Source organism: Serratia rhizosphaerae (genome assembly GCF_009817885.1).
Lineage (GTDB): Bacteria > Pseudomonadota > Gammaproteobacteria > Enterobacterales > Enterobacteriaceae > Serratia_B > Serratia_B rhizosphaerae.
Genome location: NZ_CP041764.1, coordinates 1,661,266 through 1,717,923 on the forward strand (window position 1 = coordinate 1,661,266; position 56,658 = coordinate 1,717,923).

The 56,658-nt window shown below is 57.1% G+C and carries 54 protein-coding genes and 2 tRNA genes (2 of these 56 cut by a window edge); 18 read left to right on the forward strand and 38 right to left on the reverse strand.

Annotation, left to right across the window (positions count from 1 at the left end; genetic code table 11):
- Positions 1-491, reverse strand: partial view of an HlyD family secretion protein gene (locus FO014_RS07815; RefSeq protein ID WP_160028796.1) — the 5' portion only. It extends 481 nt beyond the left edge of the window; the window shows 491 of its 972 coding nt (coding positions 1-491); it begins with the start codon at positions 489-491; its stop codon lies beyond the left edge, outside the window.
- 210 nt (positions 492-701) lie between these two features.
- On the opposite strand from FO014_RS07815, the gene FO014_RS07820 reads away from it, so the two are divergent.
- Positions 702-1,715, forward strand: coding sequence for a luciferase-like monooxygenase (locus FO014_RS07820; RefSeq protein WP_160028797.1), 1,014 nt, complete (start codon positions 702-704; stop codon positions 1,713-1,715).
- A 42-nt stretch (positions 1,716-1,757) separates the two neighbouring features.
- Here the strand turns inward: FO014_RS07820 and FO014_RS07825 are convergent, their stop codons facing one another.
- Positions 1,758-3,197, reverse strand: a complete 1,440-nt coding sequence (locus FO014_RS07825; protein ID WP_160028799.1) for an MFS transporter — start codon at positions 3,195-3,197, stop codon at positions 1,758-1,760.
- A 121-nt stretch (positions 3,198-3,318) separates the two neighbouring features.
- Here FO014_RS07825 and FO014_RS07830 point away from each other — a divergent pair, with 121 nt between their 5' ends.
- Positions 3,319-4,185 carry a helix-turn-helix transcriptional regulator gene (locus FO014_RS07830; protein ID WP_105229537.1) on the forward strand — a complete coding sequence of 289 codons (867 nt, stop codon included), beginning with the start codon at positions 3,319-3,321 and terminating at the stop codon, positions 4,183-4,185.
- 22 nt (positions 4,186-4,207) lie between these two features.
- Here the strand turns inward: FO014_RS07830 and yedF are convergent, their stop codons facing one another.
- From yedF to rlmE, 19 genes are all read right to left on the reverse strand, one after another.
- Positions 4,208-4,447, reverse strand: a complete 240-nt coding sequence (gene yedF / locus FO014_RS07835; protein ID WP_105229536.1) for a sulfurtransferase-like selenium metabolism protein YedF — start codon at positions 4,445-4,447, stop codon at positions 4,208-4,210.
- Positions 4,447-5,658, reverse strand: coding sequence for a selenium metabolism membrane protein YedE/FdhT (gene yedE / locus FO014_RS07840; RefSeq protein ID WP_160028801.1), 1,212 nt, complete (start codon positions 5,656-5,658; stop codon positions 4,447-4,449). Before yedE ends, yedF begins: the two co-directional genes overlap by 1 nt.
- Positions 5,659-5,788: 130 nt before the next feature.
- On the reverse strand, positions 5,789-7,645 hold the full coding sequence (locus tag FO014_RS07845) for a DEAD/DEAH family ATP-dependent RNA helicase (protein WP_160028803.1): 1,857 nt from the start codon (positions 7,643-7,645) through the stop codon (positions 5,789-5,791).
- Positions 7,635-7,715, reverse strand: a complete 81-nt coding sequence (yrbN, locus tag FO014_RS24265; RefSeq protein WP_105229533.1) for a protein YrbN — start codon at positions 7,713-7,715, stop codon at positions 7,635-7,637. The genes FO014_RS07845 and yrbN overlap by 11 nt, the downstream gene beginning before the upstream one ends.
- A gap of 119 nt (positions 7,716-7,834) precedes the next feature.
- Complete coding sequence (nlpI, locus tag FO014_RS07855; protein ID WP_105229532.1) at positions 7,835-8,719, reverse strand: lipoprotein NlpI; 885 nt, start codon at positions 8,717-8,719, stop codon at positions 7,835-7,837.
- A gap of 128 nt (positions 8,720-8,847) precedes the next feature.
- Positions 8,848-10,968 (reverse strand): polyribonucleotide nucleotidyltransferase, encoded by a 2,121-nt coding sequence (pnp, locus tag FO014_RS07860; RefSeq protein WP_105229531.1) that lies wholly within the window; start codon positions 10,966-10,968, stop codon positions 8,848-8,850.
- 242 nt (positions 10,969-11,210) lie between these two features.
- On the reverse strand, positions 11,211-11,480 hold the full coding sequence (gene rpsO / locus FO014_RS07865; protein WP_010279698.1) for a 30S ribosomal protein S15: 270 nt from the start codon (positions 11,478-11,480) through the stop codon (positions 11,211-11,213).
- A gap of 155 nt (positions 11,481-11,635) precedes the next feature.
- Positions 11,636-12,580: a tRNA pseudouridine(55) synthase TruB gene (gene truB, locus FO014_RS07870; protein WP_160028805.1), complete on the reverse strand. Its 945-nt coding sequence runs from the start codon at positions 12,578-12,580 to the stop codon at positions 11,636-11,638.
- Positions 12,580-12,990: a 30S ribosome-binding factor RbfA gene (rbfA, locus tag FO014_RS07875; protein ID WP_015670615.1), complete on the reverse strand. Its 411-nt coding sequence runs from the start codon at positions 12,988-12,990 to the stop codon at positions 12,580-12,582. Before rbfA ends, truB begins: the two co-directional genes overlap by 1 nt.
- 67 nt (positions 12,991-13,057) lie before the next feature.
- A complete protein-coding gene (gene infB, locus FO014_RS07880) occupies positions 13,058-15,745 on the reverse strand; it encodes a translation initiation factor IF-2 (protein WP_160028807.1) in 2,688 nt (895 codons plus the stop codon).
- 23 nt (positions 15,746-15,768) lie between these two features.
- Complete coding sequence (gene nusA, locus FO014_RS07885) at positions 15,769-17,274, reverse strand: transcription termination factor NusA (protein WP_105229527.1); 1,506 nt, start codon at positions 17,272-17,274, stop codon at positions 15,769-15,771.
- A 21-nt stretch (positions 17,275-17,295) separates the two neighbouring features.
- The gene (rimP, locus tag FO014_RS07890; RefSeq protein WP_145961162.1) at positions 17,296-17,748 is read right to left on the reverse strand and encodes a ribosome maturation factor RimP; all 453 of its coding nucleotides are present in this window, start codon (positions 17,746-17,748) and stop codon (positions 17,296-17,298) included.
- Between the two features lie 218 nt (positions 17,749-17,966).
- Positions 17,967-18,043, reverse strand: a tRNA-Met gene (locus tag FO014_RS07895).
- Between the two features lie 60 nt (positions 18,044-18,103).
- Positions 18,104-18,190 (reverse strand) — tRNA-Leu (locus FO014_RS07900).
- 67 nt (positions 18,191-18,257) lie between these two features.
- Positions 18,258-18,593, reverse strand: coding sequence for a preprotein translocase subunit SecG (secG, locus tag FO014_RS07905; RefSeq protein ID WP_015670611.1), 336 nt, complete (start codon positions 18,591-18,593; stop codon positions 18,258-18,260).
- A gap of 237 nt (positions 18,594-18,830) precedes the next feature.
- Positions 18,831-20,168 carry a phosphoglucosamine mutase gene (gene glmM / locus FO014_RS07910; RefSeq protein ID WP_160028809.1) on the reverse strand — a complete coding sequence of 446 codons (1,338 nt, stop codon included), beginning with the start codon at positions 20,166-20,168 and terminating at the stop codon, positions 18,831-18,833.
- A gap of 4 nt (positions 20,169-20,172) precedes the next feature.
- The gene (folP, locus tag FO014_RS07915) at positions 20,173-21,009 is read right to left on the reverse strand and encodes a dihydropteroate synthase (protein ID WP_160028811.1); all 837 of its coding nucleotides are present in this window, start codon (positions 21,007-21,009) and stop codon (positions 20,173-20,175) included.
- Between the two features lie 166 nt (positions 21,010-21,175).
- On the reverse strand, positions 21,176-23,107 hold the full coding sequence (gene ftsH, locus FO014_RS07920) for an ATP-dependent zinc metalloprotease FtsH (RefSeq protein WP_160028828.1): 1,932 nt from the start codon (positions 23,105-23,107) through the stop codon (positions 21,176-21,178).
- Between the two features lie 56 nt (positions 23,108-23,163).
- Positions 23,164-23,793 (reverse strand): 23S rRNA (uridine(2552)-2'-O)-methyltransferase RlmE, encoded by a 630-nt coding sequence (gene rlmE / locus FO014_RS07925; RefSeq protein WP_015670607.1) that lies wholly within the window; start codon positions 23,791-23,793, stop codon positions 23,164-23,166.
- 141 nt (positions 23,794-23,934) lie between these two features.
- On the opposite strand from rlmE, the gene yhbY reads away from it, so the two are divergent.
- Positions 23,935-24,228 (forward strand): ribosome assembly RNA-binding protein YhbY, encoded by a 294-nt coding sequence (yhbY, locus tag FO014_RS07930; RefSeq protein WP_160028830.1) that lies wholly within the window; start codon positions 23,935-23,937, stop codon positions 24,226-24,228.
- Between the two features lie 114 nt (positions 24,229-24,342).
- Here yhbY and greA read toward each other — a convergent pair whose 3' ends face one another.
- Positions 24,343-24,819, reverse strand: coding sequence for a transcription elongation factor GreA (greA, locus tag FO014_RS07935; protein WP_061321556.1), 477 nt, complete (start codon positions 24,817-24,819; stop codon positions 24,343-24,345).
- A gap of 256 nt (positions 24,820-25,075) precedes the next feature.
- On the opposite strand from greA, the gene dacB reads away from it, so the two are divergent.
- The 3 genes from dacB to pmrB are packed head-to-tail and all read left to right on the forward strand — an operon-like array spanning position 25,076 to position 28,258.
- Positions 25,076-26,509 (forward strand): serine-type D-Ala-D-Ala carboxypeptidase, encoded by a 1,434-nt coding sequence (gene dacB / locus FO014_RS07940; RefSeq protein WP_160028832.1) that lies wholly within the window; start codon positions 25,076-25,078, stop codon positions 26,507-26,509.
- Between the two features lie 25 nt (positions 26,510-26,534).
- On the forward strand, positions 26,535-27,197 hold the full coding sequence (gene pmrA / locus FO014_RS07945; protein ID WP_160028834.1) for a two-component system response regulator PmrA: 663 nt from the start codon (positions 26,535-26,537) through the stop codon (positions 27,195-27,197).
- Entirely contained in the window at positions 27,194-28,258 is a 1,065-nt protein-coding gene (pmrB, locus tag FO014_RS07950) for a two-component system sensor histidine kinase PmrB (protein WP_160028836.1), read from the forward strand. Before pmrA ends, pmrB begins: the two co-directional genes overlap by 4 nt.
- A gap of 41 nt (positions 28,259-28,299) precedes the next feature.
- Here the strand turns inward: pmrB and cgtA are convergent, their stop codons facing one another.
- From cgtA to rplU, 4 genes are all read right to left on the reverse strand, one after another.
- Positions 28,300-29,472, reverse strand: coding sequence for an Obg family GTPase CgtA (gene cgtA / locus FO014_RS07955; protein WP_160028838.1), 1,173 nt, complete (start codon positions 29,470-29,472; stop codon positions 28,300-28,302).
- A 16-nt stretch (positions 29,473-29,488) separates the two neighbouring features.
- The gene (locus tag FO014_RS07960) at positions 29,489-30,460 is read right to left on the reverse strand and encodes a DMT family transporter (protein ID WP_160028840.1); all 972 of its coding nucleotides are present in this window, start codon (positions 30,458-30,460) and stop codon (positions 29,489-29,491) included.
- Positions 30,461-30,581: 121 nt separating this feature from the next.
- Positions 30,582-30,839: a 50S ribosomal protein L27 gene (gene rpmA, locus FO014_RS07965; RefSeq protein ID WP_004933559.1), complete on the reverse strand. Its 258-nt coding sequence runs from the start codon at positions 30,837-30,839 to the stop codon at positions 30,582-30,584.
- 17 nt (positions 30,840-30,856) lie between these two features.
- The gene (gene rplU / locus FO014_RS07970; RefSeq protein ID WP_004933561.1) at positions 30,857-31,168 is read right to left on the reverse strand and encodes a 50S ribosomal protein L21; all 312 of its coding nucleotides are present in this window, start codon (positions 31,166-31,168) and stop codon (positions 30,857-30,859) included.
- A 268-nt stretch (positions 31,169-31,436) separates the two neighbouring features.
- On the opposite strand from rplU, the gene ispB reads away from it, so the two are divergent.
- Complete coding sequence (gene ispB / locus FO014_RS07975; RefSeq protein WP_160028842.1) at positions 31,437-32,408, forward strand: octaprenyl diphosphate synthase; 972 nt, start codon at positions 31,437-31,439, stop codon at positions 32,406-32,408.
- 40 nt (positions 32,409-32,448) lie between these two features.
- On the opposite strand, the gene FO014_RS07980 is transcribed toward ispB, so the two are convergent.
- The gene (locus tag FO014_RS07980) at positions 32,449-32,805 is read right to left on the reverse strand and encodes a DNA-binding protein (protein ID WP_160028844.1); all 357 of its coding nucleotides are present in this window, start codon (positions 32,803-32,805) and stop codon (positions 32,449-32,451) included.
- A 177-nt stretch (positions 32,806-32,982) separates the two neighbouring features.
- Here FO014_RS07980 and FO014_RS07985 point away from each other — a divergent pair, with 177 nt between their 5' ends.
- Positions 32,983-33,243 carry a helix-turn-helix domain-containing protein gene (locus tag FO014_RS07985; protein ID WP_160028846.1) on the forward strand — a complete coding sequence of 87 codons (261 nt, stop codon included), beginning with the start codon at positions 32,983-32,985 and terminating at the stop codon, positions 33,241-33,243.
- 64 nt (positions 33,244-33,307) lie between these two features.
- On the opposite strand, the gene mdh is transcribed toward FO014_RS07985, so the two are convergent.
- Positions 33,308-34,246, reverse strand: a complete 939-nt coding sequence (gene mdh / locus FO014_RS07990; protein ID WP_160028848.1) for a malate dehydrogenase — start codon at positions 34,244-34,246, stop codon at positions 33,308-33,310.
- 465 nt (positions 34,247-34,711) lie between these two features.
- On the opposite strand from mdh, the gene argR reads away from it, so the two are divergent.
- From argR to yhcN (FO014_RS08005), 3 genes are all read left to right on the forward strand, one after another.
- On the forward strand, positions 34,712-35,182 hold the full coding sequence (argR, locus tag FO014_RS07995; protein ID WP_041411702.1) for a transcriptional regulator ArgR: 471 nt from the start codon (positions 34,712-34,714) through the stop codon (positions 35,180-35,182).
- Positions 35,183-35,586: 404 nt separating this feature from the next.
- Positions 35,587-35,850 carry a peroxide/acid stress response protein YhcN gene (gene yhcN / locus FO014_RS08000; protein ID WP_160028850.1) on the forward strand — a complete coding sequence of 88 codons (264 nt, stop codon included), beginning with the start codon at positions 35,587-35,589 and terminating at the stop codon, positions 35,848-35,850.
- A 127-nt stretch (positions 35,851-35,977) separates the two neighbouring features.
- Complete coding sequence (yhcN, locus tag FO014_RS08005) at positions 35,978-36,241, forward strand: peroxide/acid stress response protein YhcN (protein ID WP_160028852.1); 264 nt, start codon at positions 35,978-35,980, stop codon at positions 36,239-36,241.
- 209 nt (positions 36,242-36,450) lie between these two features.
- Here yhcN (FO014_RS08005) and mpl read toward each other — a convergent pair whose 3' ends face one another.
- A complete protein-coding gene (gene mpl / locus FO014_RS08010) occupies positions 36,451-37,815 on the reverse strand; it encodes a UDP-N-acetylmuramate:L-alanyl-gamma-D-glutamyl-meso-diaminopimelate ligase (RefSeq protein WP_160028854.1) in 1,365 nt (454 codons plus the stop codon).
- 168 nt (positions 37,816-37,983) lie between these two features.
- On the opposite strand from mpl, the gene fbp reads away from it, so the two are divergent.
- On the forward strand, positions 37,984-38,988 hold the full coding sequence (gene fbp / locus FO014_RS08015) for a class 1 fructose-bisphosphatase (protein WP_160028856.1): 1,005 nt from the start codon (positions 37,984-37,986) through the stop codon (positions 38,986-38,988).
- Between the two features lie 58 nt (positions 38,989-39,046).
- Here the strand turns inward: fbp and FO014_RS08020 are convergent, their stop codons facing one another.
- Positions 39,047-40,600: a methyl-accepting chemotaxis protein gene (locus FO014_RS08020; protein ID WP_160028858.1), complete on the reverse strand. Its 1,554-nt coding sequence runs from the start codon at positions 40,598-40,600 to the stop codon at positions 39,047-39,049.
- A gap of 613 nt (positions 40,601-41,213) precedes the next feature.
- On the opposite strand from FO014_RS08020, the gene ppa reads away from it, so the two are divergent.
- Entirely contained in the window at positions 41,214-41,744 is a 531-nt protein-coding gene (gene ppa, locus FO014_RS08025) for an inorganic diphosphatase (protein ID WP_105229506.1), read from the forward strand.
- A 54-nt stretch (positions 41,745-41,798) separates the two neighbouring features.
- Here ppa and FO014_RS08030 read toward each other — a convergent pair whose 3' ends face one another.
- From FO014_RS08030 to tamA, 3 genes are read right to left on the reverse strand one after another with little or no spacing between them, the layout of a single operon-like run.
- Positions 41,799-42,146, reverse strand: a complete 348-nt coding sequence (locus FO014_RS08030; protein WP_160028860.1) for a gamma-glutamylcyclotransferase family protein — start codon at positions 42,144-42,146, stop codon at positions 41,799-41,801.
- A 2-nt stretch (positions 42,147-42,148) separates the two neighbouring features.
- Positions 42,149-45,970: an autotransporter assembly complex protein TamB gene (gene tamB / locus FO014_RS08035; RefSeq protein ID WP_160028862.1), complete on the reverse strand. Its 3,822-nt coding sequence runs from the start codon at positions 45,968-45,970 to the stop codon at positions 42,149-42,151.
- Positions 45,967-47,703, reverse strand: a complete 1,737-nt coding sequence (gene tamA, locus FO014_RS08040; protein ID WP_160028864.1) for an autotransporter assembly complex protein TamA — start codon at positions 47,701-47,703, stop codon at positions 45,967-45,969. Before tamA ends, tamB begins: the two co-directional genes overlap by 4 nt.
- Positions 47,704-47,989: 286 nt before the next feature.
- On the opposite strand from tamA, the gene msrA reads away from it, so the two are divergent.
- Both msrA and paeA read left to right on the forward strand, forming a co-directional pair.
- Positions 47,990-48,628: a peptide-methionine (S)-S-oxide reductase MsrA gene (gene msrA, locus FO014_RS08045; RefSeq protein ID WP_160028866.1), complete on the forward strand. Its 639-nt coding sequence runs from the start codon at positions 47,990-47,992 to the stop codon at positions 48,626-48,628.
- Between the two features lie 185 nt (positions 48,629-48,813).
- Positions 48,814-50,145 carry a polyamine export protein PaeA gene (paeA, locus tag FO014_RS08050; protein ID WP_160028876.1) on the forward strand — a complete coding sequence of 444 codons (1,332 nt, stop codon included), beginning with the start codon at positions 48,814-48,816 and terminating at the stop codon, positions 50,143-50,145.
- A 103-nt stretch (positions 50,146-50,248) separates the two neighbouring features.
- Here paeA and FO014_RS08055 read toward each other — a convergent pair whose 3' ends face one another.
- Positions 50,249-50,455, reverse strand: coding sequence for a DUF1107 domain-containing protein (locus FO014_RS08055; protein ID WP_015670582.1), 207 nt, complete (start codon positions 50,453-50,455; stop codon positions 50,249-50,251).
- 327 nt (positions 50,456-50,782) lie between these two features.
- Between FO014_RS08055 and FO014_RS08060 the strand changes: the two genes are divergently transcribed.
- Complete coding sequence (locus FO014_RS08060) at positions 50,783-51,337, forward strand: YtfJ family protein (RefSeq protein WP_160028878.1); 555 nt, start codon at positions 50,783-50,785, stop codon at positions 51,335-51,337.
- 4 nt (positions 51,338-51,341) lie between these two features.
- On the opposite strand, the gene cysQ is transcribed toward FO014_RS08060, so the two are convergent.
- Positions 51,342-52,082 (reverse strand): 3'(2'),5'-bisphosphate nucleotidase CysQ, encoded by a 741-nt coding sequence (gene cysQ, locus FO014_RS08065; RefSeq protein WP_201282938.1) that lies wholly within the window; start codon positions 52,080-52,082, stop codon positions 51,342-51,344.
- A 272-nt stretch (positions 52,083-52,354) separates the two neighbouring features.
- Here cysQ and FO014_RS08070 point away from each other — a divergent pair, with 272 nt between their 5' ends.
- Positions 52,355-54,325 carry a bifunctional 2',3'-cyclic-nucleotide 2'-phosphodiesterase/3'-nucleotidase gene (locus FO014_RS08070; RefSeq protein ID WP_160028882.1) on the forward strand — a complete coding sequence of 657 codons (1,971 nt, stop codon included), beginning with the start codon at positions 52,355-52,357 and terminating at the stop codon, positions 54,323-54,325.
- 45 nt (positions 54,326-54,370) lie between these two features.
- On the opposite strand, the gene bamJ is transcribed toward FO014_RS08070, so the two are convergent.
- A complete protein-coding gene (bamJ, locus tag FO014_RS08075) occupies positions 54,371-54,991 on the reverse strand; it encodes a BamJ family beta-barrel-assembly machinery protein (RefSeq protein ID WP_015670578.1) in 621 nt (206 codons plus the stop codon).
- A 264-nt stretch (positions 54,992-55,255) separates the two neighbouring features.
- Here bamJ and FO014_RS08080 point away from each other — a divergent pair, with 264 nt between their 5' ends.
- On the forward strand, positions 55,256-55,906 hold the full coding sequence (locus FO014_RS08080) for a LysM-like peptidoglycan-binding domain-containing protein (RefSeq protein WP_160028884.1): 651 nt from the start codon (positions 55,256-55,258) through the stop codon (positions 55,904-55,906).
- Here the strand turns inward: FO014_RS08080 and FO014_RS08085 are convergent.
- Positions 55,903-56,259, reverse strand: coding sequence for a DUF488 domain-containing protein (locus tag FO014_RS08085; protein WP_160028886.1), 357 nt, complete (start codon positions 56,257-56,259; stop codon positions 55,903-55,905). The two genes, FO014_RS08080 and FO014_RS08085, sit on opposite strands and share 4 nt — an antisense overlap.
- A 102-nt stretch (positions 56,260-56,361) precedes the next feature.
- Positions 56,362-56,658, reverse strand: partial view of a 50S ribosomal protein L9 gene (rplI, locus tag FO014_RS08090; RefSeq protein ID WP_015670575.1) — the 3' portion only. 156 nt of this gene lie beyond the right edge of the window; 297 of the gene's 453 nt are visible here — the last part of the coding sequence; its start codon lies off the right edge, out of view — the gene reads right to left on this strand; the stop codon is at positions 56,362-56,364.

Consider the following 56,658-nt stretch of genomic DNA (forward strand, 5'->3'; position numbering starts at 1 on the left):
AGCTTGGCCTTCGCATCCTGCACCTGTTGGTAGGCGGTGTCGCGCGAACGGCGCGAGCTGTCCAGATCTGACTTGGAGATATAGCCTTTGGCCGCCACGCTGCGGTTACGATCGTAATCATGCTGTGCGTTGCGCAGTTCAGCCTGTGCCTGCGCCAGGCTGGCCCGCAGGCTGCGGATATTCTCTTCACGCGTACCGTGCAGCGACTGGTCGAGCTGCGCCTTGGCCTCATCGCGCGTTGCCTGCGCCGATCGCAGCTGGGCCAGCAGTTCCGGGCTGTCCAGTGTAATCATCACCTGGCCGGCCTTCACGTCGTCGCCGCGTTCAATCAGGCGTTCCACCACCCGTCCTTTGGCTTTCGACGCCACGATCACTTCCGGCGCGTCCACCTCTCCCTGCAGTAATAAGTCCTGATTATGCGAGCGGAACAATACCGCCATCGCAATCGCGATCACCACCAGCAGCAGAGTAAATAAGGTCTTTTTATTCATTCATCAAGCTCCCTGAGCGTAAGCGGCTGGCGAAAATATGACGGTCCATACAATGTCGGTTTCTCCCAAAAGGCCATATCTGCGGTAAGGATATCACAAGCACATATATCCTCTTTTATAACCGCAATTTGCATTATGCTTTTAACGTGAAATTGCAGATCCCTGCACTCGCCCTTTAAGCGATGAAACTTGCAACAATGGACGAATGATATGACACAAAACGCATCAGTTCCGCTTTCGGTACTGGATCTTTCCCCGATTCCTCAGGGAGCAAAAGCGCGCGACGCGTTTCACTGCTCTTTAGATTTAGCACAACATGCTGAAAAGTGGGGGTTCCAGCGCTATTGGTTGGCGGAACATCACAATATGACCGGTATCGGCAGCGCGGCGACCTCGGTGCTGCTCGGCTATCTGGCCGCCGGCACCGACACCATTCGCCTGGGCTCCGGCGGCGTGATGCTGCCCAACCATGCGCCGCTGGTGATCGCCGAACAGTTCGGCACGCTGGAGTCGCTGTACCCTGGCCGGATCGATTTGGGGCTGGGCCGCGCGCCGGGCACCGACCAACGCACCATGATGGCGCTGCGCCGCCACCTGTCCGGCGAGGTGGATAACTTCCCGCGCGACGTGCAGGAGCTGCAGCACTACTTTGCCGAGGTGCAGCCCGGGCAACCGGTGCAGGCGGTGCCGGGCCAAGGGCTGCACGTGCCGATCTGGCTGCTGGGCTCCAGCCTGTACAGCGCCCAGCTGGCCGCCAAGCTGGGCCTGCCGTTCGCCTTCGCCTCCCACTTCGCGCCGGATATGCTGTTCCAGGCGCTGCGGCTGTACCGGGAAAACTATCAGCCTTCCGAACGCTGGCCGCAGCCGCATGCGATGGTATGCGTCAACGTCATTGCCGCCGACAGCGAGCGCGACGCGCGCTTCCTGTTCAGCTCCATGCAGCAGCAGTTTATCAACCTGCGCCGCGGCGAGCCGGGGCCGTTGCCGCCGCCGGTAGACAATATTCACGCGCTGTGGAGCGCCGGCGAGCAGTATGGCGTCGAGCAGGCGCTGAGAATGTCGATCGTCGGCGATGAAAATAACGTGCGTGAAGGCCTGCAGGCGCTGCTGCGCGAAACCGAGGCCGACGAGATTATGGTTAACGGCCAGATCTTCGACCATCGGGCACGGCTGCGTTCGTTTGAGATCGTCGCGCAGGTAAAGGATGCGTTAACGCGCGGCTAAACGCCGCGCACTGCGGCGGGGGAGCCTTCCCCCGCCCTCGTTTCAGGTGCGGGACGGCTGTCCGCCCGCCAGCCGCCGATCGGCGCGCAGTACCAGCAGGGTGCGCAGCAGCAGCGCCAGCATCAACAGCAGCTCCAGCACTAATGCCGCCAGCAGCGCATGCAGATAGTCACCCGGCGACGCATGCAGCACCTGCACCAATACCGTCCCCAGCAAAATCGGCCCCAGCCCCAGCGACGTTTGTTGCACCGTCGCCAACAGGGCGCTGCCGGAGCCGGCATGCTCGACCGGCACATCAGCCAGGCCAATACGGAAGAAACCGCTGACGATCAGCGCCTGACCGGCACCGATCAGCAGCGTTGCCGGGATTAAATTGACGATGCCCGGCTGCGGCCATACCAGCAGCACAGTCAGCATCAGCGCCAACAGCCCGCCGATCTGGATCAGGCAGCCAAACAGCAGCGTGCGCACCTTGCCGAAACGCTCAATCACCGTGCTGCTCAGCAGCGAGGAAATAAAGTACGCCACCCCGAGCGCAATAAACGCATTGCCCGACTGGAACGCATTCAGTTTCGCCCCCGCCTGCAGCGTCAGCGCCATCACAAACATAAAACCACTCCAGCAGGAGAAGAACAGAATGGCGATGGTCAGCCCGAATCTGACGCTCGCCAGCCGCAGCAGCGCCGGCGGCAGCAGCGGGAAGTTATTGCGCCGTTCCTGGCGCCGTTCCACACGCCACAGCTGCAGCAACAGCGGCCCACTGAGGGCCAGCAGCGCCAGACACGGCCACGGCCAGTGCCACACCGGCCCCAGCGCCAGCGGAAACAGCAGGCAAACGATGGTCAGCGCCAGCAGCAAGGTGCCCGGCCAGTCGATATTGACCCTCCGCTGCGCGCGCGTGTCCGGCACCCAGCGATGGGCGCAGACCAGCACCAGCACGCACAGCGGAATATTGATCAAAAAGACGCTGCGCCAGCCGTAACCGGCGATATCCAGCGAAATCAGCAGCCCGCCCAGCACCTGGCCGATAATAAACGCCAGCCCGCCGATGCCGCCGTACAGGGCCATCGCCCGAGCGTGCTCGCGCCCGCGCAGGCAAACGTGAATGGTCGCCATGATCTGCGGCACGATCATCGCCGCGCCGACGCCCTGCAGCGTACGCGCCAGCAGCAGCAGCCAGACCGAGTTCGCCAGCCCGCACATCAGCGAGGCCAGGGCAAACAGCCGCACGCCCCATAAAAACAGGCGGCGACGCCCCAGGTTATCCCCCATCCGGCCGCCCATCGCCAGACAAACGGCAAACGCCACGCCGTAAACCGCGACGATCAGCTCCAGCTGCGTCGGCGTGGCGTGCAGCGACTGCGCCATCGCATCCAGCCCGACGTTAACGATGGAAAAGTCGATCATCGGCAACAGTTGCCCCGCCAGTAAAATTATCAACCCCGCACGGCCCAGAACGGCCGCGGATGATGGTGTGCTCATCGTGTCCTACCCTTGTATCAAACCAGGAATGTGACTAGCATCACCATTAAATTAAACGGGTACCAGTTCTTGATTATCATGGTATAAAAACTACCGGTCTTATTGCGGAGGGAAACTATTTATGTCTGAAATTACATCCCCAACCGACGCTGGACAGGCGGATAACCGCAAGCAGCTGGGCGCATTTCTGCGCGCACGCCGTGAAAGTCTCGACCCGAACCGGCTTGGCCTGCCGCGCATGCGCCAGCGCCGTACGCCCGGCCTGCGCCGGGAAGAAGTGGCGCAGTTGGCCGACGTCGGCATTACCTGGTACACCTGGCTGGAGCAGGGGCGGGCGATTCAGGCCTCGACGAAAACCCTGAGCGCCATCGCCCACGCGCTGCAGTGCAATGAGGCGGAAACCCATCATCTGTTCAGGCTGGCCGGTCAAAGCCTGCCGGCCAGCGCCCAGCACGGCGGCTGTGAAAAACTGTCGCCTTATGGACAACGCCTGCTGGATCAGCTTGATCCGCTGCCGGCGATCATTTCTAACGCACGCTTTGATATTCTGGGTTTTAACCGCGCCTACTGCCTGTTGATGGGAGTCGATCTGGCGACGCTGCCGCCCGAGGACCGCAACTGCATCTATCTGGCGTTCACCCACGAGCAGTGGCGCGCCAGCCAGTTAGACTGGGACGATATCATGCCGAAAATGGTGGCGCTGTTCCGCGCGCAAATGGCGGAACACCTGGGCGACCCGGTCTGGGAACGGCAGCTGGCGCGCTATCTGTCGGTCTCGGAGGATTTTCGCGCGCTGTGGGAACGCCACGAGGTGCGCAGCATCGATAATAACGTCAAGCGCTTCCTCCACCCGCAGGTCGGGGAAATGAGCCTGCGGCAGAATAACTGGTGGTCGGCGCCGCGTAACGGCGACCGGATGCTGGTGTATATGCCGGCGGATGAACAGAGTGAGCGCCGCCTGCAACAGCTGACCGGCGGCGCGGGATAACGGCGGGCGGTGGCCCGCACGGTTAACGTTGGATCAGGTAGCGGATGGTCGGCCCGTCCTGCTGGATATCCAGCACTTTGTAGCCATGATTACGCGCGTCGAGCGGGATGTTGTTGATCGACTGCGGGCAATCGCTGATCACCTCCAGGATTTCGCCGGCCTTCAGCTGCGGCATCGCCTCCAGCGTCGCTACCGCCGGATAAGGGCAGGGTTCACCCAGCATGTCCAGACGGTAATCCGGCACTATCGTTTGTTGCGTCATCACATACTCCTCGCATCAACCCGTTCCGCCCGCGCTTTCGCGCGGAAAAAGCGTTTTTCCCACCACAGCATGGCGACCAGCGCCAGCGCCAGCAGCAGGTAAGTCACCAGCAACCCGCCCGTCGGGCCGAAGACCTCCAGCAGGTTGATCTTGTCATAGTCGGTGGCCAACGACGGCGCCAGCGTATCCCAGTAGTAGGCCAGCAGCGTCGCGCCAATAATATTGCCGAGCCCGACCCACCAGTAGTGAACCTGCCCTTCCACCGCGCGGTACATCCAGCCGGTTTCACAGCCGCCGGCCAGCACAATGCCAAAGCCGAACAGCAGACCGCCAATCAACGCGTTCGGGCCGGCCCACATGATTTTGGGCGCGACGCCCAACTGCACATAGCTGAAGATGCCGATCGCGCTGACCGCCATGCCTAAAATAATCGCCCGCGCCATATGGGTCCGGCCGGTAATCCACAGGTCGCGAAACGCCGAGGTGAAGCAAATCTGCGCCCGCTCGATCAACAGCCCGAAGGCAATGCCGAACAGCATGGCGATGCCCAGCTTCGGCGCATCAAACAGCGTCCATAGCGACCAGGCGCTCATCAGCAGGAAGACAAGCATCCCCAGACGAAAACGGCGGCGCGCCTGTTGCGGCAGCTGGGTCAGCGGCGCGGCGGCCTGCACCTTCTGCAGTTTTATCGGTACGCGGAACAGCGGCAACAGGGTGAATTTAGCGCCAAAGTAAGAGCCGGCGGCGGTCGCCAGCGCAAACAGCCAGGCGTGCAGCGAAAACTGCGGGATGCCGGTAAAAAATGCCGCCAGGTTGCAGCCCATTGCCAGACGCGCGCCAAAACCGGCGATAATGCCGCCCAGCAGCGCCTGCACGATGCGGATACGATGCTGCGGCCGGCGCAGCTTGATATTGTTGGCCCACAGCGCGGCGGCGATGCAGCCGGCAAACATGCCGATAATCATCCGCCCGTCGATACGCGTCAGCGGCGTGCCCTCCAGCCCAATCACCTTGAAGTAGGCCCACTGCTCGGGATGCAGCCCCAGCCATTGCAGGACGTGGCCGCCCCAGCGGGTAAACTCCCCGGTGACCGCCCAGAAGGTGCCGGTGAGGCCAAAGTAATAGGTAGCCAGCAGGCCGGCGGCGATCACCGCCGGCAGCGGCGCCCAGAAACGCACCAGATAGTCAGTTTTAAATTGTTGCCAGTTCACGGCATCCCCTGCCCGTTAAATCATTCAGAAAAACCTTGCAAATGATACGCCATTTAGCGTGAAAAGGCAGATTTCAGACATAAAAAAACCAGCCCGCAGGCTGGTTTTTCAACGGATTGACGAATCCCTATTATGCGTCGCCGAAACGACGACGTGGTGCGCGCTCACGGTTAGCGCTACCGCCACGACGCTCGCCGTTGCCGGCTGCGTTGCCGCCTTCACGACGCTCGCCGAAAGAACGACGTGGGGCGCCTTCACGACGTTCGCCGTTAAACGGACGACGGTTGCCGCCGTCGCGACGCTCGCGGCGATCGTGCGGCTGTGCATCACCCAGCAGCTGCATGTTCATCGGCTTGTTCAGAATGCGGGTGCGAGTGAAGTGATTCAGGATCTCGCCCGGCATGCCTTTTGGCAGCTCGATGGTGGAGTGGGAACCAAACAGCTTGATGTTACCGATGTAACGGCTGCTGATGTCGCCTTCGTTGGCGATAGCGCCCACGATATGACGCACTTCCACACCGTCATCACGGCCCACCTCAATGCGGTACAGCTGCATTTCGCCAACGTCACGACGTTCGCGACGCGGACGGTCACCGTCACGACGGTCGCCGCGGCGGTCATCACGGTCGTTGAACTCACGCGGTTTACGCGGCTTGAACACCGGATCCGGCGGCAGGATCAGCGGACGTTCGCCCTGCGCCATTTTCAGCAGCGCGGCGGCCAGCGTTTCCATTTCCAGCTCTTCTTCCGGCTGCAGTTTAGCCAGCAGCGCGCGGTACATATCCAGATCGCTGCTTTCCAGCTGCTGCTGAACTTTGGCGGCGAATTTCTCCAGACGGCGCTTGCCCAGCAGTTCTGCATTCGGCAGTTCAACTTCCGGGATGGTCAGCTTCATGGTGCGCTCGATGTTGCGCAGCAGGCGACGTTCGCGGTTTTCCACGAACAGCAGCGCGCGACCGGCACGACCGGCACGGCCGGTACGACCGATACGGTGAACGTAAGATTCTGCGTCCATCGGGATGTCGTAGTTTACCACCAGGCTGATACGCTCAACATCCAGACCACGCGCCGCAACGTCGGTGGCGATCAGGATATCCAGGCGGCCGTCCTTCAGGCGCTCCAGGGTCTGCTCACGCAGCGCCTGGTTCATGTCGCCGTTCAGCGCGGCGCTGCTGTAGCCGTTACGCTCCAGCGCTTCCGCCACTTCCAGCGTTGCGTTTTTGGTGCGTACGAAGATAATCGCCGCATCAAAGTCTTCCGCTTCCAGGAAACGCACCAGCGCTTCGTTCTTACGCATGCCGTACGCCGTCCAGTAGCTCTGGCTGATGTCCGGACGGGTGGTGATGCTGGACTGGATGCGCACTTCCTGCGGCTCTTTCATAAAGCGGCGGGTGATGCGGCGAATCGCTTCCGGCATGGTGGCGGAGAACAGCGCGGTCTGATGTTCAGCCGGGATTTCCGCCATGATGGTTTCAACGTCTTCGATAAAGCCCATACGCAGCATTTCGTCGGCTTCATCCAGCACCAGACCGCTCAGGTTAGAGAGGTTCAGGGTGCCGCGCTTCAGGTGGTCCAGCAGACGGCCTGGGGTACCCACCACGATTTGTGGGCCCTGACGCAGGGCGCGCAGCTGTACGTCGTAACGTTGGCCGCCGTACAGGGCCACGACGTTTACGCCGTTCATGTGTTTGGAGAAATCGGTCATCGCTTCAGCAACCTGTACCGCCAGTTCGCGGGTTGGCGCCAGCACCAGGATTTGCGGTGCCTTCAGAGAAGCGTCGATATTGTGCAGCAGCGGCAGCGAGAACGCCGCAGTCTTGCCGCTGCCGGTTTGTGCCATACCCAGCACATCGCGGCCGTTCAACAGGTGAGGAATACACTCAGCCTGAATAGGTGATGGCTTAACATAGCCCAGGTCGTTCAGAGCAGAAATGATCGGAGCAGACAGCCCCAGGTCAGCAAAAGAGGTTTCAAGCTCAGTAGTCATGTACACGTGCCTCATTAATAATGGCTGCCAGTCTACATAACTCATCGCGAAAATTTTCAGTCATTTTCATTGAAAAGTGTGAACCGGCTCAATTTAGATTATAAAACGAACAAAAAAGCCCTCACCCGTTAAGGCGATAGCGATGGCAAAACGCCATGGTCTATCCGGCAGAAAATTAGTGTTCGTCAGCTATTGCTGGTCCGATTCCGATAGGTCGTCTTGTTCTTGGCCCAAAAGCGCCAATTCCAACAATGCATAGCGGTGCTCAACAAAGTTATGAACGTTGTTAGCGACCGTCAGTTTGAACAACGCCGAAGCGGAGTTCTTGTCCCCCAGACTCAGGTAGTGTTTACCCAAATAGAAGTCAGTTTCACTGAGATGCTCAGCGAGCGAAGTGTTATCCGTTGCATCCGCCTTGAGGCGTTCCATCAGCGTGTTTTCGCTGATATCGCCCAGGTAGAATTCGACAATATTCCATCCCCATTGCCCTCTGTCCGCTTTGTCATAACGCTGCTGGAGCGCGGTGACGGCCATCTTGGGATCGATTTCTCTTTCCACCAGATACAGCCATAACGAACGGAAGGGATCGTTTGGGTCGTCTTGATAAAACGCCTGCAGATCATCCTGCGCCAACGGGAAGCGGCCGCCATAATACAGTGCGATGCCCCGGTTTAAACGCGCGTAATTGTAAGTTGGATCAAGCTCTAGTACAGAATCAAACGCTTCATAGGCAGCATCAAAATTGCCTGCCTGCGTTAAGTAAATGCCCAGGTAGTTGAAAACTTCCGGCATATCAGGACGTATCGCCAGCGCTTGTGAAAAATCATTGCGCGCCAGTGCACGTAGCCCGAGGCTATCATACAGCACACCGCGCTCATATAAAAGCTGTGCGCGTTCATCGTCCGTCAGTGCCCGGCTGGCAAGTATTTGTTCCATGCGCGCCAGGATCACTTCCTGCTGCAGCGTCGGCTGCAACGGGATCGCCAAAACTTCGTCTTTACGCCAATCATTGTTGCTGCATCCTGCCAGCATGAGCGCTGTCGCAACGTAACACCAGCGTAAGAAAAGCTTCATTTCCCACTCCCGAAGACAAACATTGGATAACGTCCTGTCCTCCGCTTGCTAAAACGCGGATATCCTACCCGCGCGTATACGGACAGCCCCCGCCCTGCGGCGGGGAACTGTCAAAACTGTGTTACAGTTTATTCTGCTTCAGGCGCAGCAGGAGCCGCCGCTTCAGAGGCAGTGGCTTCCTTGATGCTCAGGCGCACACGGCCCTGGCGATCAACTTCCAGCACCTTAACCGGCACTTCCTGGCCCATCTGCAGATAGTCGGTCACTTTCTCAACGCGCTTGTCGGCGATCTGAGAAATATGCACCAGACCTTCTTTACCGCCGCCGATGGCCACAAAGGCGCCAAAGTCAACGATACGGGTCACTTTACCCTGGTAAATGCGGCCAACTTCGATCTCGGCGGTGATCTCTTCAATACGACGAATCGCGTATTTTGCTTTCTCACCGTCGGTCGCTGCGATTTTCACTGTACCATCATCTTCGATTTCAATGGTAGTGCCAGTCTCTTCGGTCAACGCACGAATCACAGAGCCGCCTTTACCGATCACATCCTTAATTTTGTCCGGATTGATCTTCATGGTATGGATACGCGGTGCAAACTGAGAGATATCGCCGCGCGGCGTGCTGATCGCCTGTTCCATCACGCCCAGAATGTGCAGACGCGCACCCTTGGCCTGGTTCAGCGCCACCTGCATGATTTCGCGGGTGATGCCTTCAATTTTAATATCCATCTGCAGCGCGGTGATGCCGTCACGGCTACCGGCCACTTTGAAGTCCATGTCGCCCAGGTGATCTTCATCGCCCAGAATGTCCGACAGTACCACAAAGTTCTCGTCTTCTTTTACCAGACCCATGGCGATACCTGCAACCGCAGCCTTGATTGGCACGCCTGCATCCATCAGAGCCAGAGATGCGCCACAGACGGAAGCCATGGAAGAAGAACCGTTGGATTCAGTGATCTCGGACACCACGCGAACGGTGTACGGGAAATCTTCCGGTTTAGGCATCATAGCCAATACGCCGCGTTTCGCCAGGCGACCGTGACCAATTTCACGACGCTTAGGTGAACCGACCATACCGGTTTCGCCCACGGAGTACGGAGGGAAGTTGTAGTGGAACAGGAAGCTGTCGGTCTTCTCGCCCATCAGCTCATCCAGGTTCTGCGCGTCGCGTGCGGTACCCAGGGTGGCGGTAACCAGCGCCTGCGTTTCACCACGGGTGAACAGCGCGGAACCGTGGGTACGCGGCAGCACGCCGGTGCGCACGTCCAGACCACGGATCATGTCTTTTTCACGGCCGTCGATACGCGGCTCGCCGCGCAGAACGCGGCTGCGCACCACGTTCTTCTCCAGATCGCCCAAGGCATCCTGGATATCTGCAGCGTCCAGCGTCTCGTCCTGCTCCAGCAGCGCGGCGGTGACGTCTTCTTTAATCGCGTCAACCTGTGCGTAACGCTCCTGCTTTTCAGTGATCTGGTAAGCATCACCCAGACGGCTTTGCGCCAGTTCGGCTACGCGCGCCTGCAGCGCTTCGTTCACCGGAGTCGGCTGCCAATCCCACTTAGGTTTGCCGACTTCAGCAACCAGTGAGTTGATGTTGTCGATTACCACCTGCTGCTGCTCATGGCCGAACACCACGGCGCCCAGCATCTGATCTTCGCTCAGCACTTCGGCTTCGGACTCAACCATCAGCACTGCGCCAGCGGTACCGGCAACCACCAGATCCAGACGGCTCTCTTTCAGCTCGTCAACGGTCGGGTTCAGTACGTACTGGTCGTTGATGTAACCCACGCGCGCCGCGCCGATTGGGCCACTGAACGGAATGCCGGACAGGCTCAGCGCCGCAGATGCGCCGATCATCGCCACGATATCCGGGTTAACCTGTGGGTTAACGGAAACCACGGTCGCGATCACCTGCACTTCGTTCAGGAAGTGATCCGGGAACAGTGGACGGATTGGACGGTCAATCAAACGGGAAGTCAGGGTTTCGCCTTCGCTTGGACGGCCTTCACGACGGAAGAAGCTGCCCGGGATACGGCCGGCGGCGTAGGTACGCTCTTGATAGTTCACGGTCAGCGGGAAGAAGCTCTGGCCAGGCTTGGCTTTTTTCTGGCCCACAACCGTAACGAATACGGCGGTGTCGTCCATGCTTACCATAACGGCGGCAGTCGCCTGACGCGCCATCATACCGGTCTCGATGGTGACGGTATGCTGGCCATACTGGAATTTGCGAATAGTCGGTGTCAGCAAAATTTTATCCTTAGATGTGGCGCGCAATCACCTCGACGGCTCGGCGCGCCAGTGAATCACTGACCTTCTCACTACATCCTCGCGACTAATGACAACCCTTATTCACCTGGCGGAATAAAGTCTCTCATTAGCCGCGCGAACCTCTGTAACGGAAGATCCTCGTTAGTACATTAACCTGATTTACTTATGCTTCCTAGAAGAAAGGGGCCAAAATAGGCCCCTTTCTACTGAAACTGGTTCGATTAGCGACGCAGACCCAGACGCTCGATCAGGCTGGTGTAACGTGCTACATCTTTACGCTTCAGGTAGTCCAGCAGCTTACGACGCTGAGAAACCATACGCAGCAGACCACGACGGCTGTGGTGATCTTTTTTGTGCTCGGAGAAGTGGCCTTGCAGATGGTTAATCTGCGCGGTCAGCAGGGCAACCTGAACTTCGGTAGAACCGCTGTCGTTAGTACCACGACCGAAATCAGCTACGATTTTAGCTTTAGCTTCAACACTTAGAGACATTGTAATACTCCAAATTATAGATAAAAAATGCAGGCGCCGATCTCTAATTCAGCAGCCCGATAATTGGGCCATGCCCTCAAGTGAGAGTCATGGCCCAAGCTGCGTCATTCTACTCTTAGCGCAGAACGATCGCAAGATGAGGCGTTTTTCGCCGATCAATCGAAATGCTCGACAACCAGACGTTTGGGCGCCACACGACCGTCGTCAGCAATCTCGCCGACGCCGATAAATTTATGCGCATCGCCTTCGGTGATACGCACCATGCCGGAAGCCGGCGCGCCGGCAGCCTGCACCGGCTGGCCCTGCTTGACGTAACCCGCCACCGCCGGCAGCAAGTTCACTTCCGGGAAATCGGCGCATGGGCTGTCCATCGGCATCAGCAACGGATCGAGCAGCTCGCCCGGCGCCACGCCTTCGGCCTGCGCCTGCTCCAGCAGCGTGTTCAGCTGTTCCAGCGTCACCATACGTTCGATCGGGTATTTCGCCACCTGCAGACGACGCAGATAAATCACGTGTGCGCCGCAGCCCAGCAGCTCGCCCAGATCGTCGGTAATGGTGCGGATATAGGTGCCTTTGGAGCAGTGAACTTCCAGCTCCAGCTCATCACCTTCCCAGCGGATAAACTTGAGTTCGTAAACCGTAATGCTGCGCGCTTCGCGCGGTACTTCAATGCCCTGACGCGCGTATTCGTACAGTTTTTTACCCTGATACTTCAACGCGGAGTACATCGACGGCACCTGCTGGATGTCTCCACGGAAAGTCTCCAGCGCCGCATCAAGCTGCTGCTGGGTGATATTCACCGGGCGTTCCTGCACGATCTGGCCGTCCGCATCCGAGGTATCGGTACGCTGCCCCAGGCGGGCAATCACCCGGTAGCGCTTGTCGGAATCCAGCAGGAACTGGGAAAACTTGGTGGCTTCCCCCAGGCAGATCGGCAGCATGCCGGTCGCCAGCGGGTCGAGCGCGCCGGTATGGCCCGCACGGTTGGCGTTATAGCAACGCTTTACTTTTTGCAGTGCATCGTTGGAGGACAGGCCCTGCGGCTTATCCAGCAACAGCACGCCGTGGATATCGCGGCCGCGGCGACGAGGGCGACTCATTAAGCCTCCTCGTCATCGCCTGATGCGGAGCGACGCTCGGCATCATTTTTCACCACGTTGCTCACCAGGTTGGACATTCGCATACCTTCAACCAGTGAGTTGTCGTATGCGAAGGTCAGCTCCGGCACCACGCGCAGGCGCATCGCCTTGCCCAACAGCGTGCGGATATAGCCGGACGCGTCCTGCAACGCTTTAACGCCCTTGTTTACCAGATCGGGATCGTGGTTTTCCGTCAGCACGTTGAGGAAGGTAACGTAAACTTTGGCGTACGCCAGGTCGCGGGAAATTTCAACGCCGGAAACGGTCGCCATGCCAACGCGCGGGTCTTTGATTTCACGCTGCAGAATGATCGCAATCTCTTTCTGCATCTCTTGCGCGACACGCTGGCCGCGGCTGAATTCTTTTGCCATGTTATTTTCTCCAGACAAATCGGGGGCACAAAGGCCCCCCAGAACAGATTAAGCAGATGTGCAACCGTTAATCAATGGTGCGCTGGATCTCGATGATTTCGAAGACTTCGATCATGTCGCCAACGCGCACGTCGTTGTAGTTCTTCACGCCGATACCACATTCCATGCCGTTACGAACTTCGTTAACGTCATCTTTGAAGCGGCGCAGGGATTCCAGCTCGCCTTCATAGATAACCACGTTGTCGCGCAGTACGCGGATTGGGTTGTGACGCTTGATGTTGCCTTCAGTAACCATACAGCCAGCGATAGCGCCGAATTTCGGTGATTTGAACACGTCACGCACTTCGGCCAGGCCGATAATCTGCTGTTTGTATTCAGGCGCCAACATACCGCTCATCGCCTGCTTCACTTCGTCAATCAGGCTATAGATGACGGAGTAGTAACGCAGATCCAGGCTTTCTGCTTCAATCACGCGGCGCGCAGAGGCGTCGGCACGGACGTTGAAGCCCAGGATGATGGCGTTGGATGCCGCGGCCAGCGTGGCGTCGGTTTCGGTGATACCACCTACGCCGGAGCCGACAATCTTCACCTTCACTTCGTCGGTGGACAGCTTCATCAACGCATCGCTGATCGCTTCGCAAGAGCCCTGTACGTCGGACTTCAGTACGATGTTCAGCTCGGAAACCTCACCGTCGGTCATGTTGGAGAACATGTTTTCCAGTTTGGATTTCTGCTGACGCGCCAGTTTGACTTCGCGGAATTTGCCCTGACGATACAGCGCCACTTCACGCGCTTTCTTCTCGTCACGCACTACGGTCGCTTCATCACCCGCCGCTGGAACGCTGGACAGACCCAGGATTTCCACCGGAATGGATGGGCCGGCCGAGGTCACTTCACGACCCAGTTCGTCGCGCATCGCACGCACACGGCCGTATTCGAAGCCGCACAGTACGATATCGCCTTTGTTCAGCGTACCTTCCTGTACCAGCACGGTCGCTACCGGGCCACGGCCTTTATCCAGGAAGGACTCGATGACCACGCCGCTCGCCATACCGGTGCGCACCGCTTTCAGTTCGAGAACTTCAGACTGCAGCAGGATAGCGTCCAGCAACTCGTCGATACCGGTGCCCGCTTTCGCAGAAACGTGGACGAACTGAGCTTCACCGCCCCACTCTTCCGGCATCACGCCGTACTGGGACAGTTCGTTCTTCACGCGATCCGGATCGGCTTCCGGCTTGTCAATTTTGTTGACCGCAACAACCAACGGTACCTTGGCCGCTTTCGCGTGCTGGATAGCTTCGATGGTCTGTGGCATCACGCCGTCGTCCGCTGCAACCACCAGAACCACGATATCGGTCGCCTGAGCACCGCGAGCACGCATTGAGGTAAATGCGGCGTGGCCCGGGGTATCCAGGAAGGTGATCATGCCGTTATCGGTTTCAACGTGGTAAGCACCGATGTGCTGGGTAATGCCGCCCGCTTCGCCCGATGCCACTTTGGTGGAACGGATGTAGTCCAGCAGGGAGGTTTTACCGTGGTCAACGTGACCCATGATGGTCACAACCGGCGCACGCGGTTCAGCTGCTGCTGCACCGGTATCGCGATCGCTCATCAGCGCTTCTTCCAGCTCGTTCTCACGACGCAGGATAACCTTGTGGCCCATCTCTTCGGCAACCAGCTGTGCGGTTTCCTGATCGATAACCTGGTTGATGGTCGCCATCGCGCCCAGCTTCATCATGGTTTTGATAACCTGAGAGCCTTTCACCGCCATCTTGTTGGCCAGTTCGGCCACGGTGATGGTTTCGCCGATAACGACGTCACGGTTAACCACCTGAGCCGGCTTGTTGAAGCCCTGCTGCAGGGTGCTTGGCTTACGACGGCCTTTGCCACCGCGGGTGACGGCACGCGCTTCTTCGCGATCCGCTTTGGATTCGGACAGCTTGCTGCCTTTCTTCTGTTTGGCGGATTTGCCGCCGCGGGTGCGGCTGCGGCGATCGCCTTCAACTTTGGCGTCGTTCTCATCTTCTGCGGCACGCGCATGCTGAGAGGTGGTCACGTGGTAGTCTGCAGTTTCAGACTCAGTGGATTTTTCAGCCGCTGCCCACTTCTCGCCGTTTTCTTCCGCCATGCGGCGCGCTTCTTCAGCAACGCGCTTGGCTTCTTCTTCCACCTTACGGCGCATTTCGTCTTCGGCTTTACGCTTCAGTTCTGCGGCTTCGGCTTCGCGGCGCGCTTTTTCAGCCTGAGCTGGCTTGGTCATTTCGTCGGTTTGTTGATTGGTCACTTTTTCTTTTTCCGCTGCATCACGCTTAGCAATTTCTGCGGCCTCACGTTTGGCTTGCTCTTCGGCTGCGCGCTTCGCTTCTGCTTCGCGTTTGGCGAGCTCTTCCGCTTCGCGCCGTGCCTGCTCTTCCGCTTCACGCTGTGCCTGCTCTGCCGCTTCCGCCTGTTGAGCTTCTTGCGTATCGCGATTTACATAAGTGCGTTTCTTGCGGACCTCAATTTGCACCGATTTACTCTTACCGCCGGTGCTCGGGATATTCAAGGTGCTGCGCGTTTTACGCTGCAGCGTCAGTTTACCCGGCGCGCTGCCGTGCTCACGGTTCAGGTGCGCCAATAAGGTTTCTTTCTCTTGCTGGGTAACAGAGTCGGTTTCCGACTTGTTGATCCCTGCATCAGCAAACTGCTGTACCAGGCGATCAACCGGAGTCTGAATCTCTGCTGCCAGCGATTTTACGGTTACATCTGTCGTCATGCTGTTCCTTCCTGCTACAGTTATTACGCGTTGTCGCCAAACCAACAGATATTACGGGCGGCCATGATCAGCTCGCCGGCTTGCTCATCGTCAAGCCCTTCAATATCAGCCAGATCGTCAACACCCTGCTCGGCAAGATCTTCCAGCGTACAAACCCCACGCGCGGCCAGTTTAAAGGCCATGCTGCGCTCAAGCCCTGGCAGGTTGAGCAGGTCTTCAGCAGGCTTCTGGTCACCCAGGCTTTCTTCCTGAGCCAGTGCCAGCGTGGTCAATGCAGCTTTGGCGCGATCGCGCAACGCTTCAACCGTATCTTCATCCAGACCGTCGATTTCCAGCAGCTCATTGATTGGCACATACGCCAATTCTTCAAGCGTTGAGAAGCCTTCTTCGACCAGTACGGTGGCGAACTCTTCGTCGATATCAAGATACTTGGTGAAGGTATCAATGGCGGCATGAGCCTCGGCCTGGTGTTTGGCCTGCAGATCGTCCGCCGTCATCACGTTCAGTTCCCAGCCGCTGAGCTGAGAAGCCAAACGCACGTTTTGGCCGTTACGGCCGATCGCCTGTGCCAGATTGCTGGCTTCAACGGCAATATCCATAGTGTGCTTGTCTTCGTCCACCACGATAGAGGCAACGTCTGCCGGCGCCATGGCGTTGATCACGAACTGCGCAGGATTATCGTCCCACAGCACAATATCAATACGCTCGCCGCCCAGTTCGCTCGATACGGCCTGAACGCGAGCGCCGCGCATCCCCACGCAGGCGCCGACCGGGTCGATACGCTTGTCGTTGGTTTTCACGGCAATTTTCGCGCGGGAACCCGGATCGCGGGCTGCCGCTTTAATTTCAATCACTTCTTCGCCGATTTCCGGCACTTCGATGCGGAACAGTTCAATCAGCATCTCTGGACGAGAACGGCTGACGAACAGCTGCGCGCCGCGTGCTTCTGGACGCACCGCATACAGTACGCCGCGGATGCGGTCGCCCGGACGGAAGTTCTCACGCGGCAGCATATCTTCACGCAGGATCACGGCTTCCGCACTGGTACCGCTGCCGTCAGAGGCTTTGATATCCAGAGAAATGTTGTCGCGGTTTACTTTTTTCACCACGCCGGTGATGATTTCACCTTCGTGCCCGCGGAATGCGTCGACCACCATCGCACGTTCGGCTTCACGCACCTTCTGGACGATAACCTGCTTCGCGGTTTGGGTGGTGATGCGGTCGAAGGTGACAGATTCGATCTGATCTTCGATAAAACCGCCCAGCTCGATGCTCGGATCTTCAAACTGCGCAGCTTCCAGCGTGATTTCACGCGTAGGCTGGGTCACTTCTTCTACGGCAACCCAACGGCGGAAGGTGTCGAAGTCGCCGGTTCTGCGATCGATGCTAACGCGAACGTCGATTTCCTGCTCGTATTTTTTCTTGGTTGCGGTGGCTAATGCGGTTTCCAACGCTTCAAAAATCTTCTCACGCGGAAGGGATTTCTCATTGGAAACTGCTTCAACAACAGCCAGAATCTCTTTATTCATCCTAGTTGCCTCATCCAAACTTTAAAAGTGGGGTACCAGATTCGCTTTCTGAATATTGCTCAGCGCGAACACTTCATCTTTCCCATCCACAGTAACCGTGATCATCTCGCCATCGACGGACTTGATGATGCCCTGCCATTTGCGGCGGTTCTGTACCGCCATGCGCAGCACCATGCTGACTTCTTCACCGAGGAAACGCGTGTAGTGCTCTGCGGTGAACATCGGGCGATCAAGGCCAGGAGAGGAGACTTCCAAGTTGTAAGCGACGGTGATCGGATCTTCAACGTCCAGCACCGCGCTGACCTGGTGGCTGACATCAGCACAATCATCAACATTGATGCCGTCTTCACTATCAATATAGATGCGGAGCGTAGATTGGCGCGCACGAATAAATTCGATGCCTACAAGCTCAAAGCCCAACGCCTCTACCGGTGCCGAAAGCATCTCTGTTAATTTTTGCTCTAATGTGGACAAGCCCACCCCCAAGACATAAAAAAAGGGCTAAATAGCCCAGTGATTCTGTTGCCAAATAACAAAAAACCCCGAAAAATCGGGGCTTTATGCAACTGGACCCTGTTTGCCGCACTGCGGCTTCGGTACAACTTTCTGACAAGTGTCATTTTCAAATGTTGTTCGAGAAAAGCGGATTCAATCGAAATAGTGAATTTGAAAATAAACACTTCAAAGGAAAGTGGTTGCGGGGGCCGGATTTGAACCGACGACCTTCGGGTTATGAGCCCGACGAGCTACCAGGCTGCTCCACCCCGCGTCCGAAATCGTGGCAAATACTACGCTGATAATCGCAAAATTGCAAGTTATCTCTGGGATTTGGTACCGAGGATGGGACTCGAACCCACAAGCCCGTTAGGGCACTACCACCTCAAGGTAGCGTGTCTACCAATTCCACCACCTCGGTACTGATTCTTTTACTGCTACGGCCGTTGATGTCTGACATCAACCACCGTTTAAAACTTTGCTGCTGCTTACTGCGGGATATCGCTGCTCGGCTTGGCTGGTGCCGCCGGCGCGGTTGTCTGCTCGGTTTTCACCGGCTGACCGAGGTTTTCCCACTCGCTGCCTTTTTTGCTCTGGTTGCTGCTCAGGTTGCCCAGAATCAGACTGATGACGAAAAACAGCGTCGCCAGCACAGCCGTCATGCGGGTCATGAAGTTACCGGAACCACTCGAACCGAACAATGTGCCAGACGCACCTGCTCCGAATGAGGCTCCCATATCAGCGCCTTTACCTTGCTGCAGCATGATCATAGCAACAAGCCCGATCGAAACCAGCAGGAAAATTACCAGAAGAGCTTCGTACATAGTCGTACCCGTATCCTTGCGGCATCACCGCGTGCCAAATGCTTCTCGCCCCATAGGCTTCTAGTCAGAAGTCGCAGACGTTATGTAAAACCGCCTACTGAAGCGGGTGTGAATACTAACCAAAGGCGCCACAGCGCGCAAGGGCAATTTACCGCCACCGGCGCGATTGCGGAAAAAAACAGCAACCCGACGCAATTTACACGCCCAAACTGCACGTTTGGGCGTTAACCACCTGTTTTAACCTGCAGATTTCACCGCGTCGGCGATGCGGTTCGCCAGCTCGGTCACCTGTTTTTCGTCCTCGCCTTCCACCATCACGCGGATCAGCGGTTCCGTACCGGATTTGCGCAGCAGTACGCGGCCGCGGCCGTTCAGTTCCGCCTCCACGCTTTTGGTAACGCTGACGACGGCTTCCGATTCCAGCGGATTATGTTCGCCGGCAAAGCGCACATTGACCAGCACCTGCGGCAGCAGCTGCATGCCGCTGCACAGATCGTGCAGGCTCATGCTGTTGCGCACCATGGCGGTCAGAACCTGTAAGCCGGCCACAATGCCGTCGCCGGTGGTGGTTTTATCCAGCAGGATCACATGGCCGGAGTTTTCAGCGCCGATGCGCCAGCCCAGCTCCTGCAGTTTTTCCAGCACGTAGCGGTCGCCGACTTTGGCGCGGGCAAATGGAATACCCAACTGCTTCAGCGCCAGCTCCAGCCCCATGTTGCTCATCAGCGTGCCAACCGCCCCGCCGCGCAGTTGCCCCTGGCGCAGCCCTTCACGCGCGATGATGTACAGGATCTGATCGCCGTCCACTTTGTTGCCCAGGTGGTCCACCATCATCACCCGGTCGCCGTCGCCGTCAAAGGCCAGGCCAACGTGGGCTTTTTCCGCCAGTACGCGCTCTTGAAGTTGACGTACGTCGGTCGCGCCGCACTTCTCGTTGATGTTCATGCCGTCCGGCTCGCAGCCGATGGCGATCACCTTCGCGCCCAGTTCGCGCAGCACGCTCGGCGCGATGTGGTAAGTCGCTCCGTTGGCGCAGTCAACGACGATCTTCAGGCCTTTCAGGCTCAGTTCGCTAGGGAACGAGCCCTTACAAAATTCGATATAGCGCCCGGCGGCGTCGATAATGCGGCTGGCTTTGCCCAGCTCAGCCGATTCTACGCAGGTCAGCGGCTTTTCCATCTCCGCTTCGATCGCCTCTTCCACGCTGTCCGGCAGTTTGGCGCCGTCGATGGAGAAAAACTTGATGCCGTTGTCGTAATACGGGTTATGTGACGCGGAAATCACGATGCCGGCCTCGGCGCGGAAGGTGCGCGTCAGGTAGGCGACCGCCGGCGTCGGCATCGGACCGGTGAAGGACGCGGACAGGCCTGCGGCGGCCAAACCGGCCTCCAGCGCCGACTCCAGCATATAGCCGGAAATACGGGTGTCCTTGCCGATAATGATTTTGCGTGAGCCATGGCGCGCCAGCACTTTGCCCGCAGCCCAACCGAGCTTAAGGACAAAATCCGGAGTAATCGGGCTGTCGCCGACCTTCCCACGAATGCCGTCGGTACCAAAATATTTACGCTCGCTCATGTCTCTACTGTCCCTTAGCTGAAAGTGTTGCCTCGACGACGCGCATCGCCTCGACGGTTTCTTTAACATCATGCACTCTGACGATCTGCGCGCCCTGCATCGCGGCTATCACCGCGCAGGCGACGCTGCCGATCGTCCGCTGTTCCGGCGGTACGTTCAGCAGTTGTCCAATCATCGATTTACGCGACATGCCGACCAGCAGCGGCAGGCCGAAATGATGAAACTCCGACAATCTGGCCAGAAGCTGATAATTATGCGCTAAATTCTTACCGAAACCGAAGCCCGGGTCGAGCAACAATTTCTGTTTTGCTATGCCCGCCGCAGTACAACGCGCAATATGCTGCTGGAAAAAGGCATTCACCTCCCCCATCAGATCGTCATAATGCGGCGCCTGCTGCATGGTACGCGGCTCGCCCTGCATGTGCATCAGACACACCGGCAGCCCGCTGTCCGCCGCTGCCTCCAGCGCGCCAGGCTCCTGCAGCGAACGCACGTCGTTGATCAGATGCGCGCCGGCATTGGCCGACTCGCGGATTACCCCGGGCTTGGAGGTATCAACTGAAATAAATACTTCAAAACGCCGGGCGATCGCCTCGACCACCGGCACCACCCGCTCGATTTCCGCCTCTTCGCTCACCGCCGCCGCACCGGGACGGGTCGACTCGCCGCCAACGTCGATCATGGTGGCGCCGGCGGAAATCAGCGCATGGGCATGCAGCAGGGCGTCATTCAGCGAATTATGTCGCCCTCCGTCAGAGAACGAGTCCGGAGTCACGTTGAGGATGCCCATCACCCGAGGATGGGAGAGATCGAAAGCCATGTCGCGCACGGTTAACTGCATGAAGATTCTACCTTACTGTCTGTTGCTGATTCACTGCCGGGCGGGCAAAAGGGCCGGACCGTCTAATACGGCGGCCTGGCGGTGGCCGATTATACGGCCGCGCCGCAGATGACGGGCGAAAAAAAACCCCGGCATGCCGGGGTTTGATGTTATTACACAGTCGATGTTACTTGTCGAGCTGTTCAGACAGAGGATTGCCTGGATTCGGCGTCCGCGGCTCATCAACCGGCGTCGGGGCTTTTGGGGTGCCGCCGTTGTCGGAGTTGTTGCCTTTGCTCGGATCGTCCCAGCCAGCCGGTGGACGGACATCCTTGCGGTTCATCAAATCGTCGATCTGCGGCGCGTCGATGGTTTCATATTTCATCAGGGCATCTTTCATTGAATGCAGGATGTCCATGTTTTCCATCAACAGCGTACGGGCGCGCACGTAGTTGCGTTCGATCAGGGATTTCACTTCCTGGTCAATAATGCGCGCCGTTTCGTCAGACATGTGTTTCGCCTTGGCCACGGAGCGGCCCAGGAACACTTCGCCCTCTTCTTCCGCATACAGCAGCGGCCCCAGCTTCTCGGAGAAGCCCCATTGGGTCACCATGTTGCGCGCGATGGAGGTCGCCACTTTAATGTCGTTCGATGCACCGGTAGAGACATGCTCGGCACCGTAAATAATCTCTTCCGCCAGACGGCCGCCGTACAGCGTGGAGATTTGGCTCTCCAGTTTCTGACGACTGGCGCTGATGGCATCACCCTCAGGCAGGAAGAAGGTCACGCCGAGCGCACGACCGCGCGGAATAATCGTCACTTTGTGAACCGGATCGTGTTCCGGCACCAAACGGCCGATAATGGCGTGGCCGGCTTCGTGATACGCGGTCGACTCTTTTTGCGCTTCGGTCATCACCATGGAGCGACGTTCCGCACCCATCATGATTTTGTCTTTGGCCTTTTCGAACTCAACCATCGACACCACACGCTTGTTGCCGCGGGCGGCAAACAGCGCCGCTTCGTTAACCAGGTTAGCCAGATCGGCACCGGAGAAGCCCGGCGTACCGCGCGCAATCACGGACGCGTCGATATCGGCAGCCAATGGCACGCGGCGCATATGCACCTTCAGAATCTGCTCACGACCACGCACATCCGGCAGGCCAACCACCACCTGACGGTCGAAACGGCCTGGACGCAGCAGCGCCGGGTCAAGCACGTCCGGACGGTTGGTCGCAGCGATGACGATGATGCCTTCGTTGCCTTCAAAGCCGTCCATCTCAACCAGCATCTGGTTCAGCGTCTGCTCACGTTCATCGTGACCGCCACCCAGGCCGGCGCCACGTTGGCGGCCGACGGCGTCGATTTCATCGATAAAAATGATGCACGGGGCGGCTTTTTTCGCCTGTTCGAACATATCACGTACGCGGGACGCACCCACGCCGACAAACATTTCCACGAAGTCGGAACCGGAAATGGTAAAGAACGGCACTTTCGCCTCGCCGGCGATGGCTTTCGCCAGCAGCGTCTTACCGGTACCCGGCGGGCCGACCATCAGCACGCCTTTCGGAATCTTACCGCCCAGCTTCTGGAAACGGCTCGGTTCACGCAGGTATTCAACCAGTTCGCTCACTTCTTCTTTTGCTTCGTCACAGCCGGCGACGTCGGCAAAGGTAGTTTTGATCTGATCTTCAGTCAGCATACGGGCTTTGCTCTTGCCAAAGGACATCGCGCCCTTGCCGCCGCCGCCCTGCATTTGCCGCATAAAGAAGATCCAGACCCCGATCAGCAACAGCATCGGGAACCATGAAATAAAGATAGAAGCCAGCAAACTCGGCTCTTCCGGCGGTTCACCGACAACTTTCACATTCTTCGTCAATAACGTATCCAACAGCTTAGGATCGTTGACGGGGATATAAGTCGTGTATCGGTTACTATCTTTCTTGGTAACGTTGATCTCACGTCCGTTAATTCGCGCTTCGCGAACCTGATCCTGGGTCAGTTCGGACATGAAGGTAGAGTAATCCACCCTACGGCCATTCGACTCGCTGGGCCCAAAGCTCTGGAATACGGACATCAGCACAACTGCGATGACTAGCCAGAGAATTAGGTTTTTCGCCATGTCACTCAAGGGATTAACCTCATATTACAACTGTGTTAACAAACAGCGTTAGGGTACTACAGTTTGCGCCCTGTCGCTACAATGTACACTTCACGCGAACGAGCGCGCGAAGCGTCTGGCTTACGAATCTTAACCTTCGTAAACAGGGAGCGAATTTCCCGTAGGTACTCGTCAAAGCCATCTCCCTGGAACACCTTCACCAGGAAACTTCCGCCTGGTGCGAGGACATCACGACACATTTCCAGTGCTAATTCCACCAGATACATCGATCTTGGAATATCGACCGCCGGGTTGCCACTCATATTCGGGGCCATATCGGACATGACCACCTGAACCTTCTTTTCACCTACGCGATCCAGCAGCGCCTTCAGCACCAGTTCATCACGAAAATCTCCCTGGAGGAAATCAACGCCGACGATAGGATCCATCGGTAAAATATCACAGGCGATAATCCGCCCAGAACCGCCGATCTGGGTAACGACATACTGCGACCAGCCGCCTGGCGCCGCCCCCAAATCAACAACCGTCATACCCGGTTTAAACAGCTTGTCGCTCTGCTGTATTTCATCCAGTTTAAACCAGGCACGCGAGCGCAGCCCTTTTTTCTGCGCCTGCTGCACATATTTGTCGCTAAAGTGTTCCTGAAGCCAGCGGCTAGAACTGGCCGAACGCTTTTTACCTGTCATCGAGTTTCCAACTATCCTAAAAAGAGACTTATGCCAAGTTCGCTGCTCATATTGCCATCACGGTGCAAGACCGATTTGGTGATACCCATGAGATGGCGGTAGAATGTACCGTTTTCAATCCCAACTTAAGCAAAAAAGACAATGAATCTGAATAATAAACAAAAACAGCACCTGAAAGGCCTGGCGCATCCGTTAAAACCGGTCGTCATGCTGGGCAATAACGGTCTCACCGAAGGGGTGCTGGCTGAAATTGAGCAGGCGCTGACGCATCATGAGCTGATCAAAGTGAAAATCGCAACGGAAGATCGCGAAACCAAAGCCTTGATCGCTGACGCTATCGTGCGTGAAACAAATGCCTGCAACGTACAAATTATCGGTAATACTCTTATTCTTTACCGCCCTTCCGAAGAGCGCAAGATCAGTCTACCGCGTTAAGTGTCGTCACTTTAACGAAAAGGTGCCATGCACCTGCACCTGATAAAAGGCCGCCACGCGGCCTTTTTCCTTTCTTTACAAAAACCTGATTAACTTATGAACAAACGCCGTCAATCAGAGGTATTCAACCTTCAGGATTTCGTATTCCACATCGCCGCCCGGCGTTTTAATCACCACGACGTCATCTTGTTCTTTACCGATTAAACCACGCGCCATCGGGGAATTTACCGAAATCAGATTTTTCTTGAAATCGGCCTCATCGTCACCCACGATGCGGTAGGTCACTTCATCCTCGGTATCCAGGTTCAGCACCGATACCGTCGCGCCGAAAATCACCCGGCCATTGTTCGGCATTTTGGTGACGTCGATCACCTGCGCGTTCGACAGCTTGGCTTCAATTTCCTGAATACGTCCTTCACAGAACCCCTGCTGCTCACGCGCCGCGTGGTACTCCGCATTTTCTTTCAGGTCGCCGTGTTCACGCGCTTCCGCGATGTCCGCAATGATTTTCGGACGGCGAACGCTTTTCAAATATTCCAGTTCTTCGCGCAATTTTTCAGCGCCAAACAGGGTCATCGGAATCTGTTGCATAATTTCACTACCTCTAAATCTTTCCTGTTCAAATAGCCGTCATCCTGACGTATTCGTATGAAAACACGGATGGCTATCGCCAGCCGCCTCCAGGCGACAAACAAAAGAGCCCTAACTCGGAAAATTCTTCCAAGTCAGGATCGATTTTGCATTTTGATACGCATTTTAGCGTAGAGTTCCTTAAGGGTCATCGTTTACTTTTTCCCTGAATGCGCCGTAGTATGACGGCACGTTACCCAGCAGTTAGCCAGAGATTATGCGTTTTTCACGAATTGTCAGTGCATTGGCGTGCGCATTTGTTTTGAATGTAAATGCCGCCCCGGTTGAAGATTACACACAATATTTGCCTGATGGAGCCAACCTTGCCCTGATGGTTCAAAAAATCGGCGCCAGCACGCCGACGATTGATTACCACGCGCAGCAGATGGCGTTGCCCGCCAGCACCCAGAAGGTGCTGACCGCGCTGGCGGCCCTGTTACAGCTCGGCCCAGACTATCGCTTTACCACCACGCTGGAAAGCCAGGGCAAGATTGACGATGGCGTACTGCGCGGCAATCTGATCGCCCGTTTCGGCGGCGATCCGACCTTTAAGCGCCAAAACCTGCGCAATATGGTCGCCGAACTGAAGAAACAGGGCGTAAAGCAGATTAGCGGCGACGTGCTGGTCGATACTTCGGTCTTCGCCAGCCACGACAAGGCGCCCGGCTGGCCGTGGAACGATATGACGCAGTGCTTCAGCGCCCCGCCGGCGGCGGCGATTGTCGATCGCAACTGCTTCTCGGTGTCGCTCTACGGCGCGGCCAAACCGGGCGATATCGCCTTTATCCGCGTCGCCTCCTATTACCCGGTCAATATGTTCAGCCAGGTGCGCACGCTGGCCAAAGGCTCGCCGGATGCCCAATATTGCGAGCTGGACGTGGTGCCGGGCGAGCTGAACCGCTTTACCCTGACCGGGTGCCTGACGCAGCGCAGCGAACCGCTGCCGCTGGCGTTCGCCATTCAGGACGGGGCCAGCTATGCCGGCGCTATTCTGAAAGATGAGCTGACCCAGGCCGGCATCCAGATTGACGGCCACCTGAAGCGCCAGACACAGCCGGGCATGAGCGGCACGGTGATTGCCCGCACCCAGTCGGCACCGCTGCACGATCTGCTGAAAGTGATGCTGAAAAAGTCCGACAATATGATCGCCGATACCGTATTTCGCACCATCGGCCACGAGCGCTTTGGCGTGCCGGGCACCTGGCGCGCAGGCGCTGATGCAGTCCGTCAGGTGCTGCGTCAGAAAGCCGGGGTCGATCTGGGTAACAGCATCGTGGTGGACGGCTCCGGCCTGTCGCGCCATAACCTGCTGGCGCCGGCAACCATGATGCAGGCGCTGCAATATATCGCTCAGCATGACAACGAGCTGGACTTTATCTCCATGCTGCCGCTGGCCGGCTATGACGGCACGCTGCGTTACCGTGGCGGCCTGCATGAGGCCGGCGTGGACGGTAAAGTCTCGGCGAAAACCGGCGCGCTACAGGGCGTCTATAATCTGGCAGGCTTTATCACCACCGCCAGCGGTCAGCGTATGGCGTTTGTGCAGTATCTGTCAGGTTACGCCGTACCGCCGGAAGATCAGCGTCAGCGCCGGATCCCGCTGGTGCGTTTCGAAAGCCGGCTGTATCGGGATATCTATCAGAATAACTGAGTAACCAGTTACCGGGAGCCCCGACGTGAAGCTATTGATTGTCGAAGACGATGAGCTGTTACAACAGGGGCTGGCCATGGCGATGGCCGCCGAGGGTTACGCCTGCGACTGCGCCCTGTCGGCGGCGCAGGCCAATACGCTGATCGACACCAGCCAGTACAGCATGGTTATTCTCGATCTCGGCCTGCCCGACGTTGATGGCGGCGCGCTGTTGCGACAGTGGCGCCGCCGGCAGATAGACCTGCCGGTGTTGATTCTCACCGCCCGCGACGCGCTGGAAGACCGCGTCGACGGGCTGGACGCCGGTGCCGATGACTACCTGGTTAAGCCCTTTGCGCTGGTTGAGCTGCTGGCGCGCGTCAGGGCGCTCATCCGTCGTTATCAGGGCCACAGCGACAACCTGCTACAACAGGACGATCTCACGCTCAATCTCTCCAGCCAGCAGGTTTACCTGCAACAGCAGCCTATCGACGTCACGCCAAAAGAGTTTGCCATTCTGTCGCGGCTGATTATGCGCGCCGGCCAGACGGTAAACCGTGAACTGCTGCAACAGGATTTATACGCCTGGAATGACGATCTCGGCTCCAACACCCTCGAAGTGCACGTCCATAACCTGCGCCGCAAGCTGGGCAAGGATCGCATCCGCACGGTACGCGGCATCGGCTACCGTCTGGAGCCGTTGCCATGATCAGCATGCGGCGCCGCCTGTTGCTGATGTTGGCGCTTATTCTGCTGGTCACCCAGTTGATCAGCGCGCTGTGGCTATGGCATGAAAGCCGGGAACAGATCGGTTTTCTGGTCGATGAAACCCTGTCGGCTCAGGTGCGCACCGAAAAGGTCGACGGTGAAATCGCCGAGGCGATCGCTTCATTGCTGGCGCCGTCGCTGATTATGATGATTGTCACGCTGATCGCCTCGTTCTGGGCCATCAGCTGGATCATCCGCCCGCTTAATCAGCTGCAGAACCGGCTGGAAAAGCGTTCCGCCGACAACCTGTCACCGCTGCCGGTCAATAACGACAGCCGGGAAGTGATGGCGGTCACCACCGCGCTCAATCAGCTGTTTTCGCGGCTCAATAACACCATTCAGCAGGAGCGGCTGTTTACCGCCGACGCGGCTCACGAGCTGCGTACGCCGCTGGCCGGCATTCGTTTGCATCTGGAGTTGATGGAACAGCAGGGCGTGCGGGCAAGCACCCCGCTGATCGCGCGCATCGACCAACTGATGCATACCGTCGAACAATTGTTGATGCTGTCGCGCGCCGGACAGAAGTTTGCCGGCGGCCACTATCAACGTTTCGACTGGATCGCGGATGTCATCACACCGCTGCGCGAGGAGCTGGAAGAACTGGCACAACGGCGCAATCAACGGCTGGTGTGGCAACTCCCGACGGAGGCCGTCACCCATGGCGATCCGGTATTACTTCGCCTGCTGCTGCGTAATCTGGTGGAAAATGCCCACCGCTACGGCCCGCCGGGCAGCGCTATTCTCATCAGCCTTGATGTGCAAAACGGCGGCCACCGGCTGCAGGTGATCGATGAGGGACCGGGCATTAAGCAAGAGATGGCCGGAGAGTTGACCCAAGCTTTCAGAAGAATGGACCAGCGCTATGGCGGCAGCGGGCTGGGGCTGAATATCGTCATCCGCATCATCCAACTGCACCAGGGCCGCCTGACGCTGGAAAACCGCCAGGACGCCAGCGGTCTTAACGCACGCTGCTGGCTGCCCGCCAACCCGCTGAAGCCATAAAAAAGGCCCCGCAGTGCGGGGCCTGATAGCTGTAGCGATGATTATTTCTGGTAAATGATTTCGACGCCTTCGTCGTCATCTTCATCCCAGTCATCATCCCAGTCGTCGTCGGCTTCGGCTTCTACTTCCGCCAGCTGTTTACGGTGGTAATCGTCCCACATAAACTCGACCTTTTCCGGTGCGCTCTCTTCGAGAGCCATCGCTTTCGGCTGGCTGTTGATGAAGTTCATCACATCCCAGCACAGCTCTTTGACGCCAAGATGGCTGGCCGCAGAGATCATGTAGTACTTATCTTCCCACCCCAGCGCGTCAACAATCGCCTTGGCGCGTTCAGCAGAGGCTTCTTCACCCAGCAGGTCAACTTTGTTGAACACCAGCCAGCGCGGCTTATGCGCCAGATTTTCACTGTACTGATTCAGCTCGTTGATAATCACACGGGCGTTTTCTACCGGATCGGTCTGGTCAATCGGATCGATATCCACCAGGTGCAGCAGCACGCGGCAACGCTCCAGGTGCTTCAGGAAACGAATGCCCAGGCCGGCGCCTTCCGAGGCACCTTCAATCAGCCCTGGAATATCCGCCACCACGAAGCTCTGTTCGCTGTCCATACGCACCACGCCCAGACTTGGCACCAGCGTGGTGAACGGGTAGTCCGCCACTTTCGGCTTGGCGGCAGATACCGCGCGGATAAAGGTGGATTTGCCCGCGTTCGGCAGGCCGAGCATGCCGACATCCGCCAGCAGCATCAGCTCCAGCAGGACATCGCGCGCTTCACCCGGCGTACCGTTGGTTTTCTGGCGCGGGGCACGGTTGACCGAGGATTTGAAGCGGGTGTTGCCCAGGCCGTGCCAGCCGCCCTTCGCTACCATCAGGCGCTGCTGATGGCGCGTCATATCGCCGAGGATCTCGCCGGTGCCCTGATCTTTCACCCGGGTGCCGACCGGCACTTTGATCACGATGTCTTTACCGCGTTTGCCGGTACAGTCACGGCTCTGGCCGTTCTGACCGCGTTCCGCACGGAAGGACTTCTCAAAGCGATAATCGATCAGCGTGTTCAGGTTTTCGTCCGCCAGCAGGTAGACATCGCCGCCGTCGCCGCCGTCGCCGCCATCCGGGCCGCCGTTCGGGATATATTTTTCGCGACGGAAGCTGACGCAACCATTACCACCGTCACCTGCAACGACCAATATCGCTGCTTCATCTACAAACTTCATTTTCCGTCTCCGTAAATCATTCACCGGGCTGCTTGATAGGAGCAACCAGGAGGTTTTCTGCCCGTCGCGGCCACCACCGGTGACCAATTGCGGAAAACATTGCGCCCGCAACCACCACAAAAGCACCCACGTAACCGACGACATTCAACGTCGGGGCGGCAAACATCTGCGGCCATGCCAACGCCAATAAATCTGAAAACAACAGGGTAAACAGCGGCGTCAGCGTTACTAACGCGCTCACCTGCGCCGCCTGCCAACGCGCCATCGCCTCTGCCAGCGCGCCATAGCCAATCAGCGTATTCGCACCACAAAACAGCAGGCAGGCCAGTTGCCAGCCGCTCAGCTGAAAAATCATCCCCGGCTGCGCCAAGGGGAATAATGCAACTGCACATAAAGTGTACAACATTACCAGGATCTGCGGCGACGCCAGCCGGCGTAGCAAGACCTTTTGTGCCAGGCCGTAGGTGACCCACACCGTCGCGGCACAGACGCCCAACAGCACCCCCAGGGTGTAATCCGTCAGGCGGGTAAAAATCTCAACCAGGCTGATGTTGAAAAACAGCATCAGCCCGCAAATCAGCATCAACGCGCCAATCACCTGGGTAATGCGCATCCGCTCTTTCAGGATAAGCACGCTGGCGAACATCATGCCTACCGGCGATAGCTGGCCGATAACCTGTGAAGCCGTCGGGCTAAGGTACTGCAGCGAGGAGCTGAAAAACACAAAGTTCCCCAGCAGCCCGGCGGTGGCGATCGCCAACAGCAACAGCCAACGCGGCTGGCGAAAAATTTTCACCGGCGGCAAACGGCCGCGCAGCGTCAGAATAATGCCCAACCCGATCGCCGCAATGGTAAAGCGATACCAGACGATGGTAAACGGCGTCATCACCTGTAGGACTTCTTTCATGGCTATCGGCAACGCACCCCAGCAAACCGCCGTGGTTAACGCCAGAGAAATACCGACCCCGACCTGCTGTTTTGTTTCCATGCGTCATCTGCCTGCGCGCTGTCATTCCTGAATAGCCAAGGTTTAAAATAGGTTGGCTATAAATGTAAAAAGCCCCGCAACGAATTGCAGGGCTTACATCTATTTATTAAGGCTCGAAAAATTATTCAGCTTCGATGCTGATGAATTTACGATTGCTCGGGCCTTTAACTTCGAATTTGACTTTACCGTCTTTCAAAGCAAACAGAGTGTGGTCTTTGCCACAGCCTACGTTGGTGCCCGCGTGGAACTTGGTGCCACGTTGACGAACGATGATGCTGCCTGCCAGTACTGCTTCGCCGCCAAAGCGTTTTACGCCCAGACGTTTAGCTTCTGAATCGCGACCGTTACGAGTCGAGCCGCCAGCCTTTTTGTGTGCCATTAATCCGCTCTCCTAACTTAAGCGCTGATGCCGGTGATTTTAACGTCAGTGAACCACTGACGGTGGCCCTGCTGCTTACGGTGGTGTTTACGACGACGAAACTTAACGATTTTAATTTTCTCGCCACGACCGTGTGCAACGACTTCAGCTTTGATCTTGCCGCCATCGACGAAAGGAACGCCGATTTTGATATCTTCGCCATTAGCGATCATCAGAATCTGGTCAAACTCAACCGCTTCACCAGTTGCGATGTCCAGCTTTTCCAAGCGAACGGTCTGACCTTCGCTTACTCGGTGTTGTTTACCACCACTTTGGAAAACCGCGTACATATAAAACTCCGCTTTCCGCGTGCTCGATGATTAGTACAGAGCGCGCTATAAATATTCACAATAGGGCGCGAATTCTACGCAAAAATACAGCACATGACAAGAGCAGAATCTCGACTGAAGTAGAAAAAAGAAGAAAAAAAGCACAGTTTCTTTCGTGGCGTTTATCTAAGCCGTTTTTCAAGTACAATCATAGGCACAGTTACCGCCATGTACCGATGTGAGCAGCGTTCTCATCGCGGTGAAGAGAAACACAGCTGAAAACAATACAATGAACCTAGATCAAATTATTGAGTTAACCGCGCAAGATATGGCGGCAGTGAATGCAACAATTCTCGAACAGTTGAATTCCGAAGTCACGCTCATCAATCAGCTTGGCTATTACATTATCAGCGGTGGCGGTAAACGCATCCGGCCGATGATCGCCGTCCTGGCTGCCCGGGCGCTGCAGTCGGAGGGTGACAAGCACATTACCATCGCCGCGCTGATTGAGTTTATCCACACCGCGACCCTGCTGCATGACGATGTGGTTGATGAATCCGATATGCGCCGCGGCAAGGCGACCGCCAACGCCGCGTTCGGCAACGCCGCCAGCGTGCTGGTCGGCGACTTCATTTATACCCGCGCCTTCCAGATGATGACCAGTCTGGAATCATTGCGCGTGCTGGCGCTGATGTCGGAAGCGGTCAACGTGATCGCCGAAGGTGAAGTGCTGCAGTTAATGAACGTCAACGATCCGGATATCAGTGAAGAGAGCTATATGCGGGTGATCTACAGCAAGACGGCGCGTCTGTTTGAAGCGGCAGCGCAATCTTCCGCCATCTTGTCCGGCGCCACGCCGGAGCAGGAGCAGGCGCTGCAGGATTATGGCCGCTATCTCGGCACCGCTTTCCAACTGATTGACGATCTGCTGGATTACAGCGCCGACGGCAGCACGCTGGGCAAAAACACCGGCGATGACCTGAATGAAGGCAAACCTACGCTGCCGTTGCTGCACGCCATGCATAACGGCAGCCCGGAGCAGACGGCAATGATTCGCGGCGCCATTGAACAAGGCAACGGCCGTCATCTGCTGGAACCGGTGCTGGCGGCGATGGAACAGTGCGGCTCGCTGGTCTACACCCGCCAACGCGCGGAAGAGGAAGCCGACAAAGCCATCAGCGCGCTGGAAGCGCTGCCGCCGTCAGAATACCGCACCGCGCTGGAAGGACTGGCGCACCTGGCAGTGCAGCGCGAATTTTAAGAAATTATTTCTTAATCTTTTCCGGGCGCTTTACCGGCGCTTATCGTTGACGACCTTCGGCGATAAGCGCCAGCAGTCCGCCAATGCCCTCACGCAGCAAAAACGCCAGTATCCGCTCCCTTTCGTCGTCCGACATATGGTGAAAATAGGCGTTCCATACCGCCAGCGGATCCTGTCTTTCAGCAGTATAGCCTGCAGAGTCCTCCTTCAACATCAAAGCATTGCGCACACCTGGCGGCAGGCTGTCGATATGGTATTCCACCGCTTTGCCCTGTATGCCTTTCCGACGCTGACTCACCCATTTTTCCCGACGCGCCATCTGGTTAATTCCCTGTGGCGAGGAAGGCAACCCCGCAATGCCAGTCAATTCCTTGGCAGAAAACCACTCACTTTTCATAGCCATCGTCTCTGAAGATTATGCATCACCATTATTTTTGGAAAACAAAGGTTGTTTTTAGAAAAATAATGGTATTCTTGTTTCCGTATAACCGATTCGTGTTGTACAAACGATTAATACGAACGCGTTAGTTATACCACTAACGTCACTTTGGCTAATCAAAAAAGGAAGATCAACATGAATTCAAGGAGTGAAGATTGGCATCCTGCCGATGTCATTGCAGCACTACGTAAGAAGGGTACGACACTGGCAGCAGTATCGCGCAGCGCCGGACTCAGTTCCTCAACCCTGGCGAACGCCCTGTCCCGCCCCTGGCCGAAAGGCGAGTGGCTGATCGCCGAGGCGCTGAACGTTCACCCTTCGGAGATCTGGCCAAGTCGCTATTTTGATCCCGAAACCCGGCGTTTGCTGGACCGCAAGAGTCGGATAAAATCCTGACGTCAGGGCATAAAAAAACCGCCGGGAACACGCCGGCGGCCTTTGTATCACGCGGTGGGGTCAATCAGTTGTTGATAAACGTCTCGCCCAGCTCGATATCTTTATGCAGAACGTCCAGCATATCGCTCAGCGCTTTTTGCTCAAAGGCGCTTAGCGTACCGATGTCTTTACGTTCTTCAACGCCGTTTTTACCCAGCAGCAGCGGCTGTGCGAAGAAGCGGGCGTATTTGCCATCGCCTTCCACATAGGCGCATTCGACAATGCCCTGCTCACCCTGCAGCGCACGCACCAGAGACAGACCAAAGCGTGCCGCCGCCTGGCCCATGGACAGCGTAGCCGATCCGCCGCCGGCTTTGGCTTCAACCACTTCAGTACCCGCGTTCTGAATACGCTTGGTCAGGTCGGCCACTTCCTGATCGGTAAAGCTCACGCCCGGAATCTGAGACAGCAGAGGCAGAATGGTTACGCCAGAGTGGCCGCCGATGACCGGCACGTTCAGCTCTTCCGGCTTTTTGCCTTTCAGCTCAGCCACGAAGGTGTTGGAACGGATAATATCCAGCGAAGTCACGCCGAACAGTTTGTTTTTGTCGTACACGCCCGCTTTCTTCAACACTTCCGCCGCAATGGCGACGGTGGTGTTCACCGGGTTGGTGATAATACCGATGCATGCTTTCGGGCAGGTTTTCGCCACTTGTTCAATCAGGTTACGCACGATGCCGGCGTTAACGTTGAACAGATCGGAACGATCCATGCCCGGCTTGCGTGCTACGCCAGCGGAAATCAGCACCACATCGGCGCCCTGCAGCGCCGGCGTGGCGTCTTCGCCGCCGAAGCCTTTGATGGTAACGGCGGTCGGGATGTGGCTTAAGTCAACGGCAACGCCTGGCGTAACGGGGGCAATGTCGTAGAGGGAGAGTTCAGAACCTGCAGGTAGCTGGGTCTTGAGTAAAAGGGCAAGGGCCTGGCCAATACCGCCAGCTGCGCCGAGAACTGCAACTTTCATCCTATACTCCTTGTATTATCTTAAATATAAAAGCGCCGTGAATTCTGGGTTACGGAACTTATGTTATCGCGCCTTAAAAACAATCACTTAAGCATTGGATTGAGAACTGACGCAATAAAATAACCGTGATCGCGGACATTTTAGATTAAATAACTGGTGCATGAAGGGCATAGCGCACAGTAATCGAAAATTGTGCGAAGTTATTCACGCGCAAGTTAACCGGCCGTTACATTACACCCTTACGCAACATCAGAACAACATCATTTTAATAACATTTTATTCACCATTCTCCGCCGATGAATCCTGTGAGAAAGGGCATATTCATGACACTCGTATTTTGCTAAAATAACGCCCTTTCCCCGTCGTTCCGGCCGTTTTTTGCTGGTCGACCCCCTGGTTTTATTGCATAAAAATTCATCTATATGCATAATAATGACATCTATTGGCAACATTCCACGGTGCAAAATGCGTAATCCCGCAAAGCAGGAAGATCTGATCAAAGCGTTCAAGGCGTTATTGAAGGAAGAAAAATTCAGTTCGCAAGGCGAGATCGTTTTGGCGCTGCAAGAAGAAGGCTTCGAAAACATTAACCAATCCAAAGTATCACGCATGCTGACCAAGTTCGGCGCGGTACGCACGCGTAATGCCAAAATGGAGATGGTGTACTGCCTTCCCGCCGAACTGGGGGTGCCCACCACCACCAGCCCGCTGAAGAATCTGGTGCTCGACGTTGACCACAACGATGCCGTGGTGGTCATCCACACCAGCCCTGGCGCAGCACAGCTGATCGCCCGCCTGCTCGACTCTCTGGGCAAATCAGAAGGCATCCTCGGCACCATCGCCGGTGATGACACCATCTTCGTTACGCCGGCCAGCGCCTTCACCGCCCGCCAGCTGTATGAAGCCATTCTGGCGCTGTTCGAACAGGAACTGTAATTATCACTTCCCGGTAATACGCGGTCTGCGGCCGCGTATTACGCATGCCTCCTAACCTCCCCGGCTATTGCATACTTTTTCGCTGTCACGCCAATAACGACGATCGCTCCGGCAACGTCATCATTCGCCACATTTCATCACTGCATTTTTCCACAGATGACCGATTCCGCACTTTTCGACAAAGTCACTCACTTGCTTGATATTACAGAAAATTAACATCAAAAGACCATTTTATAATCACTTTTTATTCCTGTGGGTTATAAGAAATGGTAAGCATAATGATAAAGTTTCATAGGGAACTGTTAGCAAACTATTAATTTTTCGGGTTACTAGCTGTATACTCATTTCCGTGACATGAATCACAGTTCACAGGAACTGATAAAAGAATTCTACGAGGTCAAATCATGAAAGTTAAAACTACTGTTGTGACTCTTGGCGTGCTGTCTATGCTTTCGTTCGGTGCTTTTGCAGCACAATCCGTTAACACGGAGCAGGCAGCAAAACTGCAGCCGGCAGGCACCATTACCGTCAGCGGCGTTGCCGCAGCGCCTTCCGATATCCGTCAGGCGCTGTCTGATAAAGCCGATGCCAAAGGCGCCACCGCTTTTCGCGTGATTGAAGCGCGTAATGAAGGCAACTTCCACGCCACGGCAGAAATCTACAAATAAGTACTCAAGAACGCTCCGATAACGGACGAATAAATCTCTGGCAACGCTATACCCATAACGGTCTTCAAGAATAAAAAAACAACCCGTCCTTCCAGGCCGTTACCGATTAGCATCAAGGACTACCATCATGAACATGAAATTTTCGATTGCAGCGATGGCGCTGCTGTCAGCCGTCTCTTTTGGCGCTTCAGCCGCCACGCTGGTGAGCAATGAACAGGCCAGCACCCTGCAGTCTGTCGGCACCGTGACCGCCAGCGGCGTCGCCGGTTCACCGTCAGACGTTCGCCAGGCGCTGTCCGATAAGGCCGACCAACAGGGCGCCAAAGCCTACCGCATTATTGAAGCCCGTGAGAACGGCAACTGGCACGCCACGGCCGAAATCTATAAATAACCATTCAGGGACGTGTTGACTGAGCTGATTATCCTCGTCAATGCCACTGCCGAGTTCTGACGTTAACGCGAATTCTCTGAAGAACCCCTCGTCGTCCTATCCGACGAAACCCCATTGCCCCCGCTCGCGGGGGCTTTTTTATGGGCAAGAAAAAAGCCGCAAAGCGGCTTTTTATCATCAGCATATAACGCCGGCATCGACCTGTAGGTTTACTTTGTCCGCTGCGCCAGCGCCGCCAGCAGTTTATCGTGAATACCGCCGAAACCGCCGTTACTCATCACCAGAACGTGATCGCCCGGCTGGGCGGTTTTCACCACCATCTCCACCAGTGCATCCACGTCGGCGCTCCAGTGGGCCGGCTGTACGCAGGCCTCCGCCACTTCCGCCACCTGCCACGGATTATGATTCGGCTGATACAGGAACACTTCATCGGCGCGGCCAAGGGCAGGAGCCAGATCGTTTTTACTGATGCCCATCTTCATGGTGTTGGAGCGCGGTTCCAGCACCGCCAGAATACGCGCGGTACCACCAACCTTGCCTCGCAGCGCCGCCAGGGTGGCCAGAATCGCCGTCGGGTGGTGGGCAAAATCATCATAGACCGTCACACCGTTGGCTTCGCCGCGCAGTTCCAGACGGCGGCGGGCATTGATAAAGTCGCCCAGCGCACGGCAGGCATCGGCCGGCGCGACGCCGACATGGCGGGTCGCCGCAATCGCCATCAGGCCATTGTGCATATTGTGTTCCCCCACCAGCGACCAGTTGACCTCGCCCACTTTCTCGCCGTTCAGCCAGACGGCGTAATGGCTGGCGTCGGTGGTCAGCTTCTCGGCGCGCCAGGTTCCCTCTTCGCCCGCCAGTTCCTGCTCACTCCAGCAGCCCATTGCCATCACCTGTTTCAGGTTGGCGTCATTGTCCGGCAGAATAATTTTGCCCTGGCCCGGCACGATGCGCACCAGATGGTGGAACTGTTTCTGGATGGCCTTCAGGTCGTCGAAAATATCCGCGTGGTCAAACTCCAGATTGTTCATGACCAACGTACGCGGGCTGTAATGCACAAACTTGGAACGCTTGTCGAAGAAGGCGCTGTCGTACTCATCGGCCTCAATCACAAAGAACGGGCTGCCGCCCAGGCGCGCGGAAACGTCAAAGTTGCCGGGTACGCCGCCGATCACAAAGCCGGGCTGATAACCACAGGCTTCCAGGATCCAGGCCGCCATACCGGCGGTGGTGGTTTTACCGTGGGTGCCGGCCACCGCCAGCACCCAACGATCGCGCAGCACATAGTCGTGCAGCCACTGCGGGCCGGATACATAGGGAATACTCTGCTCCAGCACCGCCTCAACGCACGGGTTGCCGCGCGTCATGGCGTTGCCGATGATCACCAGATCCGGCGCGGGATCCAGCTGTGCCGGATCGTACCCCTGGATCAGCGCGATCCCCTGTTTTTCCAACAGCGTGCTCATCGGTGGATAGACGTTAGCGTCAGACCCCGTGACCTCATGTCCAAGCGAGCGGGCCAGTACCGCCAGTCCGCCCATAAAGGTGCCACAGATGCCAAGAATGTGAATGCGCATAGGTTTCTCATTTGAGTACGTCGAATGTGCGCTTATTCTAACGCTCAGAATCGTCCAGAAGAAATGGATTTGCCTATGAATAGCGCGACGCTTTGGGCTACACTGCTGGCACAAACGTTGGCGGTTTGTTAAAAACTGCTATCCATCCGTAGATTCAGGGATTGTGTCATGAAAACGTTAGGCGAATTTATCGTCGAGAAACAACACGACTTCTCTCACGCCACCGGCGAATTGACCGCACTGCTGTCGGCCATCAAACTGGGCGCAAAAATCATCCACCGCGACATCAACAAAGCGGGTCTGGTGGATATTTTGGGCGCCAGCGGCGTTTCCAACGTACAGGGCGAAGTTCAGATGAAACTGGACCTGTACGCGAACGAAAAGCTGAAAGCAGCGCTGAAAGCGCGCGGCGAAGTGGCGGGCATCGCTTCTGAAGAAGAAGACGAGATCGTCATCTTTGACGGCGACCGTGCTGAAAACGGCAAGTATGTAGTGCTGATGGATCCGTTGGACGGCTCGTCCAACATCGATGTTAACGTCTCCGTCGGGACGATCTTCTCCATCTATCGCCGTATCACCCCTATCGGCACGCCGGTGACCGAAGAAGACTTCCTGCAGCCGGGCAGCGCCCAGGTCGCGGCCGGTTACGTGGTTTACGGCTCTTCCACCATGCTGGTGTACACCACCGGTTATGGCGTCCATGCCTTTACCTACGATCCTTCGCTGGGCGTGTTCTGCCTCTCCCATGAGAAAGTGCGCTTCCCGGAATCCGGCAACATGTATTCCATCAACGAAGGCAACTACATCAAGTTCCCTCTCGGCGTGAAGAAATACATCAAATACTGTCAGGAACAGGACGAAGCAACGCAGCGCCCTTATACCTCACGCTATATCGGTTCTCTGGTTGCCGACTTCCACCGCAACCTGCTGAAAGGCGGCATTTATATTTACCCAAGCACCGCCAGCCACCCGCAAGGCAAGCTGCGTCTGCTGTATGAATGCAACCCGATGGCGTTTCTGGCCGAACAGGCCGGTGGTAAAGCCAGCGACGGTAAAACCCGTATCCTGGATATCACGCCGCAGAAACTGCACCAGCGCGCGCCATTCTTCGTCGGCACCAAATCGATGGTAGAAGACGCCGAACGCTTTATCGCCGACTATCCGGACGAGTAACGCCTTCGACGCCGGGACCGTCAGGCCCCGCGGCGCAGCACGCTGCGCCGTCATCGTATTATAGTTTGAACGCCGCCATGCTCTGCGCCAATGACTGGGCCTGCTCTTCCAGCGAGCGCGTTGCGGCGGCGGATTCTTCCACCAGCGCCGCATTCTGCTGCGCCACCTGATCCATCTGCGCTACCGCCAGATTCACCTGCTCGATGCCGCCGCTCTGCTCGCGGGTCGCCGCCGAGATTTCGCGCATCAGCGCCGTAACGCGTCCGACCTCCTCGGCAATGCCGTTCATGGTTTGCGCCGCCGACTCCGCCATCTGCTCGCCTTCCTGCACCCGCGCCTGCGACGCTTCAATCAATCCTTTAATCTCCTTGGCCGACTGCGCGCTGCGCTGCGCCAGATTGCGTACCTCGCCGGCGACGACGGCAAAGCCGCGCCCCTGCTCACCCGCCCGTGCCGCCTCAACCGCCGCATTCAGCGCCAGAATGTTGGTTTGAAATGCGATGCCGTCCATCACGCTGATGATATCGGCGATGCGGCGGGAGCTGTCGGTGATCGCCAGCATTTTATCTTTGACCTGACTGACCACGTCGCTGCCGCGATCGGCGACATCAGATACGCTGAGCGCCAGTTGATTGGCCTGCTCGGCATTTTCCGCATTCATTTTAACCGTAGAGGTCAACTGCTCCATGCTGGCGGCGGTCTCTTCCAGCGAAGCCGCCGACTCTTCGGTACGCTGCGCCAGGTGGATGTTGCCGGCCGCCAGTTCGCGGGAACCGACGTCAATCTGGCTGCTGGCGTCGCGCACCTTGCTGACCGACATCATCAGCGACTGCTGCATGCGCTGCATCGCCCGGATCAGACGCCCCATTTCAGTATCACCTTCACCGCGGATCTCGCGGGTCAGATTGCCGTTGGCGATATGCTCCAGCTCGGCGATCGACGTATCCAGCGGGCGCAAAATGATCAGCCGCAGGGCAAACCAGGCCAGCACCGCCAGCAGCACGCTAAGTATCCCGGCCGCCACGATTAACGCAATCTTGGTGCTGGCGTTGCCCTCTGCGTCACTCACCTGCAACTGCCCTATTTCCATGGCAAAACGGCGGAATTCACCCAGATCGTTTTCAAATGCGATGCTCAGCTTAGAAATTCGCGTTTCCTGGATATGGTAGTACTCGTCAATCTGGCCGGCTTTGATGGCATCGGCCATCGGACGCACGCCCTGTTCCTGATAAGCGCGATAACTGGCCTGCAAATGCTCGGACAACTCTCTGCCACGCTCGGTGACCGTCCCTACGCCGACGAACTTCGCCATTTCACGCTGCGACTGCGCCAGATAGCCGTAAATACGCCCGACGGTAGCGTCAGACACTGCGATCTGGCCCACTTCACGCTGGCGTACCGCCAGAGACGCGGCGGTACGCGCGCGCAGCGTCAGGTTGGAACTGTTCGCCAGCGACCCCAGCTCCTCGCCCAGGATCTGGTTCAGGGTATGCAGCGAGCGCGACCCCTGGTTGATGGCATTGACACCGATAATGCTGACCATAATCAGCAATACCGTCAGCAGGCTAAGCAGGGCAAGCAGCCCGGCCTTCACCGTAATTTTATTTAGCATGGATTTTTCCTGGCTATCGACAATAAGTGGTTACAGAGATGTAGGGTGGTAAAACGCAGGACGTCGCCGCAGCACGTCATTGTTATTTGCTAGGTTATCGACAGGCGAGGAGGAAACTTGATGCTGAACAAGTAATAATCCCCAAAATTCCTCATGCAGACAGGGGCGATGGAGAGCATAACGGGTTGATATCATGGTCTGAGCAAAGTGATGGGTAAGTGCACGGCGCCCCACCAACCAGCAAGCAATGCTGATTCCGACTTCCCCTCCCAGCGAACAGAAATATAACGTTGTCTAAGCATCCTAATCTTTTAAATAGACAGGTGGCACGTCATATAAAAACCAACCGATGAGCAATAAAACCAGCGACAGAAAAGATAAACCAACAAATAACCACCTGAAACAGTTATTAACATAACCTCGCCCTCAAGGCGTAAAAAACGCTGCTCTCAGCCCCCTCCGGCCATCCGCTGCGGCTCACATCCCGCGGCGGTTGCCGTCTGTCCTAAATGCTCGCTGATACCCTGTCTGAAGCCAAAAAGGTCATTACTTTGATCACGTTTTGGCTATAATACCCGGCACTCCATTTCTGGTTTGAAAAAAGGAAACCGACATGAGCTTGAATCAGGTACCTGCGGGTAAAGACCTGCCAGAAGACATCTACGTTGTGATCGAAATCCCAGCCAACGCTGACCCGATCAAATATGAAGTTGACAAAGAAACCGGAGCGCTGTTCGTTGACCGTTTCATGTCCACCGCGATGTTCTATCCGTGCAACTACGGCTACATCAACAACACCCTGTCCCTGGATGGCGACCCGGTTGACGTGCTGGTGCCAACCCCATACCCGCTGCAGCCAGGCTCAGTGATTCGCTGCCGTCCGGTTGGCGTACTGAAAATGACCGACGAAGCCGGTGAAGACGCCAAACTGCTGGCCGTACCGCACAGCAAGCTGAGCAAAGAGTACGATCACATCAAAGATGTGAACGACCTGCCAGAACTGCTGAAAGCCCAGATCGCTCACTTCTTCGAGCACTACAAAGATCTGGAAAAAGGCAAGTGGGTGAAAGTTGAAGGTTGGGACGACGCCGCTGCCGCTAAAGCAGAGATCGTGGCTTCCTTCGAGCGCGCCGCTAAAAAATAATTTTTTTTGCGCCGCCGATGAAAAAAAACACCGCTCAATGAGCGGTGTTTTTTATTATGCTTCGTCGTGACGCTTCAGCCAGTCACCGCTTTCAATCAGCGGATACCCCTCTACGCTGTGTCGATACAGGTAGATCCACGCACTACCATAAGGCGTCTGGATCAGTTCGCGCTTATAGTCCTTGGTGTTGCTTTTAAGCTCGTCAAGCTCGGCCAAAATCGATGAGTTAATACGGTACACCTCACAGTGTATCGTGCCCTCTCCAGGGATCGCTGCCGGGTAATGGCCCAGATTATAAATCTGATAGCCTTCGAGCTCATGCTCGCCTAACCATTGGGCGTTGGTCATCCAATGGCTGTTTCCCTGTTTGCGTCGTAAACTGCCGTAGACAATTATTCGCATTGCTAAAACTCAAACTGATAGAGCAAATCTAGCGCCTGGTCGAGACCAGACACCGCTTCAAGATACAACTTAGGCATCAGGCGGTAACGCAACGTCAACGTAGCCAGCGAGTCGAAAATACCCACCCCATATTTTACTTGTAAGCCGGGGAGGACATAACCACTCACGACAACCTGGGAGCTGTCGCCAACGCCGGCGGTATCAAGTGCCAGATTACTAACGCCAAATGCTTCGCCGATTTTACCCACAAGTTGACCACTTTGCGCAACCCCCATGCCAATTAACATCGACGTCATCGCGTTGCCGTCGGCGCCGGAGTTGCTCAGACCCTGTCCGCGCAGCAGGTAAGACAGCGCCTCTTGCTGCGATTTGGCCGGATCGGAGAACACTTCCAGCTTCGGCGCGTCCGCCAGTCCGGTGACGCGCACCCCGGCGGTCACATCATCCTCGGTGGCTTCCGGGTTACGAATCGCCTCCATATTCAAGTATGGCTGATCCGGCGGGCCGGAGAACAATAATTGTCCCTTACGTACGATCAAGTCCTGACCATAGGCGTGGAAACGGCCGGCCGGGATATCAATCTGGCCGTTCAGCCCCAGGCCACGCTTATCCTGCACCACTTTCAGGTCGCCCTTGAGCCGCGCCTTCAGACCGAACGCATCCAGCCGCACATCGTCGCCCACGTGAATCATCAGGTTACTGTTAATCGCCACCGCGGTGCTCTTGGGCTGGATCGGTTTCAGCTGTTTATCCAGCATCACTTCATCCGACGAGACGCCGACCGCGCTTTCCGGCAATTCCTGCACGGTAATGCGCGCCCACGGGATATCCACATTGCCGTTAAGCGAAAACAGCTGCGGCGTCGCTTCAAACACCAAATCCGGTGACACGTCGATACGCACCATCGGCGGCACCGTCACCCGCAGCTTGTCGCCCTTAGCGGCGATGCGCGCCCGCCAGGCGTTGATATCGCGCCAGTCGGCATCGCCGGTCAGGTTCAGTTGGCCGCGCGTGGTGGTAATGAGGCCATCCAGCGTCGAATTCATGCCGTTGAAGTCAATCGCCAGCCGGCCGTCGGTCATATCGAACGGCATCCAACTGCCGTCAATATCCACCTTGTCCAGCGCCAGACGCCCATATACCAGCGGTTTTTGCGCATTGCCGCCCAGCCGCAGATTGGCGTTCAGCATACCGGCGGCTTTTTCACCCTGCATCAGCGCCGGGTTGAGCATCGCCAGAGAAATATTGGCGATATTGACGTTACCGGCGATATTGCGCTGCTTCTGCGGGTCGGTCACCTGGATGTTACCGTCCAGTTGGCCGTTGTTATGCAGCTTAATCAGCCAGTCGGCCTGTGCGCGGCCGTTGTTAACACCCGCGTTGAGGTTCAGCGTATCAAAGGCGATCGGCAGCGCGTTGCCCTGCACCTGCTGCACTACTTTCACCCCGTTGCCCACCAGCGATACCTTCGCCTGCGGCAGCGCGGCGCCCTCTTTCCAGCTCACGTCGGCGCGGCCGGTAAAGACGCCGTTCAGCGCGGTTTCCGGGCCGAGGAACGGTTTGATCATTTTCAGATCAAAGCGGTTCAGCACCACGCTGGCCTGGCCGCTGGCGGCGCTGGCTTCGATGGTTTTCGGCACGCAGACTTCAGCATCCGGGTTCTGCCAGCAGTGCGGGCCGACGCTGATTTTTTGCTGGGTATTCAGATAGTCCAGCGCGATGGCGCGCGTCAGGCGCCATTCGCCTACCGGCGTATCAAAACGGGTATTGTTCAGATTGCCGCGCCAGCGCTGCTGCTGGCGATCGAAGCTGCCCGCCAGCGCCAACTGGCCGGAAACCGGCTTGCCGTCAACCTTCAGCTGCAGCGTGTGCTGCTTTTCCGTGCCCTTAGCGTCAAGCTGCAGCAGGTTCACCTCCAGCGCATCCTGCTTCAGCTGTTCGACCCGCACCGCCAGCTGGCCCTGAATCTGATCGGTGGAACGCACGTCGCCGTCTACTTTCACCCGTTTGATATGCAGCGCCTGCCATTGCAGGCCGGACGCGGTCAGGTCCGCCAGCAGCTGCGGCGCCTGCAGATTGCCGCGCAGCTTCAGCAGGCCCTTCGCCGTGCCGCCCAGACCCGGCAGCGCGCCATCCAGCTGCGGCGCGTCGATGTTGGCGTCCAGATTCCAGCTTTTCTCGTCCAGCTGCCCTTTCACGTTCAGGCTATTACGCCCCAGCGCCAGGTCGACGCCGGGAATCTTCCACTGACCGGCGGCGTTGCCGCTCAGCGAACCGCGAGCCGACACCTTGTTCTGCTTCACGTTGCCGTCCAGCTGCAGCGTCGGCACCTGCAGCTGCCAGCTGCCGCCGTACAGACTGCCGCGGGTGGTGATTTTGCCGTTCAGCTTCGCCGGCCATTCCGGCCATTGTTTGGCGGTATTGATGCCGCTGAGCGTCAGCTGCGACGTCCAGCTGATGGCCTTGCTCCAGTCCACCAGCGCGGTCAGATCGGTGTTGCCCTGCAGCGCCGCCAGACGCAGGCGGTTAAGTCTGAACTGCTCGACGTTGCCTTTACCGTCCAACGTCAGCAGCGCCGGCGGCAGATCCTGCCCTTTGATATCGGCGCGCGTCGACAGCGCATAGTCGGTGGCTTTGCCGTTAAGGCGCAGACGTAAGTCATTCACCTGGTACTGAGATACGCCGGTAAGCGGCCACTTCAGCCGTTTGCTCTGCAGCGTCAGTGAGAGCGGTAAGCCCGCCTCCGCCAGCTCGGTCTGCAGATCGAGCTGCGCCCCCACCGGTCCGGACAGGTTCAGCGCTACGTTCAACGCTTCACGCAGGCCGCCGCCGATGGTCAGCTTCACCTTTTCGCCTTTCAGCGGATCGATATTCAGCGTGCTGTTGGCGCTCATCTGCACCGGCCAGTTATCTTTCAGCGTGGCCTGGCCGTGCGCGAACAGCGTGCCCTGCGGCGACCTGACGTCAAAGTTGTCCAACTGGATATGCTGGTCCTTGGTGCTGGCCTTCAGCAGCAGACTGGTGATCAGCACGTCGGTATCGCCGGTCAGACGCAGCTGTTCACCGCGGATCTCTTTCACCGTGATATCCAGCGGCAGACGCACTTCCGGCAGATCCGGCAGCAGCGGCTTGGCAAACAGTTCTTTCAGCGTCTCGCCCAGCGGTTGCTCTTCCGGCTGCGGCGCCGTTTTCGGCGCATCGCCCGCTTTCTCTCCGGCTTTCTTCACCATATCGACCGCCGGCTGTACGTCTTCCGGCAGCGGATTGGCCGGCGTTTTCGGCAGGGCAATCAACAGCGAAGCGATTTTGGTCGGCTGCAGCTGCAGCGCGCGCTCCTGCCATTCGGCGCCGGTGCTGAACTCCCCGAGTGAAATGGCGGTGTCGTCAACGTTGACCTTGACGTTATTCAGCGCCAGTTTGCGCAGGATAATCGGGTAGGGAGTGCTGAGATCGGTGGTTGGTTCGCTGCTCTCCGCCGCCGGCTCGGACGGCGCCATTTCGCTGGTTTTCACCACCACGTCGACGTCATCAGCGGTCAAGGCGTTCACACACAGCGAACTGCGTTTAAAGCATGACAAATCGAGTGACAGATGGAACTGGCCGGCATTCACCGTCACGCCCGGCATCTGGTATTTCACGCCTTTTAGCGTCAGATCGCGCCAGCCGCCGCTGACGCTGGCGATATCCAGCCCCGGCACCCAGCGCGCCGCGCCGTTGAGCACCATATGCAGACCGTTGGTGGTGCCGAGCAGGTAGGCAACGCCCCCTACCAGCAGCAGCAGAACGATCAGCAACCCAAGACAAATCTTTTTCACCAGGCTCATAGTTCAGGCCCCAAACCGATATAGAACTGCATCCCGTGGGTTTCCTTATCCCCGACCGGGGCGGCAATATCCAGTTTCACCGGCCCGACCGGCGACTGCCAGCGCACGCCAACGCCCGCGCCGGTTTTGAAATTGCTCTGTTTGATATCATTCACCGCTTCGCCGGAGTCGACGAACACCGCGCCCCACCACTTGCCGGTCACATTGTATTGATACTCCAGCGAACCGGTCAGCATTTTAGAGGCGCCGGTCAGCTTACCCTCTGCGTCGCGCGGCGAAATGTCTTTGTATTTGTAGCCGCGGATGCTGCGGTCACCGCCGGCGAAGAAGCGCAGATCCGGCGGCACCTTATCGAAGTCATTGGTTTCAATCCAACCCACCTGACCACGCGCCACAAAGCGGTGTTTATCCGCCAGCGTGCGGATCCAGACGTTCTGCGCCTGCAGCAGCGCAAAATCGACGCCTGAGCCCCAGGTGGTATCGGAAACGTCAATGGAATAGCGCTGGCTGTCGCCCCAGGTCGGCATCAGGCCGCCGCGCGAGCGGGTGCGGCTGAGGCTGGCGCCCGGATACAGCAGCACGGTGGTGTTGGTGACATTACCTTGGGTAAAGTGGTCAAAACGACCGGTCATATTGATGGCGTACTGCCAGCCGCTGGATTTGTCCCAGTTGCGCGATACCACCACTTTGGTGCTGTCTGACTTGGTGTCGTTCAGGTCGCTGCGCTTATAGCCGCCCTGCATCAGGTAATACTCTTCCAGCGGGCTCTTCTGCAGCGGAATTTTATACGTCAGATCCAGCTGCTGCTCCGGCGCCGAAATATAGGCGCTGGTTTCCAGACTGTGGCCACGATCGTTCAGCCAGGGCTTCTTCCAGGTGCCCTTTATCCGCGGCCCGACATCGGTGGAATAGCCCACGCCGGTTTCCAGCGTATTGCGGCTGCGCGGCGTTACCAGCGCGTCCAACGGCAGGATCTTGCTCTCTTTGGCATCTTCAAAATCAGGCGACACCACCACCGAGTTAAACCAGTTGGTGGCAGACAAACGGCGGTTCAGCTCGGCCAAATCCTGCGAGCTGTAATACTCCCCCTGATGGAAGGGGATCAGGTTTTGCAGATAGTCTTCGCGGATTTGCGAACCTTCGAATTTCACTTTACCAAAGCGGTAGCGCTCGCCGCTGTTAAAGTCAAAATCCCAGTACGCCTTACGCAGCTCTTCCGACACGCCCAGTTGGCTTTTGGTCATCTCGGCGTCAAAGTAGCCTTTGCGCAGCGCCAGACCGCTCAGGGAACTTTTAAAGCTTTCATAGGTGCCGTGGTTAAGGATCTCGCCGATGGTCGGCCGTCCCTTCTTCACCAGCGCCAGATAGTCTTCATCGGTTTTGGCGCCGCCTTCCAGCGTGATATTGGCGCCGGCAATACGCACCGGCTCGCCGGGCTTAACCTTGGCATGCAGCACCGGACGCGACAGCTTGGGGTTGTCGTCGAGAGTAAATTCAATGGTTGGCTCATAATAACCCAGCGCGCGCAGCCCCTGACGCACCGCCTGCTCTACCCGTGCACGAAAACGGCCGTCGGCGCTCACCTCTTCGGGGGTGATGGCTGACAGGCGAACCCGCACGTTTTTCTCCAACTCTCCGCTCAGCCCTTCGACCTGCAGCCGCAAATTGGCCGACAGCGCCGCAGGCGCGACAAATAGCGCGCATAAAACGCAAAGGACACGGTAACGTGGCACACGTTCTCCTTAATTTATTGTACTTTCCTGTAAAAACCGCCGTTCAGATCGTCTGACCATGCCGCCACGCTATCAAAATGGCGACGCTCCCCTGGCCGACTCCCACCGACCTGCGCACAAATTGGCATAAACAGGGCGTATTCTTGGCTTTTTGCGCTCAAAAGACTGCGTTAAGCTTACACATAAACGCAACATCGGCCTTATTGTGGGCAAATAAGCGACGAGTTACAACTCGCACAATGCCGTCTGGTGCCAATTCTTATGAAGACAACAGGAGTCAATCGCGGTGCAAAATACAGATAAATCTCGCCTGGTCGACCAGGCCAACGCGCTGCCGGGGCGCGCCACGCCGGTGCCGGTCGCCGCGCTCAACATCGTCACTCAGCACTCTATGACAGAGGTGCCGGCCGGTATGGACGTGGCGATTTTCGCCATGGGCTGCTTCTGGGGGGTCGAGCGCCTGTTCTGGCAACAGCCGGGCGTCTACAGCACCGCCGCCGGCTACACCGGCGGCTACACGCCGAATCCGGCCTACCATGAGGTGTGCACCGGCCAGACCGGCCACGCCGAAGCGGTGCGCGTGATCTTCGATCCGAAAGTCATCAGCTATCCGCAGCTGCTGCAGGTGTTCTGGGAAAATCACGATCCGGCCCAGGGCATGCGTCAGGGCGGTGATATCGGCACCCAGTACCGTTCTGCAATCTACTACCTGACGCCGGAACAGCAGGCCGACGCCGAGCGCAGCCTGGCCAGCTTCCAACAGGCGATGGACACCGCCGGGGACCAGCGCGTCATCACCACCGAAATCGCCCCGGCCACGCCGTTCTACTACGCCGAAGACGACCACCAGCAATACCTGGAAAAGAATCCGGGCGGCTACTGCGGACTGGGCGGCATCGGCGTTTGTCTGCCCCCGCAGGCCTAACGCGTTAATTTTTAACCACTGGCGGGCCTTATCGGGCTGCTGCTATACTATCCAGGCCGCCGATACGCGGCCTGTTTTTTGCTTCGGCAAAACGGGCGCTGTCAAACGCGTCCGGCAACTCTTTTTTACAATGTATTACCCTTCCTCAAGAGCGCCGTCATCCCGTCGGCACGTATGGATAGATTATGTTAAACAGTATTTTACTGATTCTTTTTCTGATCGCAGTGAGCGCCTTCTTCTCTGTATCGGAAATTTCTCTGGCTGCCTCGCGCAAGATTAAACTGAAGCTGATGGCTGACGAAGGTAACATCAACGCGGCCAAAGTGCTGAAACTGCAAGAAACACCCGGCCTGTTCTTTACCGTGGTGCAAATCGGCCTTAACGCCGTCGCCATTTTGGGCGGTATCGTCGGCGACGCGGCATTCTCCCCGAGCTTTCAGGTGCTGTTCGATCGCTTCCTGTCGCCGGAACTGTCGCAACAGCTCAGCTTTATCTGCTCATTCGTACTGGTCACCAGCCTGTTTATCCTGTTCGCGGATCTCACCCCGAAGCGCATCGGTATGATTGCACCAGAGGCGGTCGCCGTCCGGATCATCAACCCGATGCGTTTCTCGATCATGATTTTCCGTCCGCTGGTCTGGCTGTTCAACGGTATGGCGAACCTGATTTTCCGCCTGTTCAAACTGCCGATGGTGCGTAAAGACGACATCACGTCCGACGATATTTACGCCGTGGTGGAAGCTGGCGCGCTGGCCGGCGTACTGCGCAAGCAGGAGCATGAGCTGATTGAGAACGTGTTCGAGCTGGAATCACGTACCGTACCTTCCTCGATGACCTCCCGTGAAAGCGTGGTCTATTTCGACCTGCGCGAGAGCGAAGAGAGCATTAAAGAGAAAGTCTCCACCCACCCGCACTCTAAATTCCTGGTGTGTGACGGTCATATCGATCAGGTAGTGGGCTATGTGGATTCCAAAGACCTGCTGAACCGCGTACTGGGCAATCAGAGCCTGGTGCTGAGCAGCGGCGTACAGATCCGCTCCGCGCTGATTGTGCCGGATACCCTGACGCTGTCCGAGGCGCTGGAAAGCTTTAAGGCGGCCGGCGAAGACTTCGCGGTGATCCTGAACGAATATGCGCTGGTGGTGGGGATTATCACGCTCAACGACGTGATGACCACCCTGATGGGCGACCTGGTGGGGCAAGGGCAGGAAGAGCAAATCGTCGCACGCGACGAAAACTCCTGGCTGATTGAAGGTGGTACGCCAATCGACGACGTGATGCGCGTGCTGGATATTGACGAGTTCCCGCAGGCGGGCAACTATGAAACCATCGGCGGCTTTATGATGTATATGCTGCGCAAGATCCCGAAACGCACCGACTTCGTCAAATACGCTGGCTACAAGTTTGAAGTGGTCGATATCGACAGCTACAAGATCGACCAGCTGCTGGTCACCAAGCTGAGCGATAAGCCGGCGGCGACGCTGCCGAAAGCGGCGGATGAAAACCTGCCGGCCTGATGCGCTACGGCCATTAAAAACATCAGCGGCCCCGTTTGGGGCCGCGCTTACATCTGTACGCTGTTATCGCGGCAGCCCTCAAGCTACAGCCATAACAGCGTTTTTAACCCATTTCCGATTGCAAAAGCAGCACTTGCCGATTAACTTCAGACATCACGCTGAGATGGCGCTTGTCGCGGACTTTCGGCACCAGGATTCGGCCTTTGTCGAATTCAAATGCACCAACATCTTTGATATATAAACGTCCGCGGAACAGGGTCTTCACATATTTGGCAATTTTCAAAGGGTTATAACGCTGGAAGATTCTCATTTTGTTCTGTGCTCCTCCGTTGGACCAGGCGTTCATTCGAACCGCTAATCGGGCGATTTCTTATACAAGAACGCAATTGATTGCAGTGGTGTAGACCTAGTTAAGACCATTTTGTTCACTTTCGCCTGGACGTCTTCACTGGATTTACACTTGTTGACAGATTTGTATATGATTATTTACGACATATTCAGAATATCCCTTCAAAATAAAGGCGTTAGAGACCGATAGGGAAAACTGAGATCGCGCTTACAGGACAGACCTCCGATCACTATCTAAGCTTTAGGCTGCGGAGACTGTTCGCACTATCCCCCATAACAAGGAGCAAGCATGAAAAAGAGCCGCATGCTAATGATGTCCCTGCTGTTCGCCCCCCTACTGGCCTCAGCGCACAACTTTCAACTGCTGCAGCGCGTCGCGCCGGTCAGCGTCACTGACCGCGGCGAGCTGCATTACGCTAACGGCGACTTCAGCTACGAAAAATGGAGCAGTGGCAAGCTCAGTGGAAAAGTGCGGGTAATTCAGCATATTGCCGGCCGCAGTTCCGCCAAAGACATGAACGATCCATTGATTGAAGCCATCAAGGCCGCCAAGCTACCACGCGATCGTTACCAAACGACGACAATCATCAATATTGATGACGCTATCGTCGGCACCGGCATGTTTGTGCGCAGCAGTATTGAAGACAACAAAAAAGAGTTCCCGTGGTCGCAGTTTATCGTCGACAACAAGGGCTACGTGAAGAAAGCCTGGGATCTGCAAAGCAACGGCTCGGCGATTATCGTGCTGGACGATCAGGGACGGGTGAAGTTCGCCAAAGACGGCAAGCTGACGGAAGAAGAAGTGCAGCAAGTGATGAACATGCTGCACCAGATGCTGCGCTAACCGATCAGAACAGCGACACGCGAAAGCCGGGGTTGAGGAAAGATTCACGAGGCGTATAAAGCAACGGCTTGCCTTGCCAATCGTGAATCTGGGCCCCGGCAGCGACCGCTACCGCATGACCTGCTGCGGTATCCCAGATATTGGTCGGCCCAAAGCGCGGATACAATTGCGCCTTGCCTTCCGCCACCAGACAGAATTTTAGCGACGACCCCACCGAGATGGTTTGGTGCACGCCCAGCTGTTTCAGGTAATCCTTCAGCTCATCATCGCTATGCGAACGGCTGACCACCACCAACGGCGGCTGCCCTTCCATGACATGAATAGACCGGCGTTGCCCTTTTTCTTCTTTCCACGCCTTGCCGTGCTCCGCCAGATACAGCACGTCCAGCGCCGGCGCATACACCACGCCCATCACCGCCTGGCCGTCCTCAATCAACGCGATATTGACGGTAAATTCGCCGTTGCGCTGCAAAAACTCTTTGGTGCCGTCGAGCGGGTCCACCAGCCAATAACGCGTCCAGTGCTGGCGCTCTTCCCACGCCGGCGGATCTTCTTCCGACAGCAGCGGAATATCCGGCGTCAGCGCCGCCAGGCCCGCCTTGATGATGCCGTGAGCCGCTAAATCGGCGGCGGTAACCGGTGAATCATCTTTTTTCACCGCGGCGTCAAGCGGCTGTTCGCCGTGATAGACCGCCATAATTGCAGCGCCCGCCTCGCGGGAAAGCTGGCAAATTTGCTCTAACATCATTCACCTCAGATCAAACAATTCCATGGGAAATCTCCCGCAACCTTTGCTAGCAGACTAGTTTTTTTTGCCGGGAATATCCATCCCGGCGTGGTAAAGCCTGGTAATAATTCAAGTTTGCCGGCGCGTAACTGTGAGCTTTCCCGCTGTGCCTACGGGGATTTTCTGCCACACTTCACGCTTTCTGATGGCAAGTAAGCATAATTACATCGTTCTTTGCGGCTTCTCTCCGAGAAGGCGCCAAAAACATCATGGCATGGAGAACACCAATAATGATGAAACGTCCGCTGGCATTATCCGCCCTCGCCCTGCTGATTTCCGCCACGGCACAGGCGGCGACGGTCGACCTGCGCGTGCTGGAAACCACCGACCTGCACGGCAACATGATGGACTTTGATTACTATAAGGATAAGCCCACCGAAAAATTTGGACTGGTGCGCACCGCCAGCCTAATCCAGCAGGCGCGCGGGCAGACGATTAACAGCGTGCTGGTCGACAATGGCGATATTATTCAGGGCAGCCCGATGGCGGACTATATGGCGGCCAAGGGGCTGCGCAAAGGCGACGTACACCCGGTCTACAAGGCGCTGAACCAGCTGGATTATGTGGTAGGCAATATCGGCAACCACGAGTTCAATTACGGCCTTGATTACCTGCAAACCGCCCTCGCCGGTGCCAAGTTCCCCTACGTTAACGCCAACGTTATCGACAGCAAAACCCAGAAACCGCTGTTCACCCCGTATATTATCGTCGATACGCCGGTAAAAGACCGCGACGGCCACACGCACACGCTGCGCATCGGCTATATCGGTTTCGTCCCGCCGCAGATTATGGTCTGGGACAAGGCCAACCTGCAGGGTAAGGTCACGGTCAACGATATTACCGCCACCGCCAAACGCTACGTGCCGGAAATGCGTCAGCAAGGGGCCGATCTGGTGATCGCCATTCCCCACTCCGGCCTCTCCAGCTCGCCTTATAAAGCCATGGCGGAAAATTCGGTCTACTACCTCAGCCAGGTGCCGGGCATCGACGCCATTATGTTCGGCCACGCCCACGCGGTCTTTCCCAGTAAGGACTTCGCCGCCATTAAAGGCGCCGATATTGAGCAGGGCCTGCTGAACGGCGTACCGGCAGTGATGCCGGGCCAATGGGGCGATCACCTCGGCGTGGTGGATTTACAGCTCAGTAACGACAGCGGCCGCTGGGCGGTCACCCGCGCCAAGGCCGAGGCGCGGCCGATTTACGACAGCGCCGCCAAACGTTCGCTGGCGGCGGAAGACGCCGGTCTGGTGAAGGTGCTGGCCGACGATCATAAGGGCACCCGCGAGTTCGTCAGCCAGCCGATCGGCAAGTCCGACGGCAATATGTACAGCTATCTGGCTTTGGTGCAGGACGATCCGACGGTGCAGATCGTCAACAACGCGCAGAAAGCCTATGTGGAGCACTACATTCAGGGCGATCCCGATCTGGCGGATCTGCCGGTGCTGTCCGCCGCCGCGCCGTTCAAGGTGGGCGGCCGCAAAAACGATCCGGCCAGCTTCGTGGAAGTGGAAAAAGGGCAGCTAACTTTCCGCAACGCGGCCGATCTGTATCTCTACCCCAATACGCTGGTGGTGGTCAAAGCCAGCGGTAAAGAGGTGAAAGAGTGGCTGGAGTGCTCCGCCGGGCAGTTTAACCGCATCGACGTCAACAGCAGTAAGCCGCAGAGCCTGATTAACTGGGACGGCTTCCGCACCTATAACTTCGACGTGATTGACGGCGTCAGCTACCAGGTAGACGTCAGTCAGCCGGCGCGCTACGACGGTGAATGTCAGTTAATCAATGATAAAGCGGAGCGGATCAAACAGCTGACCTTCAACGGCAAACCGATCGACCCGAACGCCACCTTCCTGGTAGCAACCAACAACTACCGCGCCTATGGCGGCAAATTTGCCGGCACCGGCGACAAGCACATCGCCTTCGCCTCGCCGGATGAGAACCGCGCCGTACTGGCGGCCTATATTGGCGCGGAGAGTAAAAAACACGGGGCGGTGCATCCGCAGGCGGACAATAACTGGCGTCTGGCCAACATCGACGCCGCACAGCCGCTGGATATCCGTTTTGAAACCTCGCCAAGCGACAAGGCCGCGGCGTTTATCCGGCAAAACGCCCGTTACCCGCTGAAGCCGCTCGGCAACGACCGCATCGGCTTTGCAATTTACCAGGTCGGCCTGCAAACGCCGCCCGCAGACGCAGCGCGCTAAATAACAAACGGGGCGCCATCTGGCGCCCCGCTTTGTCAATTCCGCTTACAGGATTTCCAACAGTTCCACTTCAAACACTAACGCGCTGAACGGAGGGATAGCAGCGCCGGCACCACGCTCGCCGTAGGCCAGGTTGTGCGGGATATACAGCTGCCACTTGGAGCCAACCGGCATCAGCGTCAGGGCTTCGATCCAGCCGGCAATCACGCCGGTAACCGGGAACTCGGCCGGCTGGCCGCGCTCAACGGAGCTGTCGAACACATCGCCGTTAATCAGGCGGCCGGTGTAATGTACGCGCACACGGTCCTGACGGGACGGGATCGGGCCGTTGCCCTGCTGCAGCACGGAGAACTGCAGGCCGGATTCAGTCAGCGTCACATCATCACGCTTGGCATTTTCTTCCAGGAATTTCTGGCCTTCTACCGCCATCGCCTGCTGACGCTCACGACGTACGGCATCCGCACGCTCGTGGATTTCACGCAGCGCGCGATGTACGACGTCAACGGGAACCGCCGGGGCATTCCCTTCCAGCGCATCACGCAGACCAGCCAGCAGAGCGTCCGGTTGTAAACCTTCCAGACCGGATTCCTGCAGTTGCTGGCCGACCTGTAAACCAATCCCGTAGCTTGCTTGCGCTTCAACGCTGTCAAAAGAAGGGGTTGTCATGGGGTTTTCCTTAAGTCTGTAAAAAGTCGAAGGCGCAGCATAACAGTGCCGGAAAGCCGGGTAAAATCTTGTGTCGAGAATGATGACTTTTCGCGTAGAAAAAGAAACAATGACCTTCTGTTAATGCCCGTTGCCGCCCCCGCCGTACAATCACGCCGCTGCCTTTCACATCAAGCAGTTAGCGGACTATACTGAAAACGGGTCATCGGACCGTCGGCACACCATTGGTACTGTGGCAATTTACGCCGTTGAAGAGAGGTCACCATGGGCAGAATCGCGCCCAGGAGAAGGAAAACCACCCGCACCCAGCGGTCGTTACTACGCGTCTGGCAACGTGTCAGCCAACGCATGAAGTTCGGCGCACCGCGGCAGATGTCCGCAGGGTCGGATTCTCAGCTGCCGCCTGCAAGCGGTCAGGGACAGGGGATCAAAGCGCTACTGTTGAAAATCTGGCATCTGCCGGACGGCTTCGGCTGGCTGGAACCGTTGCCCTATTTCCACCGCCGCTGGGTCATCATCTTCGGCGCCTTACTGCTGCTGTCACTGCTGTGGCCCTATTCGCCGGATCGCGATGAGCGCCCGGGACGTCTAGAACCACAAAGCGCGCAGCAAACCGATATGCAGCCGGCTACCGCAGAATCAGATCCGGGCGGGCAATGGCAGCGTTACCGCATTCAGCCCGGCCAGACGCTGGCGCAGCTGTTCCGCGACAATAACCTGCCGGTTAATGAAGTGTTCGCCATGGCGCAGGTGGAAGGTAATGATAAGCCGCTGAGCAATCTGAAAGCCGGGCAGGAAGTGCGTATCGAACGGGATAGCAATGGGGTGATTATCGCGCTGTCGGTCACCGCGCTCGACAACAGACTGGTCACCTTCCGTCGTCAGGCCGACGGCGGCTATCGTCGCCAGCGCTAAGCCGGCACCTGCTCCAAGAGAAAATCACGCAGTACAACCCCCTGGTTGTGCTGTGTGTCCTTGCTGCCGTACAGCAGGGTCAGACTTTCGCCCTGCCGCAACAGCGCTGTCAGCGGCTGCCAGGCGCTGCTGGCCGCTAACTCCTGCCGATAGCGCACGACAAACGCGTCCCACTGGTCAGTATGATGATGGAACCACCGGCGCAGTTCACCGCTGGGCGCCACCTCTTTCAGCCATTCAACGCCTTCCAGCCGCTGCTTGCTGATGCCCCGCGGCCACAGCCGATCGATCAGAAAACAGTGCGGCGCCGGGCCGCTGAAGTCATACACGCGCTGTAACCGGATCTGCGTCATCGTTGCCTCCTTGTCGTCACTGGCACCATAACGCATTTTACCGGCGGCAGAAAAGCAAAACGCCAGCACGAGGCTGGCGTTTTGCTTGGGTAGCAATCGCGATTAAGCGACAGCAACCACAACTACATTCAGCTGTGCGAACACGTCGCTGTGTACCTGGAAGTGCACTTCGTGCTCACCAGTGGTACGCAGAACGCCGTTCGGCAGGCGAACTTCGCTCTTGGCAACTTCAACGCCGGCAGCAGTAACTGCGTCAGCGATGTCGCGGGTGCCGATAGAGCCGAACAGTTTACCTTCGTCGCCTGCTTTAGACTCGATGGTAACTGTAGCCAGTTCGTTGATCTTGGTTGCGCGCGCTTCGGCAGCAGCCAGAACGTCAGCCAGTTTGGCTTCCAGTTC

Excerpts from the sequence above, each read along its gene's own strand:
- yrbN (WP_105229533.1), bottom strand. The coding sequence starts at position 7,715 with ATGAAAATGACTGAAAATTTTCGCGATGAGTTATGTAGACTGGCAGCC.
- rplU (WP_004933561.1), bottom strand. The coding sequence starts at position 31,168 with ATGTACGCGGTTTTCCAAAGTGGTGGTAAACAACACCGAGTAAGCGAA.
- FO014_RS07830 (WP_105229537.1), top strand. The coding sequence starts at position 3,319 with ATGTCTGAAATTACATCCCCAACCGACGCTGGACAGGCGGATAACCGC.
- folP (WP_160028811.1), bottom strand. The coding sequence starts at position 21,009 with ATGCAGTTAACCGTGCGCGACATGGCTTTCGATCTCTCCCATCCTCGG.
- rpmA (WP_004933559.1), bottom strand. The coding sequence starts at position 30,839 with ATGGCACACAAAAAGGCTGGCGGCTCGACTCGTAACGGTCGCGATTCA.
- cysQ (WP_201282938.1), bottom strand. The coding sequence starts at position 52,082 with ATGTTAGAGCAAATTTGCCAGCTTTCCCGCGAGGCGGGCGCTGCAATT.
- fbp (WP_160028856.1), top strand. The coding sequence starts at position 37,984 with ATGAAAACGTTAGGCGAATTTATCGTCGAGAAACAACACGACTTCTCT.
- dacB (WP_160028832.1), top strand. The coding sequence starts at position 25,076 with ATGCGTTTTTCACGAATTGTCAGTGCATTGGCGTGCGCATTTGTTTTG.
- pmrB (WP_160028836.1), top strand. The coding sequence starts at position 27,194 with ATGATCAGCATGCGGCGCCGCCTGTTGCTGATGTTGGCGCTTATTCTG.
- FO014_RS08085 (WP_160028886.1), bottom strand. The coding sequence starts at position 56,259 with ATGACGCAGATCCGGTTACAGCGCGTGTATGACTTCAGCGGCCCGGCG.
- secG (WP_015670611.1), bottom strand. The coding sequence starts at position 18,593 with ATGTACGAAGCTCTTCTGGTAATTTTCCTGCTGGTTTCGATCGGGCTT.
- FO014_RS08070 (WP_160028882.1), top strand. The coding sequence starts at position 52,355 with ATGATGAAACGTCCGCTGGCATTATCCGCCCTCGCCCTGCTGATTTCC.
- nlpI (WP_105229532.1), bottom strand. The coding sequence starts at position 8,719 with ATGAAGCTTTTCTTACGCTGGTGTTACGTTGCGACAGCGCTCATGCTG.
- rlmE (WP_015670607.1), bottom strand. The coding sequence starts at position 23,793 with ATGACAGGTAAAAAGCGTTCGGCCAGTTCTAGCCGCTGGCTTCAGGAA.
- FO014_RS07985 (WP_160028846.1), top strand. The coding sequence starts at position 32,983 with ATGAATTCAAGGAGTGAAGATTGGCATCCTGCCGATGTCATTGCAGCA.
- FO014_RS07845 (WP_160028803.1), bottom strand. The coding sequence starts at position 7,645 with ATGACTACTGAGCTTGAAACCTCTTTTGCTGACCTGGGGCTGTCTGCT.
- yhcN (WP_160028850.1), top strand. The coding sequence starts at position 35,587 with ATGAAAGTTAAAACTACTGTTGTGACTCTTGGCGTGCTGTCTATGCTT.
- tamB (WP_160028862.1), bottom strand. The coding sequence starts at position 45,970 with ATGAGCCTGGTGAAAAAGATTTGTCTTGGGTTGCTGATCGTTCTGCTG.
- paeA (WP_160028876.1), top strand. The coding sequence starts at position 48,814 with ATGTTAAACAGTATTTTACTGATTCTTTTTCTGATCGCAGTGAGCGCC.
- greA (WP_061321556.1), bottom strand. The coding sequence starts at position 24,819 with ATGCAACAGATTCCGATGACCCTGTTTGGCGCTGAAAAATTGCGCGAA.
- FO014_RS08060 (WP_160028878.1), top strand. The coding sequence starts at position 50,783 with ATGAAAAAGAGCCGCATGCTAATGATGTCCCTGCTGTTCGCCCCCCTA.
- mdh (WP_160028848.1), bottom strand. The coding sequence starts at position 34,246 with ATGAAAGTTGCAGTTCTCGGCGCAGCTGGCGGTATTGGCCAGGCCCTT.
- glmM (WP_160028809.1), bottom strand. The coding sequence starts at position 20,168 with ATGAGCGAGCGTAAATATTTTGGTACCGACGGCATTCGTGGGAAGGTC.
- yhcN (WP_160028852.1), top strand. The coding sequence starts at position 35,978 with ATGAACATGAAATTTTCGATTGCAGCGATGGCGCTGCTGTCAGCCGTC.
- ftsH (WP_160028828.1), bottom strand. The coding sequence starts at position 23,107 with ATGGCGAAAAACCTAATTCTCTGGCTAGTCATCGCAGTTGTGCTGATG.
- yedF (WP_105229536.1), bottom strand. The coding sequence starts at position 4,447 with ATGACGCAACAAACGATAGTGCCGGATTACCGTCTGGACATGCTGGGT.
- FO014_RS08080 (WP_160028884.1), top strand. The coding sequence starts at position 55,256 with ATGGGCAGAATCGCGCCCAGGAGAAGGAAAACCACCCGCACCCAGCGG.
- bamJ (WP_015670578.1), bottom strand. The coding sequence starts at position 54,991 with ATGACAACCCCTTCTTTTGACAGCGTTGAAGCGCAAGCAAGCTACGGG.
- rpsO (WP_010279698.1), bottom strand. The coding sequence starts at position 11,480 with ATGTCTCTAAGTGTTGAAGCTAAAGCTAAAATCGTAGCTGATTTCGGT.
- FO014_RS08020 (WP_160028858.1), bottom strand. The coding sequence starts at position 40,600 with ATGCTAAATAAAATTACGGTGAAGGCCGGGCTGCTTGCCCTGCTTAGC.
- FO014_RS08055 (WP_015670582.1), bottom strand. The coding sequence starts at position 50,455 with ATGAGAATCTTCCAGCGTTATAACCCTTTGAAAATTGCCAAATATGTG.
- FO014_RS07825 (WP_160028799.1), bottom strand. The coding sequence starts at position 3,197 with ATGAGCACACCATCATCCGCGGCCGTTCTGGGCCGTGCGGGGTTGATA.
- cgtA (WP_160028838.1), bottom strand. The coding sequence starts at position 29,472 with ATGAAGTTTGTAGATGAAGCAGCGATATTGGTCGTTGCAGGTGACGGT.
- ppa (WP_105229506.1), top strand. The coding sequence starts at position 41,214 with ATGAGCTTGAATCAGGTACCTGCGGGTAAAGACCTGCCAGAAGACATC.
- yhbY (WP_160028830.1), top strand. The coding sequence starts at position 23,935 with ATGAATCTGAATAATAAACAAAAACAGCACCTGAAAGGCCTGGCGCAT.
- FO014_RS08030 (WP_160028860.1), bottom strand. The coding sequence starts at position 42,146 with ATGCGAATAATTGTCTACGGCAGTTTACGACGCAAACAGGGAAACAGC.
- infB (WP_160028807.1), bottom strand. The coding sequence starts at position 15,745 with ATGACGACAGATGTAACCGTAAAATCGCTGGCAGCAGAGATTCAGACT.
- FO014_RS07980 (WP_160028844.1), bottom strand. The coding sequence starts at position 32,805 with ATGAAAAGTGAGTGGTTTTCTGCCAAGGAATTGACTGGCATTGCGGGG.
- FO014_RS07960 (WP_160028840.1), bottom strand. The coding sequence starts at position 30,460 with ATGGAAACAAAACAGCAGGTCGGGGTCGGTATTTCTCTGGCGTTAACC.
- mpl (WP_160028854.1), bottom strand. The coding sequence starts at position 37,815 with ATGCGCATTCACATTCTTGGCATCTGTGGCACCTTTATGGGCGGACTG.
- FO014_RS07820 (WP_160028797.1), top strand. The coding sequence starts at position 702 with ATGACACAAAACGCATCAGTTCCGCTTTCGGTACTGGATCTTTCCCCG.
- truB (WP_160028805.1), bottom strand. The coding sequence starts at position 12,580 with ATGAGTCGCCCTCGTCGCCGCGGCCGCGATATCCACGGCGTGCTGTTG.
- nusA (WP_105229527.1), bottom strand. The coding sequence starts at position 17,274 with ATGAATAAAGAGATTCTGGCTGTTGTTGAAGCAGTTTCCAATGAGAAA.
- argR (WP_041411702.1), top strand. The coding sequence starts at position 34,712 with ATGCGTAATCCCGCAAAGCAGGAAGATCTGATCAAAGCGTTCAAGGCG.
- ispB (WP_160028842.1), top strand. The coding sequence starts at position 31,437 with ATGAACCTAGATCAAATTATTGAGTTAACCGCGCAAGATATGGCGGCA.
- rbfA (WP_015670615.1), bottom strand. The coding sequence starts at position 12,990 with ATGGCAAAAGAATTCAGCCGCGGCCAGCGTGTCGCGCAAGAGATGCAG.